Annotated in this window: 46 protein-coding genes and 2 pseudogenes; 18 read left to right on the top strand and 30 right to left on the bottom strand. The window is 72.0% G+C overall.

Annotated features, from left to right (window positions below):
• The 3 genes and pseudogenes from ACFYNU_RS35070 to ACFYNU_RS35080 form a co-directional block, all read left to right on the top strand.
• Window positions 1–333 (top strand): annotated as a pseudogene (locus tag ACFYNU_RS35070) (hypothetical protein); the annotation flags it as partial.
• The gene (locus tag ACFYNU_RS35075; RefSeq protein WP_388768402.1) at window positions 330–1,133 is read left to right on the top strand and encodes an ABC transporter permease; all 804 of its coding nucleotides are present in this window, start codon (window positions 330–332) and stop codon (window positions 1,131–1,133) included. The pseudogene ACFYNU_RS35070 and the gene ACFYNU_RS35075, both read left to right, overlap by 4 nt.
• 131 nt (window positions 1,134–1,264) lie before the next feature.
• Window positions 1,265–1,630 (top strand): PH domain-containing protein, encoded by a 366-nt coding sequence (locus ACFYNU_RS35080; RefSeq protein WP_356595303.1) that lies wholly within the window; start codon window positions 1,265–1,267, stop codon window positions 1,628–1,630.
• A 26-nt stretch (window positions 1,631–1,656) separates the two neighbouring features.
• On the opposite strand, the gene ACFYNU_RS35085 is transcribed toward ACFYNU_RS35080, so the two are convergent.
• From ACFYNU_RS35085 to ACFYNU_RS35115, 7 genes are all read right to left on the bottom strand, one after another.
• The gene (locus ACFYNU_RS35085) at window positions 1,657–2,724 is read right to left on the bottom strand and encodes a hypothetical protein (RefSeq protein ID WP_356595301.1); all 1,068 of its coding nucleotides are present in this window, start codon (window positions 2,722–2,724) and stop codon (window positions 1,657–1,659) included.
• The gene (locus tag ACFYNU_RS35090) at window positions 2,721–5,195 is read right to left on the bottom strand and encodes an Hsp70 family protein (RefSeq protein ID WP_356595299.1); all 2,475 of its coding nucleotides are present in this window, start codon (window positions 5,193–5,195) and stop codon (window positions 2,721–2,723) included. The genes ACFYNU_RS35085 and ACFYNU_RS35090 overlap by 4 nt, the downstream gene beginning before the upstream one ends.
• Window positions 5,188–5,934 carry a hypothetical protein gene (locus ACFYNU_RS35095; RefSeq protein ID WP_356595297.1) on the bottom strand — a complete coding sequence of 249 codons (747 nt, stop codon included), beginning with the start codon at window positions 5,932–5,934 and terminating at the stop codon, window positions 5,188–5,190. The genes ACFYNU_RS35090 and ACFYNU_RS35095 overlap by 8 nt, the downstream gene beginning before the upstream one ends.
• The gene (locus ACFYNU_RS35100; RefSeq protein ID WP_356595295.1) at window positions 5,931–7,097 is read right to left on the bottom strand and encodes a serine/threonine-protein kinase; all 1,167 of its coding nucleotides are present in this window, start codon (window positions 7,095–7,097) and stop codon (window positions 5,931–5,933) included. The genes ACFYNU_RS35095 and ACFYNU_RS35100 overlap by 4 nt, the downstream gene beginning before the upstream one ends.
• Window positions 7,075–7,968 (bottom strand): FHA domain-containing protein, encoded by an 894-nt coding sequence (locus tag ACFYNU_RS35105; RefSeq protein ID WP_356595293.1) that lies wholly within the window; start codon window positions 7,966–7,968, stop codon window positions 7,075–7,077. Before ACFYNU_RS35105 ends, ACFYNU_RS35100 begins: the two co-directional genes overlap by 23 nt.
• 164 nt (window positions 7,969–8,132) lie before the next feature.
• Window positions 8,133–10,337: a hypothetical protein gene (locus tag ACFYNU_RS35110; RefSeq protein ID WP_356595291.1), complete on the bottom strand. Its 2,205-nt coding sequence runs from the start codon at window positions 10,335–10,337 to the stop codon at window positions 8,133–8,135.
• A 291-nt stretch (window positions 10,338–10,628) separates the two neighbouring features.
• The gene (locus ACFYNU_RS35115) at window positions 10,629–11,696 is read right to left on the bottom strand and encodes a ferric reductase-like transmembrane domain-containing protein (protein ID WP_356595289.1); all 1,068 of its coding nucleotides are present in this window, start codon (window positions 11,694–11,696) and stop codon (window positions 10,629–10,631) included.
• Between the two features lie 214 nt (window positions 11,697–11,910).
• Here ACFYNU_RS35115 and ACFYNU_RS35120 point away from each other — a divergent pair, with 214 nt between their 5' ends.
• Together ACFYNU_RS35120 and ACFYNU_RS35125 are read left to right on the top strand one after the other, a co-directional pair.
• Complete coding sequence (locus tag ACFYNU_RS35120; protein WP_356595287.1) at window positions 11,911–12,594, top strand: hypothetical protein; 684 nt, start codon at window positions 11,911–11,913, stop codon at window positions 12,592–12,594.
• Between the two features lie 120 nt (window positions 12,595–12,714).
• Window positions 12,715–13,392: a sigma-70 family RNA polymerase sigma factor gene (locus ACFYNU_RS35125; RefSeq protein WP_356595285.1), complete on the top strand. Its 678-nt coding sequence runs from the start codon at window positions 12,715–12,717 to the stop codon at window positions 13,390–13,392.
• Between the two features lie 10 nt (window positions 13,393–13,402).
• Here the strand turns inward: ACFYNU_RS35125 and ACFYNU_RS35130 are convergent, their stop codons facing one another.
• The 4 genes from ACFYNU_RS35130 to ACFYNU_RS35145 form a co-directional block, all read right to left on the bottom strand.
• Window positions 13,403–14,623: an MFS transporter gene (locus tag ACFYNU_RS35130; RefSeq protein WP_388768407.1), complete on the bottom strand. Its 1,221-nt coding sequence runs from the start codon at window positions 14,621–14,623 to the stop codon at window positions 13,403–13,405.
• Between the two features lie 142 nt (window positions 14,624–14,765).
• On the bottom strand, window positions 14,766–16,004 hold the full coding sequence (locus ACFYNU_RS35135; protein ID WP_356595283.1) for an ATP-grasp domain-containing protein: 1,239 nt from the start codon (window positions 16,002–16,004) through the stop codon (window positions 14,766–14,768).
• A complete protein-coding gene (locus ACFYNU_RS35140; RefSeq protein ID WP_356595281.1) occupies window positions 16,001–17,104 on the bottom strand; it encodes a pyridoxal-phosphate dependent enzyme in 1,104 nt (367 codons plus the stop codon). The genes ACFYNU_RS35135 and ACFYNU_RS35140 overlap by 4 nt, the downstream gene beginning before the upstream one ends.
• Before the next feature lie 97 nt (window positions 17,105–17,201).
• A complete protein-coding gene (locus ACFYNU_RS35145) occupies window positions 17,202–17,888 on the bottom strand; it encodes a class I SAM-dependent methyltransferase (RefSeq protein ID WP_356595313.1) in 687 nt (228 codons plus the stop codon).
• A 345-nt stretch (window positions 17,889–18,233) separates the two neighbouring features.
• Between ACFYNU_RS35145 and ACFYNU_RS35150 the strand changes: the two genes are divergently transcribed.
• Window positions 18,234–19,529, top strand: coding sequence for a CAP domain-containing protein (locus ACFYNU_RS35150; RefSeq protein WP_356595279.1), 1,296 nt, complete (start codon window positions 18,234–18,236; stop codon window positions 19,527–19,529).
• 38 nt (window positions 19,530–19,567) lie between these two features.
• Here the strand turns inward: ACFYNU_RS35150 and ACFYNU_RS35155 are convergent.
• A pseudogene (locus tag ACFYNU_RS35155) lies at window positions 19,568–21,081 on the bottom strand (alpha/beta hydrolase).
• A gap of 111 nt (window positions 21,082–21,192) precedes the next feature.
• Between ACFYNU_RS35155 and ACFYNU_RS35160 the strand changes: the two are divergent.
• Window positions 21,193–21,516, top strand: a complete 324-nt coding sequence (locus ACFYNU_RS35160; RefSeq protein WP_356595277.1) for a hypothetical protein — start codon at window positions 21,193–21,195, stop codon at window positions 21,514–21,516.
• Window positions 21,517–21,549: 33 nt separating this feature from the next.
• Here ACFYNU_RS35160 and ACFYNU_RS35165 read toward each other — a convergent pair whose 3' ends face one another.
• Window positions 21,550–21,891: a DUF5713 family protein gene (locus tag ACFYNU_RS35165; protein ID WP_356595275.1), complete on the bottom strand. Its 342-nt coding sequence runs from the start codon at window positions 21,889–21,891 to the stop codon at window positions 21,550–21,552.
• 192 nt (window positions 21,892–22,083) lie between these two features.
• On the opposite strand from ACFYNU_RS35165, the gene ACFYNU_RS35170 reads away from it, so the two are divergent.
• Window positions 22,084–24,216, top strand: coding sequence for a restriction endonuclease (locus ACFYNU_RS35170; protein ID WP_356595273.1), 2,133 nt, complete (start codon window positions 22,084–22,086; stop codon window positions 24,214–24,216).
• Window positions 24,217–24,276: 60 nt separating this feature from the next.
• Here the strand turns inward: ACFYNU_RS35170 and ACFYNU_RS35175 are convergent, their stop codons facing one another.
• Complete coding sequence (locus tag ACFYNU_RS35175) at window positions 24,277–25,950, bottom strand: hypothetical protein (protein WP_356595271.1); 1,674 nt, start codon at window positions 25,948–25,950, stop codon at window positions 24,277–24,279.
• A 117-nt stretch (window positions 25,951–26,067) separates the two neighbouring features.
• On the opposite strand from ACFYNU_RS35175, the gene ACFYNU_RS35180 reads away from it, so the two are divergent.
• Window positions 26,068–27,153: an NAD-dependent epimerase/dehydratase family protein gene (locus ACFYNU_RS35180; protein WP_356595268.1), complete on the top strand. Its 1,086-nt coding sequence runs from the start codon at window positions 26,068–26,070 to the stop codon at window positions 27,151–27,153.
• Here the strand turns inward: ACFYNU_RS35180 and ACFYNU_RS35185 are convergent.
• On the bottom strand, window positions 27,112–27,918 hold the full coding sequence (locus ACFYNU_RS35185) for an isocitrate lyase/phosphoenolpyruvate mutase family protein (RefSeq protein ID WP_356595265.1): 807 nt from the start codon (window positions 27,916–27,918) through the stop codon (window positions 27,112–27,114). The two genes, ACFYNU_RS35180 and ACFYNU_RS35185, sit on opposite strands and share 42 nt — an antisense overlap.
• Window positions 27,919–28,009: 91 nt before the next feature.
• On the opposite strand from ACFYNU_RS35185, the gene ACFYNU_RS35190 reads away from it, so the two are divergent.
• Window positions 28,010–28,435, top strand: coding sequence for a hypothetical protein (locus ACFYNU_RS35190; protein WP_356595263.1), 426 nt, complete (start codon window positions 28,010–28,012; stop codon window positions 28,433–28,435).
• A 72-nt stretch (window positions 28,436–28,507) separates the two neighbouring features.
• Here the strand turns inward: ACFYNU_RS35190 and ACFYNU_RS35195 are convergent, their stop codons facing one another.
• Window positions 28,508–29,620, bottom strand: coding sequence for a HAMP domain-containing sensor histidine kinase (locus tag ACFYNU_RS35195; protein ID WP_356595261.1), 1,113 nt, complete (start codon window positions 29,618–29,620; stop codon window positions 28,508–28,510).
• Window positions 29,617–30,447, bottom strand: coding sequence for a response regulator transcription factor (locus ACFYNU_RS35200; protein ID WP_356595259.1), 831 nt, complete (start codon window positions 30,445–30,447; stop codon window positions 29,617–29,619). The genes ACFYNU_RS35195 and ACFYNU_RS35200 overlap by 4 nt, the downstream gene beginning before the upstream one ends.
• 123 nt (window positions 30,448–30,570) lie before the next feature.
• On the opposite strand from ACFYNU_RS35200, the gene ACFYNU_RS35205 reads away from it, so the two are divergent.
• From ACFYNU_RS35205 to ACFYNU_RS35215, 3 genes are read left to right on the top strand one after another with little or no spacing between them, the layout of a single operon-like run.
• Complete coding sequence (locus ACFYNU_RS35205) at window positions 30,571–31,275, top strand: glycosyltransferase family 2 protein (RefSeq protein ID WP_356595257.1); 705 nt, start codon at window positions 30,571–30,573, stop codon at window positions 31,273–31,275.
• The gene (locus tag ACFYNU_RS35210; protein ID WP_356595255.1) at window positions 31,272–31,910 is read left to right on the top strand and encodes a DUF2064 domain-containing protein; all 639 of its coding nucleotides are present in this window, start codon (window positions 31,272–31,274) and stop codon (window positions 31,908–31,910) included. The genes ACFYNU_RS35205 and ACFYNU_RS35210 overlap by 4 nt, the downstream gene beginning before the upstream one ends.
• Window positions 31,907–32,707, top strand: a complete 801-nt coding sequence (locus ACFYNU_RS35215) for a methyltransferase domain-containing protein (protein WP_356595253.1) — start codon at window positions 31,907–31,909, stop codon at window positions 32,705–32,707. Before ACFYNU_RS35210 ends, ACFYNU_RS35215 begins: the two co-directional genes overlap by 4 nt.
• Window positions 32,708–33,041: 334 nt before the next feature.
• On the opposite strand, the gene ACFYNU_RS35220 is transcribed toward ACFYNU_RS35215, so the two are convergent.
• Window positions 33,042–34,418, bottom strand: a complete 1,377-nt coding sequence (locus tag ACFYNU_RS35220; protein WP_356595252.1) for a molybdopterin-dependent oxidoreductase — start codon at window positions 34,416–34,418, stop codon at window positions 33,042–33,044.
• Between the two features lie 113 nt (window positions 34,419–34,531).
• Between ACFYNU_RS35220 and ACFYNU_RS35225 the strand changes: the two genes are divergently transcribed.
• Window positions 34,532–35,956 carry a hypothetical protein gene (locus ACFYNU_RS35225; protein WP_388768414.1) on the top strand — a complete coding sequence of 475 codons (1,425 nt, stop codon included), beginning with the start codon at window positions 34,532–34,534 and terminating at the stop codon, window positions 35,954–35,956.
• A 68-nt stretch (window positions 35,957–36,024) separates the two neighbouring features.
• Here ACFYNU_RS35225 and ACFYNU_RS35230 read toward each other — a convergent pair whose 3' ends face one another.
• A complete protein-coding gene (locus ACFYNU_RS35230) occupies window positions 36,025–36,729 on the bottom strand; it encodes a GPP34 family phosphoprotein (protein ID WP_356595250.1) in 705 nt (234 codons plus the stop codon).
• Between the two features lie 184 nt (window positions 36,730–36,913).
• Here ACFYNU_RS35230 and ACFYNU_RS35235 point away from each other — a divergent pair, with 184 nt between their 5' ends.
• Complete coding sequence (locus ACFYNU_RS35235) at window positions 36,914–37,900, top strand: aldo/keto reductase (protein WP_356595248.1); 987 nt, start codon at window positions 36,914–36,916, stop codon at window positions 37,898–37,900.
• Window positions 37,901–37,926: 26 nt separating this feature from the next.
• Here the strand turns inward: ACFYNU_RS35235 and ACFYNU_RS35240 are convergent, their stop codons facing one another.
• Both ACFYNU_RS35240 and ACFYNU_RS35245 read right to left on the bottom strand, forming a co-directional pair.
• Window positions 37,927–39,381, bottom strand: coding sequence for a PLP-dependent aminotransferase family protein (locus ACFYNU_RS35240; RefSeq protein ID WP_356595246.1), 1,455 nt, complete (start codon window positions 39,379–39,381; stop codon window positions 37,927–37,929).
• 22 nt (window positions 39,382–39,403) lie between these two features.
• Complete coding sequence (locus tag ACFYNU_RS35245) at window positions 39,404–40,906, bottom strand: amino acid permease (protein ID WP_356595244.1); 1,503 nt, start codon at window positions 40,904–40,906, stop codon at window positions 39,404–39,406.
• 237 nt (window positions 40,907–41,143) lie between these two features.
• On the opposite strand from ACFYNU_RS35245, the gene ACFYNU_RS35250 reads away from it, so the two are divergent.
• The gene (locus ACFYNU_RS35250) at window positions 41,144–42,115 is read left to right on the top strand and encodes an iron-siderophore ABC transporter substrate-binding protein (protein ID WP_356595242.1); all 972 of its coding nucleotides are present in this window, start codon (window positions 41,144–41,146) and stop codon (window positions 42,113–42,115) included.
• A 9-nt stretch (window positions 42,116–42,124) separates the two neighbouring features.
• Here ACFYNU_RS35250 and ACFYNU_RS35255 read toward each other — a convergent pair whose 3' ends face one another.
• From ACFYNU_RS35255 to ACFYNU_RS35290, 8 genes are all read right to left on the bottom strand, one after another.
• Window positions 42,125–43,498: a glutamine synthetase family protein gene (locus ACFYNU_RS35255; RefSeq protein WP_356595240.1), complete on the bottom strand. Its 1,374-nt coding sequence runs from the start codon at window positions 43,496–43,498 to the stop codon at window positions 42,125–42,127.
• Entirely contained in the window at window positions 43,495–45,354 is a 1,860-nt protein-coding gene (locus tag ACFYNU_RS35260) for an IucA/IucC family protein (protein WP_356595238.1), read from the bottom strand. Before ACFYNU_RS35260 ends, ACFYNU_RS35255 begins: the two co-directional genes overlap by 4 nt.
• The gene (locus tag ACFYNU_RS35265; RefSeq protein ID WP_356595236.1) at window positions 45,351–46,736 is read right to left on the bottom strand and encodes a SidA/IucD/PvdA family monooxygenase; all 1,386 of its coding nucleotides are present in this window, start codon (window positions 46,734–46,736) and stop codon (window positions 45,351–45,353) included. The genes ACFYNU_RS35260 and ACFYNU_RS35265 overlap by 4 nt, the downstream gene beginning before the upstream one ends.
• Window positions 46,733–48,496, bottom strand: coding sequence for an IucA/IucC family protein (locus ACFYNU_RS35270; RefSeq protein ID WP_356595234.1), 1,764 nt, complete (start codon window positions 48,494–48,496; stop codon window positions 46,733–46,735). Before ACFYNU_RS35270 ends, ACFYNU_RS35265 begins: the two co-directional genes overlap by 4 nt.
• A 152-nt stretch (window positions 48,497–48,648) precedes the next feature.
• Window positions 48,649–50,211: a pyridoxal-dependent decarboxylase gene (locus ACFYNU_RS35275; RefSeq protein WP_356595232.1), complete on the bottom strand. Its 1,563-nt coding sequence runs from the start codon at window positions 50,209–50,211 to the stop codon at window positions 48,649–48,651.
• Window positions 50,208–51,620 (bottom strand): diaminobutyrate--2-oxoglutarate transaminase, encoded by a 1,413-nt coding sequence (locus ACFYNU_RS35280; protein WP_356595230.1) that lies wholly within the window; start codon window positions 51,618–51,620, stop codon window positions 50,208–50,210. Before ACFYNU_RS35280 ends, ACFYNU_RS35275 begins: the two co-directional genes overlap by 4 nt.
• Window positions 51,621–51,665: 45 nt before the next feature.
• Entirely contained in the window at window positions 51,666–52,913 is a 1,248-nt protein-coding gene (locus ACFYNU_RS35285; protein ID WP_356595228.1) for an alanine racemase, read from the bottom strand.
• Window positions 52,914–53,173: 260 nt separating this feature from the next.
• Window positions 53,174–54,268 (bottom strand): glycoside hydrolase family 19 protein, encoded by a 1,095-nt coding sequence (locus ACFYNU_RS35290; protein ID WP_356595309.1) that lies wholly within the window; start codon window positions 54,266–54,268, stop codon window positions 53,174–53,176.
• A 323-nt stretch (window positions 54,269–54,591) separates the two neighbouring features.
• Between ACFYNU_RS35290 and ACFYNU_RS35295 the strand changes: the two genes are divergently transcribed.
• Both ACFYNU_RS35295 and ACFYNU_RS35300 read left to right on the top strand, forming a co-directional pair.
• On the top strand, window positions 54,592–55,029 hold the full coding sequence (locus ACFYNU_RS35295) for a PPOX class F420-dependent oxidoreductase (protein ID WP_356595226.1): 438 nt from the start codon (window positions 54,592–54,594) through the stop codon (window positions 55,027–55,029).
• Between the two features lie 151 nt (window positions 55,030–55,180).
• Window positions 55,181–55,756, top strand: coding sequence for a hypothetical protein (locus tag ACFYNU_RS35300; protein WP_356595224.1), 576 nt, complete (start codon window positions 55,181–55,183; stop codon window positions 55,754–55,756).
• 723 nt (window positions 55,757–56,479) lie between these two features.
• Here ACFYNU_RS35300 and ACFYNU_RS35305 read toward each other — a convergent pair.
• Window positions 56,480–56,686, bottom strand: a complete 207-nt coding sequence (locus ACFYNU_RS35305; protein WP_356595222.1) for a hypothetical protein — start codon at window positions 56,684–56,686, stop codon at window positions 56,480–56,482.
• Between the last annotated feature and the right edge of the window lie 227 nt (window positions 56,687–56,913).

The following is a 56,913-nucleotide window of genomic DNA, read 5'->3' on the forward strand; positions in this document are numbered from 1 at the left end:
GTGCCGGGCGGGCATGTGCGGCTGCGGTTCGCCGATCCCGGCACGTTCGAGACCGCGGTACGGGTCCTGTCCCGCACGCTGGACGACCTTCCCCAAGACGGTGAGGCGCTGACCGTGCAGGTCCCCAGCGACGGGCGGGTGCGGTCCCTGCGCGCGCTGCTCGATCTCCTGGACTCGCACGCGGTCGAGGCGGAGGAACTGTCCGTCCACACCCCGGATCTCGACGACGTGTTCCTGGCCCTGACCGGCCGGCCCAAACCCACCCCCACCACCCCCACCACCGCCACCGCCACCACTGTTGATCCGCTGACCGAGAAGGCCGTGACCCGATGAGTTCCCTGTCTTACACCCTGGCCGACTCGGCGACGATGCTGCGGCGCAATCTTCGGCACATGCTGCGCTATCCCTCGATGACGGTGCTGCTCGCGGGGATGCCGGTGGTGTTCCTGCTGCTGTTCGTCTACGTCTTCGGCGGCACCCTCGGCGCCGGCATCGGGACCGCCGGTGCCGGCTCGGGAGGCCGGAGCGAGTACATCGTCTACGTGATGCCCGGGATCCTGCTCATGACCGTCGCGGCCGTCGCCCAGGGCACCGCGATCTCCGTCGCGATGGACATGACCGAGGGCATCATCGCCCGCTTCCGCACCATGTCCATCTCCCGAGGTGCCATCCTCACCGGACATGTCGTCGGCAGCCTGATACAGACCATGATCACACTCACGATCGTCATCGCCGTGGCTCTGCTTGTCGGATTCAGGACCGACGCGACGCCGGTGGAGTGGCTGGCCGCGGCCGGGGTGATCGTGATGATCGCGTTCGCCGTGATCTGGCTGTCGGTCGCGCTCGGTCTGGTCAGCAAGACCGTCGAGAGCGCGAGTAATCTGCCGATGCCGCTGACGCTGCTGCCGTTCCTCGGCAGCGGGTTCGTCCCCACCGACTCCATGCCCGCCGGACTGCGCTGGTTCGCCGAGTACCAGCCCTTCACCCCCGTCATGGAAACCCTCCGCGGACTCCTCACCGGAACCGAGATCGGCAACAGCGCCCTCCAGACCGCCGCCTGGAGCACCGCCATCGCCCTCCTCTCCTACCTCTGGGCCAAGAAGCTCTACAACCGCGACCCGGCACACAAGTAGGACGACCACGGATCCGGTCCGGGCCACAGCTCCGCTACGGCTGCGCTACGGGTCCACCGCGGCTTCCCGGCCCCAACCGCCAAGCCGGTACAGTGCGAAGATCGTATTAACCCGGATAAATAGGGGACATCATGGCGCTGTTCGGTAACGCACACACCATCAACCCGGCCACCGCCCAGCAGGACTACGCGCGGCTGCTCGGGCAGGGCGAGCAGGTGCATGCCGCCTATCAGTTGATCCGCGACAGCATCCTCTTCACCGACCGGCGGCTGATCCTGATCGACAAGCAGGGGATAACCGGCAAGAAGACCGAGTACCACTCCATTCCGTACCGGAGCATCACGCACTTCGCCGTGGAGACGGCCGGCACCTTCGATCTCGACGCCGAGCTGAAGATCTGGCTCTCCGGTGCCTCGGTGCCGATCCAGAAGACCTTCACCAAGGGCGTCGACATCTACGAGGTGCAGGCCATCCTCACGCAGTTCGCCGCGCGGTAGCCGGCGCGTTCCCAACCGGCGCGCTCTCACGATGTGGGCGGTGGCTCCTTCGGGGTGATCAGCAGCGTCACCGTGCGGTTGCGCGGGGCGTTCGCGTCCGTCGCCGGGAAGGGGCCCCGCCGCTGGTCCGCGCTCACCAGCCGGAAGTCCGTCAGCCGCAGGTCGCTGTCCTGAGCGAGATACTGGGCAGCGACCCGGGCGCGGTTCAGCGCGACCACGGAACCGCCGCTCGGCGCACCGCCGGGCACGGCGACGGAGTGGCCGACCACGGTGGTGTCCACCCGCGTACCCGCCTCGGACTCCAGATCGGCCAGTCGGCGGCCGATCTCCGTCAGTGCCTCCGCGCCGTCCGCGCCGATCACGGAGTCGTACGGGAACACCCCCGTACGGAAGACCAGTTGGACGTCCTCGGCATGGCGCCTGATCTCCACTCCCGGCATGGCCAGCCGCTTCGCGACCTCGTCGAGCGTGCTGTCACGCCGCTCGGCGTCGGCCGTGCGGCCCCCCTCGATCGCCGCCAGGCGCGCCTTGAGTTCGTCCGCGCGGCGCTCCTCCGCCCTCAGCCGCTCCGATCCGGTGTCCGCCCCGGCCACCGACCGGGAGTCCCGGCCGCCGTCACCGCCGTCACCGTCGTCGGCGTTCGCGAAGAACCAGCCGACACCGCCGATCAGCCCGGCTCCCACCAGCGCGGCAGCGATCACCGCGACCCGGCCGGTGTGGACGACCGGGCGGGCGTGCCGACGGCCCGAGGCGATCTTCGCGAGCGTACGGCGGCCGGCCGCCGCGTCGGGGTCGTCGGGGTCGAGCGTCTCCACCCGGGACCAGCACGCGTCCGCCTCGGGCAGTTCGCCGCGCTGGGCGTGCACCTTGGCCCGGAGGTTGAGAGCGGCGACCACCGTCGCCCCCGCCGAGGAGCTCTTCTCCAGGCTGACCCGACCCGAGTCGAGCTCACCCGGTTCACCCAGCTCACCCAGCTCGTCCAGCAGCCGCGCCGCCAGATCGAGGTCACCCGCCCGCGCCGCCGAGTGAGCCCGGTTCACGGCCAGTTGCAGGTTGAGCGCCCGCGCGTCCACAGACGCCTTCAGCTCGCTCATGCCCTGCCCAGCCAGACGACCTTGTCCTGCTCGTCCTTCGGCAGCAGCCGGTACAGCCGCTGGTTCACCGCGTCCAGGCCCTGCCGGTCGTTCGCCGCGATGGCGCGCTGCCCCTCCTGAATGAGCGGTCCCGCCTGCCCGGACGAGCGGAGCATCTCCTGGAGCGTGTAGAAGAGCTTGACCGACCAGTCGGGGCTCCGCCGCTCAAGCTCGAACAGCAGCGTCCCCGTCCGGTCGATGAGCCCCCGTACGGCGACCGAGTCCTGTGCGTTGATCGCCTCGTCCGCCCGGCTCCGGATCGCGGCGAGTTCCTGCCGGTCGGCCGTGTCCCCGTGCTGGCGCACGAGTTCGTCGGCCTCGGCGAGCGAGGCCCGCAGATCCCGTACGAGTCCGGGCAGCCCCACCGCGTCCGCGATGTCGTCCAACTCGGCCTGGAGATCGCGCAGTCGCTCCTCCGCCGTGGCCGCCGCGCCGTTGTCCACGGCCGCCGCCTCCACCTGGTCGCGGGCGGTGCTCACGGACCGCTCCTCGTCCAGCTTGGCCAGCCGCCGCTCGGCGTCGGCCGACCCCGCGTCCGCCACATAGCCGCGCAGCGCCGCCAGCCGTCCCTCCGCCTCGTCCAGGTCGTCCCGCAGCGCCTCGGGGGCCTTGGTCCGGATGTTGTCCAGGTCGATCTCGGCCTCGAACTGCGCCTGTACGAGCGGCACATCGGCGATCACCGTGACCATGCTGGAGCGGTCGACCTCGACCGTCACCTCGACCTCACTGCCCGCCGGCAGGTCGATCCGGATGTCACGCGGCCGGATCTCCAGCATTCCCACCGTACGGTTGCGGTCGGCCCGGCTGCGTTCGCCGTGGATGACCGGGATCCGGATCGTCGCGTCGGCGTCGGAGCGGTGCAGGGCCGCCGACGTACGGAACACCTCCCGCACCGATGTCGGCAGGGTGGCCCCCTTGCGCAGCATCGGCGCGAAGACCTGCTCGGCGAGCTGGATGCCGAGCGAGTTCGCGAGCCGTACGCCGCCGAACTCCAGGTCCCGGTGGGTGATCGTGAGGGTGTTGGAGGTGAGGTCGCAGCGCGCGCCCGACGGGTCGGTCAGCTCGACGAAGAACTGCGACGTGGTGTGCGGGTCGACGGCCACGTCCGTGACGAAGACTCCTTCCGCGTTCACCGAGATGGCGGCGGAGCGGAACGGCGGCTGGCCCTGCGGGTTGTTCAACGTGACCGTGTAGCCGGTCCAGTTCGCCGGCTCGCCGCGCAGCCGACCGCCGACCGTGGGCTGGAGGGTGGTGACACTGGGCTCGTACGACAGCTCGACGGCGAACTGCCCGGCCGGGACCGGCGCCGACTTCGACTGCGGGATCCGGACCGTACTGGCGAAGATCGCCGCACCGCGGGCGACGACCGTCGTCGGGTCGAGGCTGACGTCGAGTTCGATGCCGAGGCCGTGGCGCGGATCGGCCAGCCGTTCGCGCAGGCCGGGCGAGAGCGTGACGCCGCCGACGAGCAGCAGCCGGTCGATGTCGTCCGGGCCGAGGGCCGCCTCGGCGAGCGCGTCCCGGCACAGATTGATCGCCCGGACGTAGAACGGCTCGGCCACCGCGTCGAGTTCACCCCGGGTCAGCGTGTGCTCGAAGGTGACAGGGTTGCCGTCGGCGTCGTTCAGGTCGACCATCAGCTCGACCTGGTCGCGCCGCGAGAGATGGATCTTCGCGTCCTCGGCCGCGCGCTTCAGCTTCGCGAAGTTCCCGCGCCACTTGGGGTTGTCCCGGCGCAGATCCGTCAGCCCGAGCTGCGAGACGGCCGCGGGCACCAGCAGCCGCTCGATCAGCGCCCAGTCGATCAGCTTGCCGCCGAGGTACGGGTCGCCCGCGTGGTTGAGCACCCGCAGGTCGCCGTCGCGCTTGCTGACGAGCGCGGCGTCGAAGGTGCCGCCGCCGAAGTCGAACACCATCCAGTACGCGCGGTCGGTGGCGTCCTGGAAGCCGTACGCGAACGCCGCCGCCGTCGGCTCCTGCACCAGCGGGCAGGCGGCGGTGAATCCGGCGAGCTTCGCGGCCTCGATGGTGGCCTTGTTCTGATTCAGCGCGAAGGCCGCCGGGACGGTGATCACCGCCGACTCGGGCGGAGCACCGCAGTGGTGTGTGGCGTCCGCGCGCAGCGACTTGAGCACTTCGGCCGAGAGCTGCGGCGGGGTGAGGGAGGTCTTGGCGGCCTCGAAGACCTTCCGTGAATCCGCCAGGCCCATCTCCAGCTTGAACTCGGCGGTGGCGTTGGCCGGGTCCTTCTCCACCCAGTCGCGCGCCGCGCGCCCGACGTGGACCCGGCCCTCCTTGGGCATCCAGACCGCGGAGGGGGTGATGTCCCAGCCGTCGTTGTTCTTGATGACGGACACACCGCCGCCCTCGACGACGGCGATGGCGCTGTTGGTCGTACCCAGGTCGATACCGAAGTCGACGGTGTCACGCATGATCGGTCCTCTCGTGGTCCGAGGTGGACGGTGCTTCTGAGACAGGGGCGGGGGCGGGGGCAGGGGCAGGGGCAGGGGCCGGAACGGGGGCCAGGGCCGGAACAGAGTCCTCGGGCTCAGGCGGCCCGGACGACGCAGGCGACACCGGCGGCTCAGACGGCTTGGGCGACTCGGGCGGCTTGGGCGGACACCCCACGATCACCTGGCCCATCTGAATACGCCGGCCGTGCAGATAGATCGTCGGCCGGATGGTCTCCCTTACGGTGTCGGCCGTCAGCGACGCGTCGTCCTCGAAGGCCAGCGCCTCCAGCGAACGCCCGGCGTGGAAGGCGTCACCCTCGTGTTCCTGTACGAGGAGACCGGCGTCGTCCAGCGCCTCGCGGCACGACCGCAGATAACGGCCGGTCTGCCGGGAGCGCGTCGACGCCTCCTCACCCTGGCGGGTGAGCCTGCGCTGGGCACGCCACAGATTGGTCGCGGCATCGGCCAGCGCCTTCTCGTCCAACGGGCTTTCCTCTGAAGCCTGTTGGGCAGCATCCGGCTCCGGCTCCGGAGCCGCGACCGACGTCACCGACGCCGCAGAAGCCGCAGAAGCCGCCGCAGACGAGGCCACCGACGCGAGCAGCCGCTCCAGCTCCTCGCGCGACGGTTCGTCCCACGGCAGCGGCGCGATCCGGAACGCGCGGTGATGTCGCCGCTGTTGGAGGTCCGCCCGCAGCCGGGCGAGTCGCCCGCTCACATCATCACCCCCCGGCGCCACAGCGTGAGCTTGGACAGATGCAGGTCGCGCAGGTACGGCGACAAGTTGACGGCCTCCTCCATGAGGTCGGCTGCGCGGTCGAGTTCCCCCGGCGAGCGGGCCAGTGCGAGTGCTTCTTCGGCAAGCCGCCGCGCGCGTTGCGTCGGCGGTCTGTTGACCGCGGATGTGGTAGCGGAGCCGGTGGACGTTCCAGCACGGTTGGACGCGCCGCCGGGACCGGTGGAGGGCCCCGGACCGGAACCAGGACCGGCACCGGAACCAGCACCAGGACCAGGAGGACCCGCGGCGGCCATGGCCTCCGCGCGTTCGCGCAGCGCGTCCCCGAGGATCTGGGCCGTGGCCGGACGATTCTGCGGGTCGAGTTCGAGCATGGCGAGCACGATGCGGTCCAGCTCGCCGTCCACCTCGTCGTTGTAGCTGCTCGGCGGCAGCAGCGACCGGTTGAAGCGGCCGAAGGAGAACGACGAGAACTCCTCCCCGCCCTGATGGAACGGAAAGCGGTTCGTCAGCAGCAGATACGCGATCACCCCGACCGACCACACGTCGCTGGCGCACGAATAGCCCTGGTTACGCATCACTTCGGGGGCCATGAAGGCGTACGTCCCCTGGGCACTGGCCAGATGCGTGAACGGGTCGGCCCGCTTCGCCAGCCCGAAGTCGCTCACCCGCACCCGCATGCCCGTACCGTCGTAGCCCACAAGCACGTTGGCCATGGTCACGTCCCGGTGCACGATGGGCGGGTCCTGGTCGTGTGCGACGGCGAGACCGCTCGCGATCTGGGTCACCACCTCGGCGACCAGGTCGCGGGGCACCATCGACTTGTGCGCGGCGGCCAGCCGTTCGAGGCTGCCGCCCGCGACGTACTCCATCGTGAAGAAGCCCCGCACCCCCTCCGGGGTGCGCACGGTGTTCGCGTCGAAGACCCGCACGATGTTGGGGTGCCCGAGGGTCGACAGCAACCGGGCCTCGTCCAGCATCCGTACGGTCTCCTCCTTCGAGGCGACCCGTTTGAACAGCTTCATCGCCTGCCAGCCGAGGTACTCGTGGCGCACGCGGTGGACCTCGGCGAACGCCCCCTCCCCCAGCGAGCGGTCGATCACGAGGGTGTCGCTGACCCGGTCACCACTCACGAGCAGTGTCATCGCCGTCCCGCCCCCTCTTCCCCTCGCCCGCGCTCCCGCCCGACCGGCCCGCGCCCCCGCCCGACGCACCCGACGCACCCGATCCGCCCGATCCGCCCGAGAGGACGTTGAGCCGGTACCCGATCCCCGTCACCGTCTCCAGGATCTTCGGATTCGACGGATCCGTCTCGACGCAGCGTCGTACGGCCCGTACGACGCCCGCGATGTCCGCCCTGCTGTACGAGCGGTGCGGCGCCCACTCCTCGTGCGCGCCCCACAACGCCGTGATCAGTTCGGCGTGTTCACAGGCGACGGCCGCGCCGCTCGTGCTGCGCCCCGCCATGTAACGGAGCAACTGGTGCCCCTGCGGGCGCAGTCCGGTGATCAGGGTCTCCTCACCGTCCACGTTGCGGTACGCGCGGGCGGCGACCCAGTCGTAGCGCAGACACGGTCCGGTGTGGCGTACGTCGGACGGCGAACCGAACGGCGCCGGACGGGTGGTGTGCGGGTCCAGGAAGGTCAACTCCCAGTACACCGGCTCCCCTTCGGGGTCCATGTCACCCAGGATCAGCACGGTGTCGCCGTGCTGTATGCGCTTGCGCGCCTGGAGACGTTCGATGCTGTCGCCGTGTCTCAGCAGCGTCCCGTTGACGCTCGCGTTGTCCGTCACCGACCACATGCCGTCGGCGAAGTCGAGCGTGCAGTGCAGCCGGCCGACCCAGCGCTGCGGGTCGGGGCCGAGACCCACGTCGGGTGCCCGCTCGGGCACGGCGCGCCCGACGGTGACCGATACGCCCCCCAGTTCGACCACACTCTGCGCACCGTCCGGTGAACTGACCCGCAGAGCAGCCCCCTTGACCCCCACCACCCGTTTCTCCTCCATGGTCATCATCGGCAGCCGTCCGTCCGACGGCCGCCGCCTGTCCGGGGCCCGTCGGTCCGGCGGTCCCCCGTCCGCCCGTCCCCCGTCCGCCCGTCCCCCGTCCGTCCGTCTCCCGTCCGGCCATCCCCCGTCCGGCGATCCCCCGTCCAAAGGCCCACCGCCTGGGGGCCGTGTCATCTGAACCCGCCGGTGAAGGTGTTGTCGCCCCGGTGGGACAGGGCGCACACCGCGTAGATCGGGCGGTCCGGACTCGTCCACCAGTCCCGCGCGGGATAGGTGACGTGCAGACTCAGCTCGGCGGACAGCAGCCCTTCGGCCCGATCCTCACACGCCGCCCGCGCCTTCGCGTAGACGGCTTTGTCGCCCGGCCACTTGGCGGGGTCGGCGAGTGCGTCGCCCTCCGCGTACAGCACGGGATAGCCGATTATCTCGGCCCAATGGGGCTCGCCGCAGGGCACGATGGGCAGATTCGCCGTCGTGGTGGTCAGGTCGACCTTGCTCTCCACGCACGATCCCACCGGCGCGTTGACGGCGATCTCCGCGGCGAACGTGGGCATCGGTACGGATGTCGGTACGGCCGGGGCCTCCATGTTCACCCGGTCCGCCGCCGTCATGTTCTGGTTGTCGCGGCGGTGCGCCACACAGGTCGTGTACTCGTCGAGCATCGGCCCCGACGGGGCCCAGGCGTCCTCGGCCGGGGTCGAGTACTTGACCGTCACTCGTGTGTCGTCCGGACGGAACTCGGCGAGCGCGCGCTCGCACCGGAACCGCGAGAGCGCCACCGCCTGTTCGGCACCGGGGTACTTCGCCGTCAGATACCTGGACTGCACGTCCACCAGCGGCACATACGCCACCACCTCGCCCCAGTGCGGATCGTCGCACGAGACGACGGGCACCTCGCGCTCGCCGAGCTGCCAGTCGGACTCCTGCTCTATGCAGCTGCCGATCGGGCTGTTGTCCGTGATCTCCGCGGCCGACACGACGGCGACGCCGCTCGCCGGCGGTGCGCCCGAGCCGGAGTCGGAGCCTCCGTCGTCATCGAGGAATCCCACGATGATTCCCGCCAGGAAGAGTCCCAGCATGAGGAGCAGGGCCCAGGCCACCGCCCGTTTCCCGCCACCGACGTGTCGCGGCGTGTATGTGCCGGGCCGGACCCGGAGATCGGCCAGCATCCGGTCGATCTCCTCGGACCCCGGCCCACCGGCCTGGGCGAGCTGGCTCTTGACCCTCAGCAGGAGCGTTCTGGCCAGATGGACCCGCCCGGCGGCGACCAGTTGGTCCACCTGCGTCTTGATCTGCGTGAACGTGGCCATCATCTCGCTCAGCCCGTCACGGTTCGTCCTGATCGTCTGCTGGGTGGCGGGGTCCGTCGCCAGTTCGGCCGCCGTACGGAACCACTTCGACGCGTTCAGGTTCGCCGCCGGGCCGAGCGCGTCGGCGGCGGCGGTGGCGCAGTTGTTGAGCAGGACGGCGACGTCGTTGCGGGCGCTCGCGGTACGGCGGTGCCTGGCGTACGGGACCAGGGCCTCCAGCCGGGCCAGTGCGGGCAGGGCGTGGTCGTACGCCTCGGCCGCGGCGCCGTCCCAGTTCCCCCCCTCCAACTGGGACGACGCCCGTTTGGCGGTCGCGCGAAGCGACTCGTAGTGAGGTGCGGCGGCCTCTTCCAGCTGGTCGTCCACGTGATTGGGCGGTACGAGGGGCCAGTCGCGCGCCCGGAGGGCGAGCCGGGCCCGGTCGGCGGGCGTCGACGCCGCCGCGGCCAGTTCGACGAGCGGTTTGACGAGAGTGGTCGGCAGCGTGTCCCGGAGCGTGTCGATCACGGACTCGTCCAGCTGCCGGTCGTCGAGTACGGAGATACGGTGCCGTACGTGGTCCCAGAACACGGCGCGGCGGAGCACCTGCCCCCACAACCGGGCCGCGTTGGACCAGAGTTGGGTGACCTCTTCGAGTTGTCGCCGGTCGGCGGAGAGGGCGGTGCTCTCGACCTCCAGGTCGAGGGCGGCGCTGTGCGCGCGTACCGCCGCGTCGTGGTCGTGGTGCAGCGTCTTCGGGCAGGGGCACGGGCGGGGGGAGGCGCCGCCGGTGGCCGGCGCGTCCGTGTCCACGTCCCAGAGCCAGAACAGTTCGTCGACGAGCCGGCGGCGCGGATCGCCGAGGATACGGTCGAAGGCACCGCGGATGTCGTCCAGCCGGACGGGGAGCGAGTGCCCGAGATCGACGTCGGCGCCGAGTTCGAGAGCGGGGGTGATGCGCTGCTGCCGCTGCCGCACGGTCCGCCGGTCGGCGGATGTGGGCAGGCCGGTGATACGGAACGAGTTCCGCCGGTACATCTGCGGACCTGCCGCCTCCAGCAGGCCCGCTGTCGTCTCGTCGATCACAGCACGCTCCGAATCGACCACATCGAGGGTGGGTGTCCCTCTGGAAAGTATGGCGACCTCGGGTGCCGTGCTCCATGGCAACCGCATGGAATTCACATGGGCAACGCCCCCTCCGCCGCGCCCAGTTGATCATGCGACAGGGGCGAGGACGGAGAGGGCGGGAAGGGTGGTGGAGGAGGTGGAGATGATGCGGATGTTACGACGCGGAGGGTGCTCGTCCCACCCGTCTCACTCGTCCTGCTCGTCCCGCTCCTCCTGCTCGTCTCACTCGTCTCACTCCTCCTGCTCGTCTCACTCGTCGTGCACGTGCGTGGACGACGTGTCCTCCGGTGGCACCGTACGGCCGCCGTCGCGCCCGGAGGCGATCACCGCGACGAGGACTCCGATGATCGCCACGGCCGCCACCCGGCCCGTCAGCCGCAGACTCCAGCCGGCCTTCGACCCGCGGTGCGCGCTCGGCGACGCGAGGCGCTCCGAGCGGCGGGCGGGGCGCAGGAGGCGGAGCAGGAAGAGTGCGGCGATGGGGAGTTGGAGGAGCCAGACGGTGTTGCGGAAGGCTCCGTCGTACCAGACGTTCGTGCCGTACAGCAGGGTGTGCCAGACGCTCAGCACATAGACGACGAGTACGAAGCGGTGCAGGATCCGCCAGGTCTTCGGGCCGATGCGGTGGCGTACGTAGAAGAGCAGGCCGAGCGGGATCGCGAGATAGAGGGCGGCCTGGCCGATCGGCATGGCCCAGACGCCGGTGCCGGAGTTGTAGCCGCCGGGGATGAACGTCTCCAGTACGGCGGCGCCCACCCGCGACGGCCAGGAGTCGGTGTCCTGGTAGATCAACTCGGCGGCGAACAGCAGCGCGTGGGCGACGATGAGCGCGATCGTGTTGAGGCTGGTGGTGCGGTGCAGACGCTCCAGCCGGGGCCCGGAGAGCGGCAGGCGCGCGGGGCGCGGGCCGGAGAGCAGCAGACCGAGGATGACGGTGCCCCACGCCCAGAGGAGCGCCGACCAGCCGAACGCCTGGCTGAGGTAGTACATCCAGAACTCGCCCGTGTCCGCCATGAAGGGCATGACGGTGAGGGTGGAGGACGCCTCCGACTTGATCCGTACATAGAGGATGACGAAGACGGCGGCCGTCACGACCAGGGCGACCGTGCCGTCGAGCCAGCTCGCCCGCAGGTCCGAGCGGAGGGTGACGCGCGGAGTGGACGGCGCGGAGGGCGCGGACGGAGTGGACGGAGTGGACGGCGCGGACGGCGTACTGGTGCCAGGGGTCACGGTCGGCGCCGGGGCCGGGGCCGGGGCCGGGGCCGGGGGCGCGGCCTTCTCTTCGTCGGGCGTCACGGGCTCTGGGGGCGGATTCATCGGGCGGTCTCCGGTTCCGTCATCTTCCGTCGTACGGATTGGTGCGCGGTCGTACTGTTGGAGGTGTCGGTGGCCGGGGCCGAGAAGTTCCCGGGCCTGTCGCATGTGCGTGTGTGAGCTGGATCACACCAACTCCATGTCACCGCATAGCGCGTGAACATCCGATGTATACCCATCAGGTGGCCTTTCCCGACCGCCCTGTCACGCTGGCACCATGGCGACCATGGGCGCCGGACCCGCACTCCGCCTCGTACGCACCGCGGTCTTCGCCGCCGTGTGTGTGCTGGTGTCCGGACTCGGCCACGCCCTGTCGTCCGGTGGCGCGCTGCCGCCGCGCGTGCTCGCTCTCGCCTTCCTGCCGATGTGCGGCGCCGGCTGGCTGCTGTCCCGACGGGAACGCGGCGGCGCCGTGATCGTCGCCGCGAGCGCCGCCGGACAGCTGCTGCTGCACGCCGTGTTCAGCGCCCTGCATCCGCGCCCGGCCGCTGGCCACACGGCGCACGGAGCCCATGGCCACGAGGTCGGGGAGTTGGCGCACGAGGGTCTGCCGGCCCTTCTGCTCGACAGCTCCGGCATCGTGTCCGGCGTCTTCTCCGGCGTCTTCTCCGGCTTCACCTCCGACCTCACGTCCGGCATGGCCGGTGCCCACCTCATGGCCGGCCTCGTGTGCGGCTGGTGGCTGTGGCGCGGCGACCGCGCGTTCGGTCAACTCCTCACGACTCTCGGGCTGTTCGCGTTCGAACGGCTCCGCTTCGCCCACGCCCTGCTGAGCGGCGGCTGGGCGACGTACCTCCCGGTGTTCGCACCCCCCGTCGCGTACCGGCCGATCCGGCCCCCGGCCCAACTCCCGCCCCCGCACGTCGTGTCGCGGCGCGGGCCGCCACTCCTTCCGTCCTGAGCACTTCTCCGCTCCACGCACACCACCGCTCTGACTCCACGGGCCACGCGGCCCGGACGCGAAGGACTTTCCGTGATACCTGCTGCCCGGCACACACCTGTGCCCACACGCATACCCCCCATGCACATACCCCCCACCCGCATACATCCGACGTCCAGACCGGCCAACCACCGCGCACGCGCCGACGACTCGGAGATCACCGCGTGGGCCCTGGCCGCCGGTCTCGGTGACCGGCGGGCGGCCGAACTCTTCGTCCGGGCCACGTACGACGACGTACGCCGCTTCGTCGCGCACCTCAGCGCCGACGTGCGCGGCGCCGACGACCTCACCCAGGAGACCTATCTGCGGGCGCTGGCGAGCCTCGCGCGGTTTGCCGGGCGTTCCTGCGCGCGGGTGTGGCTGCTGGCTATCGCGCGCCGTGTGGTCGTCGACCGGTACCGGCGTGCGGCCGTACGGCCCCGGATCGCCGACACGGCGGACTGGGTGACGGCCGCGGACCGGGCCCAGCCACGGCATCTGCCGGGCTTCGAGGAGTCGGTGGCGCTCTCGGACGCGCTGGCCGCGATGGATCCGGGGCGCCGCCAGGCGTTCGTGCTGACCCGGCTGCTCGGGCTGTCGTACGCGGAGGCCGCCGACGCACTGGGCTGCCCGGTCGGGACGATCCGGTCGCGGGTCGCCCGCGCCCGGCGGGATCTCGCGGCGGTGTGGCAGCCGGAGAGCGAGGCCGGGGCCGGGGCCGCGGGTGCGGGCGCGGGCGCGGGCCAAGAGCGGGGCGCGGTGCCGGTCATGGCCGTGTGAGGCGCTCATCTCAGCGCGGGCGGCGGGCCGTCACCGGCTCGCCGCTCGCGCGGCGTCGCGCGGCCCGGCCCGCGTACACCACCAGCAGCGCGGGCAGCAGCAGCGCCTGCGCGCTGACCACCAGCCAGAACACCGGTACCGCAGAAGCCCGTTCGGCCACCCCGTACAGCTGACCGCCGACCACCGCCGCCGCGAACGCGCCGAGTCCGGCCGCCAGCCGCTGTCTGCCGAAGACCGTCGCGGAGGGGGCGGCGGACCGGGCGAGAGCTTCCAGGTCGTTCTTCAGGAACAGGACGATCTCTCCGAGGCAGAGCAGCACCGCGCCGACCGCGATTCCCGCCCGGCCGCCGAGCGCGAGTACGGCCGTACCGGCGGCCATCGCGCCGAAGCCGAGCCGGAGCGCGGCGGCGTACGGGAGCGCGGCGAGGCGGCGCGCGAAGAGCGGCTGAGCGACGACGAGGAGGATCGCGTAACCCATGAGGACGGTGCCGTAGAAGGCGGTGGAGGTGCGGGGGACGGCGTAGAGGGCGAGGTAGTGCTGGAAGAACATGAAGACGTAGACGGCGAGGACGGTGAAGGCGAAGGGTGGGAGACGGCCTCCGGCCGCCGCGCCGCTCTCGGCCGCCGCGTCCGCTCCTTTGACTGCCGCCTCCGCGCCCTCCGCATCCCCCTCCGCGCCCTCGTCCGCCACCGACGGCAGCAGTGCGTGCCCCGCCCCCACCAGCGCGAACAGGACCGCCACCCCCGTGAACAGCCCGGCGGGCGACGTCAGTACGAAGGGTGCCGCGGCCGGCGGTCCGAGCGCGATGCCCGCGTTGAAGGCCGAACCGCTCGCCGCCAGCAGCCCCGGCCGCCGCTCCCGCCCGCAACCCGCCACCAGATAGGCCTTGTTGGCGGGCAGGTACAGCGCCGCGCCGCACGACACCAGGAACAGCGCGGTCACCGCGACGACCGGCCGGGTCAGCCCCGGTACGAAGGCGGCGAAGCCCGCCGTCCGTACGGCGAACGCCACCAGCATCGTGGCCCGCAGCCCGATCCGGGCCGCCAGCGCCGCCCCGACGACACCGCCGGAGAACTGCACCAGGGAGGCGACGGCCAGTACGGCGCCCACCACGCCGAGACCGAGCCCGAAGCGGTCGTGGAGGAGTACGGACATGTAGGGGAGTACGGCGAAGCTGCCGAGGGTGATGAGGAAGGAGCCGCCGAGGAGGAAGAGTTGCGGCCCGGTCAACGCGCCCAAGGAGCGGGACGAGTTGGCTGAGCCGACACCCCGCCCCCTCGCCTCGCCTTCCCTCACCTCACCTTCCCTCACCTCGCCTTCCCTCACCTCGCCTTCCCTCACCTCGCCTTCCCTCACTTCGCCCTCCCCCACCTCACCTCTCCTCGGCCGGCTTCATCACCGGCCGTACCGTCGTCGCCGCGCTCCACGCCCGGTGCTGCGCCAGCTCCGCCGTCGGCGCCTCCGCGAGCACCATGCCCGTGCATCCGCGCTGGTCCCCCACGTGCCGCACGGCGTCGCCGGGCGCCCGTACCGGGTACCAACTCACGTCCCCCGGAAAGGCGTTCAGCCCCTCCAGCCCGGCCCACCCCTCCAGTACGCCCGGCTCGTCCGCGTACACGAGGACGAACGCGACGGCCGGTCCGGTCGGCAGCAGCGGCGCGTCCAGCAGGCGCGGGCGGCGGCCGAGGGTGACGTCCACCAGCGCCTCGTACACGTTGACGTCGAGCGTGCGGCACATGGCCTCGGCGACCAGGGCGCCGCCGATCCTGCGGTTGATCTCCACCAGTTCCGGTCCGCGCCGGGTGAGGACGAACTCGACGTGCGCGAAACCCTGATCGTGTCCGGCAGCCGCGAGGACCGCGCCCACCCACCGCTCGATCGAGGTGAGTTCGTCGGCGGGCAGGGCCACCGGGAAGGCGGCGGCCTCCTCACGTACGGCGGGACGGCGTGACGTCTGCCGGCTCAGCACGCCGAGCAGCCGTGTGTGTCCCTGCCAGCTCAGGGTCTCGGCGCTGTAGAGCGGCCCGGCGAGGAAGGGTTCGGCGAAGAGCCGCCCGTTCAGCCCGCCCGGCGCGCGCCCGCGCTCCGCCGCCTCCGCCAGCGCAGCGCCCAGCGCCTCCTCGTCGTGCACGATCCACACGTCACGCGACGACGTCCCGGCCGACACCTTGAGCACGGCGGGCAGCCCGACACCCTCGCGCACCAACTCCGCGCTGCGCGGGTGCGGTTCGACCACCAGCGACGTCCCGGCGCTCAGCCCCGCCCGGTGCAGCGTCTGCCGTACGCGCGCCTTGTCACGAAGATTTTTTACGGCCTCCGGATCCGGACCCGGCAATCCGAGTTCCTGTGCGAGGTCGGCCGCGGGCGCGCTCCAGGTGTCCGTCGTGTTGATCAGCCCGGCGAGGTCGGTCACGCTCGCGAGTGCGCGGCGTACGGCGGCCGGGTCGAAGGTGTCGACGTCGATGACGTCGATCCCGCTCTCCGTCGCCAGCTCGTGCCGGTACACGCTCCGGTCGCCGGTCAGCAGCACGAACCGGTGCCCGGCGGCGTCGGCCGCCCGCGCCGTGCGGCCGAGGCCGAAGGAGAGGGCTTCCAGGGCGGCGATGGTCATCGGCCCGCCTCGCTGTCGGGTGAGCGCAGCTCGGGCGCGACGACCGCGTTCGGCGGCGCGGGCCGGCCCGCCCACTCCATCACGGCCCAGGGCGGGCGGAGTTCGGCGAGTTCGTCGATCCGCTCCGGCTTCAGCTCGCTCGGGTCGGACGCCTCCGTGTGCCGGGCGAACACCCGCTCCGCGTAACGGTGTCCGGTGTCGGCGCCGAGGACGAGATGCGTGCGGTGCGGATCGCGCGCCGCCTCCCAGGCGGCGACGAGATGCGCGGCCCCGGTGGACAGTCCCGCGAACACCGCGTGCCGGCGCAGCAGCGCGACGGCGCCGGCCATGGCGTGCCGGAAGTCGAGCCAGTGGACGGTGTCGTACAGTTCGTGCCGCACATTCCCGAAGGGGATGGAGCTGCCGATGCCCGCGATGATCGCGTCCGGATCGCTGAAGCCCTCGCTGCCGAACGTCACGCTGCCGAAGGGCTGTATGCCCACCAGCCGTACCGTGCGGCCCTCCGCCCGGACGTCGGCGCGCAGCGCGCGGGTGAGTCCGCCGGTGGAGGCGCCGGTGCCGACGGTGCCGACCACGGTCAGGTCCTCGCCGGGCAGCGCGGCGGCGGCGAGGGCGGCCAGCTCGCGGTAGCCGGCGTGGTGCACGCCGTCGTGGTACTGCCGCATCCAGTGGAAGTCCGGTCGGGCGTCGAGGAGTTGACTTACGTGCCGTACGCGCCGCTCCTGGTCGAGGCGCAGACTCTGCGACGGCGGCATCTGGTCGACGGTCGCGCCGAGGACCTCCAACTGGGCGCGCATCGTGGCGTCCACGGTGGTGGAGGCGACGATGTGGCAGCGCAGCCCGTAGCGGTGGCAGGCCATGGCGAGCGCGAGGGCGTAGATGCCGCTGGAGCTGTCCACGAGGGTCTGTCCGGGCACGACCCGGCCGCGTGCCAGCAGTTCGCGTACGGCGCCGAGCGCCGCGTACACCTTCATGGTCTCGAAGCGGGCCAGCACCACGTTCTCGGAGAGCCGGAGGAAGGCCGGGGCTTTCATGGCGTCGGTGATGTGGTCGTGCACCGGGACCGACAGTCGGGGGGTGGCGGGGCTGAGCTGGGGCATGGCGTACGGGTCCTCCGGGGGCTGTGGAGCGTGGCGTACGGGAACGGGGTGGGGGCGCGGGGAGGTGGGCCGCGTCCCCTGACGCCGGACGGCGGGGTCACTTCTTCACACCCCGGACGATCAGCCGGCGCGAACTCTGGTCGTAGGGGCCGCCGTCGAAGTCCCCGAAGCACTCGACGTCCACGAAGCCGGCCGCCACGAACAGGTCGTGCAGTTCGGCCGCGCTGTAGAGGAACGACCTGATGGACGCGGTGCGGGCGCTCTCGCCGCGTACGAGCGTCCAGTCGGTCCGGAGCCTGCGCCAGCTGTCCAGGACGGTGTCGCGCTGCACGACGTACGAACCGTCCGGCAGATCCACAGCCTGTGGACGGCCGATCCAGCCCGCGAGCACCTCCTTGCCCATGACGTCGACCAGCAGCCGGCCGCCGGGGGCGAGGCTCTGCCACGCGTTGCGCAGCACCTGGGCGTTGTCGTCGGCGTCCTCGAAGTAGCCGAAGGAGGTGAAGACGTTGAGGATCACGTCGTAGGCACCGGGGGCGGTGTACGTGAGCATGTCCTCGCGTACGAGCGTGACGTCCGTCCCACGGCAGGCGGTTTCGGCGCGCTCCAGCATGGCCGGGCTCAGGTCGACGCCGGTCACGCGGTAGCCGCGGGCGGCGAGGGGGACGAGGAAGAGGCCGGGGCCGCAGCAGAGGTCGAGGACGCGGGAGCCGGGCGGGAAGTCGAGGAGCGGGGCCGTCCGGACCAGTTCGGCGACGGTCTCGGCGCGGGTCCCGGAGAACATCGCCGGGGCGAAGTCGACCCAGAGGCTGTCGTCGTCGTACCAGTCGTCGCCCGCCACGTCGCCCGCGCCGTGGTTCGCTCCGTGGTTCGCTCCGTCGCCCGCTCCGTGGTTCGCTCCGTCGCCCGCTCCGTGGTTCACTCCGTCGCTCGTCAATTCGGCCTCCAGGTCCGGCGGTTGGTGCGCGTCCTCCTGAGTTGTCGCGGCGTGTCGGGCCCGAGTTCCCGGCGCGTGCGAAATCACGGAGGGTGGCGAGAGATCGCCATGACGGGCGGGGCGGGAACCGAGCAGCCGGCGCCCGCCGTTCCCACTTCGACAAACCATCCAGAACGGACAGGAGGCCCGCGCATGATCGACCTGATCCCAGGGGGGAACGTGTCGTTGCCCGGCGGCACGTTCGCGGTCCGGGTGCCGGGGCCCTTCGACCTGTCCGTGCTGATCACCGGCGAGGACGGAAAGGTCTCCGGCGACGGCGACTTCGTCTTCTACAACCAGCCGTCGGCACCCGGCGCGAGTCTGCGCGCCGACACGGTCACGGTGAACGTGGGGCGGCTGCGGGCCGGGGCGAGCCGCGTCACGGTGGTGGTGAGCGCCGCCGACCCGGCGGTGCCGCTCGGGCGGCTGCCCGCGCCCACGATGTCGGTGACGGGGAGCGGGGGTGGGGGCCTCGCCCGGTTCACACCACCGCGCCCGACGCAGGAGAGCGTGCTGCTCCTCGCGGAGATCTACCGCAGGGGCGGCGGCTGGAAGCTGCGGGCCCTGGGCCAGGGTTACGCGGACGGGCTGGCCGGGGTCGCGCGGGACTTCGGCATCGAGGTGCTGGAGGACAGCCCGGCCGAGAGCCCCGAAGGCGGTGACGGCGGCGGTTTCACTGCCCTCGTCAACGCCGAACGCTCCCGCTCCGGCGCTCCCCCGGTCACCGCCGACGCCCGCCTCGCGTCGGCAGCACGGGCGCACTGCGCCGCCATGGCCGCCGCCGGCCGGCTCGACGCCACCCCCGGTCCGGGCCGCTCGGGCGTCTCCCTCCACCAGCGGGTCACGGCTCAGGGATACGCCTATCTGACCGTCGCCGAACAGCTGGTCTCCGGTCCTCGCACGGACGCCGACTTCCTGGCGTACTGCCTCGCCGACACCCGCATGGGTCGTACGGTGCGCGACCCCGCCCTCGCGGAGGTGGGCCTCGCGCACGCCCCGGCAGCCGACGGCGACATCTTCTGGACGGCGGTGTGGGCCCGCCCGCTGACCCCGCACGGCCTGGCGGCCGTCGCGTCCGACGTCGTCGCGCTCACGAACGCGGAGCGTACGGCCGCCGGACTGCGCCCCCTGGCCGGCGACCCCCGGCTGACGCTGGCGGCCCAGGCGCACAGCGACGACATGGTCGCGCGGGGCTTCTACTCCCACACGAGCCCCGACGGCCGGCAGCCGTGGGACCGGGCAGCTGCCGCGGGCTGCGCGCACCGGGGTATCGGCGAGAACATCGCGTGCGGTCAGCGGTCCGCCGCCGAGGTGGTCCGGGGCTGGATGGACAGCCCCGGACACCGCGCCAACATCCTCAAGCCGGATTTCACCCACATAGGCATCGGCCTGCGCGGCGGCGGCGAGATGGCCATGTACTGGACCCAGCTCTTCGGTCTGGCCGGATGAACCGGACCGGGCCGTCTCCGGGTGACCGCGGGCCCGGCTCAACTCGCGCAGTACACGTCCCGCTCGGGCCGCTCGCCCGTCTTCAGGAACGTGCTGACCTTGCTGTTGCCGCAGGCGTTGCCGTTGCCCAGATACATGCCGTGCCCGCCCTGGTCGACGGTGACGAGCCGGGCCCGGTCGCCCAGGGCCTCGCGCATCTTCAGACCGCCGAAGTAGGGGGTGGACGGGTCCCGCAGGCTCTGGATCATCAGGACGTTGGACGGCCCCCGGTCCGTGATGCGGGTCGGCTTCTCCGTCGAGCCGTTCTTCCAGAAGGCGCAGGGCCCGACGTTCTGCGGCATGCCGGCGGTGAGCGGATAGCGGGCGCGGTCCTTCTGCGTGGCCCGCGCGTATCCGCCGACGGAGGTCGGCCAGCGCACGTCGTTGCACACGACCGCGATCGTGACCGTCGCGTCCTCGTCACGCAGCGGCTGGGCGATGTCGGGGGTGAGAACCGGCGTGGCGGCCGGGTCCCGGGCGTCCTTGAGGAGCCGGGCGAGCTGGGGGAAGGCGCCGTCGCTGTAGAGGCCGTTGAGGAACGCCTGCCGCAGCATGTTGCCGGTCAGCGGGTTGCCCTCGGTGGTCGACTCCTTGGGCGTCCGGTCCAGTCGCGCCGCGAGGGTGAGATACAACTCCCGCACGTCCTCGGCCTGTTCGCCCAGCCGGAGCCCCTCGCCCTCCGTGTCCCGCGCCGGGTCGGCCGCCCATGCCGCGAAGTCGGGGAAGCGGTCCTCGACGGCCTGCGACGTGTTGGCCATCCAGCCCCGCTCGACACGCGTCGAGTCCGGGTCGGCGCTGCTGTCGAGCACCCAGCGGTCCGTACGGTCCGGGTACTTCTGCGCGTACACGGCCCCGATGTACGTCCCGTACGAACTCCCCCACGCCGACAGCTTCTCCTCCCCCAGCGCCTGCCGGAACCGCTCGATGTCCCGCACCTCGTTGGCCGAGGTGAGGCTCCGCAGGACCGCGCCCCCGTTCTCGTCGCACGCCTCGGCGGTACGGCGCGAGCGGGCCACGTTCTCGCCGATCTGCCCGTCGGCGCCGGGCCAGGACCGCAGGTTCGCCAGATAGCGGTCGTCCGCGTCGAGCCCGCAGTTCGCGGTCGTACTCCCACCGACCCCGCGCGGGTCGAAGCTCACGATGTCGTACGCCCCGTCCATCTCTCCCTGTAGCGCCTTCCCCTTCCGTGCCAGCGCCTGCACCCCGGACCCGCCGGGCCCCCGGGAATCATCAGCAGCGTCCCGCGCCGGGCCGCCGCGTCCTCGCTCCGCACCCTCGACACGGCAAGCGTCAACTGCCGCCCACCGGGCTCCCGGTAGTCCAGCGGCACCTCCAACTCGGCACACTCCTGCCCCTCGGGCCCCCCGGCCTGGGCGCAGGGTTTCCACGTCAGGCCCGGCCCCGCATCGGCCCGCGCGGCGCCCGTGCCCCCGACGGTCAACGAGCCCGCGACGGCGGCGGCGGAGAGTGCGAGGAGGAGAGTTCTCTGGCTGAGATTCCGGTAAGTCGTCATGCAACAAGGGTTGTTGAGGGGGCGTAGGTTTCCCATGCGGCAGGCAGGCATCCATGAGGTGGGGGTATCCCCCGAGGCCGCACTCAGGAATCGAGGGGACACACCGCTCCGATGCCCGACCACTCGGACGCCGCGCGTGCGGCGGAGGATGAAGGCTGCCTCCGCCGGGTCATGGCCGTACCCCTGGTGATCCTCCACGCCCTCGCGACCGCCTGCTGTTACTCCGCGCTGACCATCCGCCCGTCGGGCACCTGGGACGACGACGCCTACGGCGCGATCACGCTGTCGTGCTTTCTCACCATCGCTCTCAGCGCCGTGGCGCTGCTCATCACGGTCGTCCCTCCCTCGGTGCGCCGGGCCATGGGACGCCGCTGGCTCGTCCCACCGCTGGCCCTCGCCGCGATCGCCTCGGTCCAGTGGGCAGCCGGCGGCTGACAACGCCCGTGCGAGCGAGTCCCGGCGCGGTCGTCACCAGTCGCGCTCGGCGACCAGCTCCTCCAGATCCGCGTCCGCGAAGCCGTAGGCGTCCGCGATGAACCCGAAGTCCCCGGCTATCTCGTCACGCGCCACGGTCTCGATCTCACTCCCCGCCGCCCAGAACTCCTCCTGGAGCTGGTTGAACTCCTCCGTCGCCACCGCCGTCAGCGCGTAGAGGGCCACCAGATCGACCGGCCGCTCGGTCTCGATGCGCTCGCACAGCCGGAGCAGAATCTCCCGCCCCTTGTCGAGGAGCCGGTCCGGGAAGTACTCGTCCGGATACAACGCCCGCAGAAACACGCGCCCCGCCACCTGCTGATTCGTGATCGACACGGTGATCCCCATCCCCTTCGAAGAGCCGACGCGCCGATCCTGCACCACGGGTCTGACAACGCGCTCCCCCCTGGAAATCGACCAGTTGGGCGAAGAGGTCGCGGAGACATCCCCGGAGCGATATCGTCGCGACTTCAACCAATTGCCGCATCTGGGGCGCCTGCGGGCGTACCGGGGAGGAACCAGACTTCGATGAGCCGCCGTTCTCACGGACTGATAGGTACTTGGGCGGAGATCCAACAGCAGCAGAGACGCCAGGAAGAAGCACAACGGCGTTCGTGGGCGCAGGCGCAGCGGGAGCAGGAGCGTCAACAGCGGGCCGCAGAGCGGGCGGCGTCGCGCAATCGGCGCGAGCAGCAGGCCGCCTACCGGCAGCGGCGGGAGGCCGACGCTCGGGAGCGGACCGAGGAACTCGACCGTCGTGTGCGGGGGTTGGAGAACCTGCTGGCCACGGGGTGCGCCGCGCCGGGGTTCACGCCCGACTCGCTCGCCCGGCCCGAGCAGGTTGAGCCGTTCGCCCCGGGGCAGCTCGCCGTACCCGTACCGATGCCGGACCCGAACGCCTACCCGCCCCAGACGGGCGGCGGATGGGGATTCGGGGCGAACCGACAGGCACAGGAGCAGGCCCGTGCGCGGTTCGAGTACGACTGGCGGGCGGCACAGGAGGCGGAGGTCAGGCGACGGCAGCAACTCGACGCGTACCAGCGGCAGTACCAGCAGTGGGCCGAGGAGCAGCTGGCGGCGATACGCGCCCACAACGCGGGCATCGCGGAGCTGGTCGCCACCCTCCACCGGGGCGAACCCGGCGCCGTCGTGGACTACTTCACCGCCGCGCTGTACGCCTCGCAGAGCTGGCCGGAGGACGTGCCGCGGCAGGTCTCCGCCTCGTTCGACACCGCCGCTCGACAGCTGATCCTGGACTGGGAGTTACCCGGTCTGTCGATCGTGCCCGACGCGGCACTCGTGCGATACATGCCGGGGGCCGACAGGGACAAGGAAGTACGCCGTCCCGCCGCCGAACGCCGCGCGCTCTACCGCGACGTACTGGCCCAGTGCGTGCTGCTCGCCCTGCACGAACTGTTCGTCGCCGATCGGTTCGGCGTGCTGGACTCAGTTGTCCTGAACGGTTTCGTGGACGACACCGACCCCGCGACCGGGCATCGGGCGCAGAAGTTCCTCGCCACGGTGATGGTGTCGCGCGCGTCGTTCGAGCAGGTGAATCTGGCCCAGGTGAGCGCCCCCGACTGTCTGGTGGACGGCCTGCGGGGCCAGCTCTCCGACCGGCCGGACCGGGGAACAGCCGTACGGCCGGGCCGCCGGCCCGGCGAGGCCGGCCGCAATGTCGTCACACACGGCGGCGGCGAGGAGCCGGACCTCTACGAGATGGATCCCCTGGAGTTCGAGGAGCTGGTCGCGGAGCTGTTCCGGGCGATGGGCATGCAGGCCGTCACGACGAAACGCTCGGGCGACGGAGGCGTGGACGTCGACGCGCTGGATCCCGAGCCGATCCGCGGCGGCAAAATCATCGTGCAGGTGAAGCGGTACCGCAGCACCGTCCCGCCGAGCGCGGTGCGCGATCTGTACGGCACGGTGCAGGACGCGGGCGCGAACAAGGGTGTGCTGATCACGACTTCGGCCTTCGGTCCCGGATCGCACGCCTTCGCCGCGGCGAAGCCCCTGACGCTCATCTCGGGCTCGGAGCTGGTCGACCTCCTGCATCGGCACGGTCTGAGCGGACGCCTCGGCGGACCCACTCCGCACTCGCCGCGACCGGAGCCCGTGTCCGACATGGATACGGATACGGACGCCGAGACCGATCCGGATCCCGAACCCGCGCTCGACGATGCGAGTGTGCTCGGTCTGGCCTGGTCCGGCAGTGTGGCCCTGGACGTGTGCGCTCTTGTCTGCCGGGGCGGCCGGGTGCTCGCCGAGGACCAGTTCGTCTTCTTCAACAATCCCCGGACTCCCGACGGCAGCGTGCAGATGATGCCGGGCTTCGGTGAGGACAAGGCCGCCGTCTGGGTACGCTTCGAGGAACTTCCCCAGGATGCGGACCGGCTGGTGCTCGTCGCCGCCGTCGACCCGGAGGTCAACCCCGACGCAGACCTCTCCGGTCTCACCAACGCCCGCATCCGGCTGTCCGAGCCGTCGGGAACGGGCATCGACGAGCTGCCCGTGTCGGACGGCCGCGCCGGCGAGACCGCGCTCGTGCTGGGCTCGTTCCGCAAACGGGCGGGCGGGGACTGGGACTTCGTCCCCGGCGGGAAGGGGTACCCGGGCGGGCTCGTCGCTCTGGTGGAGGAGTACGGCATAGACGTCGCGTAGCGGCCCTGGGCTGGACCGGAGGGGCACAGTGGGAACGGCGAACCGCCCCGCCCGGGCCGGTCAGGGGGAACAGCAGTCGGCCGGCGGGCTCGTGGTGTCGAGGCGGCAGAAGCACGACGCGTTGATCGGGACGTCCGCGAGCGCGGTCGCGAGGGTGAGTTGGTGGGACACGATCTGTGCCTCGCCCGTCTTGCCGAGCCGTACCAGGCACTCGTGGAATCCGTGCAGCGCCCACACGTTGCCGGGGTGCCGGGACGGTCGTGGGAGTGTGCTGTCGAGGCCGAGGTCCGCCCGGTACACGGCTTCGGCCTCCGTGACCCTGCCCTGTTCGAGCAGCAGGGCCCCGTAGGCGTGGCGGGTCGGCTGCATCCATCCCCAGGGCTCGTCGAAGGGGAGGCTGTCGTCGAGCGCGATCGACCGTTCCAGCGAGGCGAAGGCCTGGTCGTACTCGCCCTTGCGGTAGTGGAGTTCGCCGTCGAGCATCGCGGACGCGACAGCGAGGATGTCCCGGCAGGTGTTGTTGAAGAGCATGCGGGTCTCGGGCACCCGCTCGACGGCGCGGTGGAAAGCGTCGCGCTCGGCCTCGGCCTCGGCGATCCGTCCGGTCGCCGAGTACGCCACCCCCCGGGCGTACCGGATCATCGCGGTGGTGACGCAGTACAGAGCGGCTTCCGCCGGCCGCGGCAGGGCGAGGATGTCGTCCCACCGTCCGAAACGGATGAGCACGTGCACCCGCATGGCCAGGAAACCTTCGAGCCAGTCCGCCATGGGCGGGCTCTCCACACGCAGCAACTCCTCGGGGACGGAAGCTTCGAGCTGTGCGGCGGTTTCCAGAGCGGTCCGGGACTGTCCCAGGAACATCGCCCCATAGATCTTGAAGTGGTAGTTGTGCGAGCGGTAGAGCGTGTAGAAGTTCATCGCGCCCGCTCGCCGCCGGTATCGCTCGTCGGCCCTGATGGCTTCGCTGTTGGCCGATACGACGCGCCGGTAGTCACCGCACAGCACGTCCAGATGCGACGGCATGTGGTGCAGGTGCCCCGCGTCGGGCATGGATCCGCGCAGCCGGTCGGCGATCACCAGGGCCTTCTCCGGTGTCGGGGACATCTCCATCAGATGGATGTACAGGTGCTGCGCGCCGGGGTGTTCGGCCCCGGCGTCGCTCAGCAGTGCCCGGTCGAGCACCGCCTTCGCCTCGGCCGTGCGGGCGCCGGCGGCGGGCTCGCCCGTGCGCAGGTCCCAGAGGCGCCAGGGGGTGAGGTTCATCAGCGCGTCGGCGTACAGCGTGGCGATGTCGGGATCGTCGGGCGCGAGTTCGTAGACGCCACGCATGGCTTCGGCGTAGGGCGGGTTCCAGACCGAGCAGTCCGCCGCGGCCTCCGCTCGCGGATAGCGGGCGCGGAGCGCTTCGACGAGGGCGCGCTCGACGGGTGTCGCGCCGGCGGCGCACGCGCGGGCGCGCTCGACGGCGGCATGGGTCCCGCTGACGGTCCGCTCCAGGTCGAGCGGGTCGAACGAGTCCCACGGCTTGTTGTAGTTCGGGCCCAGCGCGTACGCGACGCCCCAGTGCGCCATGGCGCAGCCGGGATCGGCGGTCGCCGCTTGTTCGTAGCAGCTGACGGCCTCTTCGTGGTTGAACGCGTAGGTCCACGCCAGCCCGCGGTCGAACCAGCGTTGCGCCTCGGCCGATTGCGTCGAGACGGGCCGCGTGAGTGTCCCGAGGTCGAAGTACTCCATGAACATCTCCTTCGAAGGATGGTGCCGCTCGACCGACGCGCGTCGCGATCTTACGGTCCGGTGACATGCCGTGGCGGGTGCGTTCCGCTCCGTGATCGCGGGCCTAGCGTGGGTGTCATGCGTGTACTTGTCACCGGCGGAGCCGGGTTCATCGGGTCGGAGATCGCGGGCGCCCTCGTCTCGCGCGGCCACGAAGTGGTCGTGTACGACGCGTTGCTGCCCTCCGCGCACGGCGGGGCGCCGCCCCGGCCGATGCGCGACGGGGAGCGGCTGGCGGTCGGGGACGTGCGGGACCGGGAGGCGGTGGAGGCCGCGCTCGTCGGGGTCGACGCCGTCTGTCATCAGGCGGCGATGGTCGGGCTCGGGAAGGACTTCGCCGACGCGCCCGCGTATGTGGGGTGCAACGACCTCGGCACGGCCGTGCTGCTCGCCGCGATGGCCGGCGCGGGTGTGCGGTCGCTGGTGCTCGCCGGGTCGATGGTCGTGTACGGGGAGGGGCGTTACGACTGCCCGCGCCACGGTGTCGTCCGGCCGGGACCGCGTGCCGCCGCCGATCTGGAGGCGGGCCGGTTCGAGCCCCACTGCCCGCTCTGCGGGGCCGAGTTGACGCCCGGACTGGTGGGCGAGGACGCGCCCACCGATCCCCGCAACGTGTACGCGGCGACGAAGCTCACGCAGGAACACCTGGCCTCCTCGTGGGCGCGCGCCACGGGTGGACGCGCCGTGTCGCTGCGGTACCACAACGTCTACGGGCCGGGGATGCCCCGCGACACCCCTTACGCGGGTGTCGCCTCCTTCTTCCGGTCCGCGCTGGCGCGCGGCGAGGCGCCCCGGGTGTACGAGGACGGCGGCCAGCGGCGGGACTTCGTGCACGTACGGGACGTGGCCGCCGCCAATGTGGCCGCGCTCGACGAGGTCTGCGCGACGCGGACCCCCGGCTTCGCCGCGTACAACACCGGCAGCGGTGAGCCGCACACCATCGGTGAGATGGCCGCCGCGCTGGCGGCGGCGCACGGCGGGCCCGCGCCCGTGGTGACCGGTGAGTACCGCCTCGGCGACGTACGCCATGTCACCGCCGACTCGCGGGCGTTGCGCGACGAGCTGGGCTGGAAGCCGGAGGTGGGGTTCGCGGCGGGGATGGCCCGGTTCGCGACGGCGCCGCTACGGGAGCCGGGTGACGTAGTCGCTCAGGCGCGCCTGTAGCTCCGGATACGGCGTCCCCTCGGGGACGCCGCCGCCGCCCCGTACCGCCTCGGCGACGGCGACCGCCGCGTGGAGCGCGGCGCGGTACGGCAGGGAGCCGGTGCTCACGCGGCGTACGCCCAGCTCCGCCAGCCCGGCCGGCGAAAGGGCGGGGATCGCGAGGACGTTGAGGGGTACGGGGACGGCGGCGGCCAGTTCGCGCAGCAGGGCCGGGTCGGTGGCGCCGGGGACGAACACGCCGTCCGCGCCCGCCTCGACGTAACGGGCCGCGCGCTCCAGCGTCGTGGTGACGGTGGCGTCCTGGCCGAGCCAGTACGTGTCGACGCGCGCGTTGACGAACACCTCGGGGCAGCGCCGCTTCACCGCCGCGACCTTCGCGGCGTGCGCGGCGGGGTCGATCAGCGTCTCGGCGGTGCTGTCCTCGATGTTGACACCGGCGATGCCGCCGCCGGCCGCCGTGAGCGCGGAGACGTACGCGGCGACCTCGTCCGGGTCGTCGGAGTAACCGTCCTCGATGTCCACGCTGACATGCACCGGCAGCGGCGCCAGCGCACGGGCCAGGGCGAGATTCGCGTCCCGCGTGGCCCGGCCGCCGTCCGGCCGCCCGAGCCCGGAGGCCACCCCGAAGCTGGTCGTGCCGACGGCCTCGAAGCCCGCGTCGACGAAGGCGAGGGCCGAGGGGACGTCCCAGGCGTTGGGGAGGACCAGGGGGCCCGGCCGGTGATGCAGTTCGCGGAAGCCGCTGGGTGAAGGGGAGCGAGTCATGTCCGTACCGTACGGAGCGCCGCCCCTGGTCGGCGGCAATGACTTCTGCGAGCCTGGACCGATGCGGGAGTGTTGGTTCTGCGGTGCTCCGGTGGACGCCGGTCAGGTCCACCGCGTCGAGCTGGAGGGCGGGGGCGGCGGTGGCCCCCGGACGGTGCGGATTCCCGCCTGCGCGGGCTGCCGGAGCGGCTACCGGGCCCACAACGAAGAGGGCACATCCGTCGCGTTCGTCTGCTGCTTCGTCGCGCTGTTGGCGGGCCCGGCGGCGATCGTGTGCGCCGTCGGACTGCGCTCGCTCGTTCTCGGTGCGGTGGGTCTGCTGCTGGCCGGGGTGTTCGTGGTCTCCCTGAGGTCCATGATCCGGCACGACCGGCGGAACACCCCCGCGCCGACCCGGAAGCAGGGGGGCTGGGCGAACCGGATCCACAAGCACGCGGAGATCGCCGCGCTCGTCGAGGAGGGCTGGTGGGTGAAGGGGTACCGGCCCCGCCACGGCGGCGCGTCGGGCGGTCCCTGACGGGGTCCCCGACGGGCCCCTGACGACGGCCCCGTACACGGCACCGTACGACGGCCGCGTACGACGGTCGCGTCAGGCCGCCGGCACCGGGAGCGTCACCTCGAAGCAGCAGCCGCCGCTGACGTTACGGACCGCCGCGCGGCCCTCGTGGGCCTCCACGATGCCCCGCACGATCGCGAGCCCGAGGCCCGCACCGGCCGGGGGCGTACGGGCGTCGGAGCCGCGCCAGCCCGTGTCGAACACCCGCGGCAGGTCCTCCTCCGGGATCCCGCCGCAGCCGTCCGTCACGGACAGCACGACCCCGTCCGCCGCGTGCCGGGCGGTGACGGCGACCGTGCCGTCGGCGGGGGTGCGGCGGATGGCGTTCACCAGGAGATTGCCGAGGACGCGGCTCATCTCCTTGCTGTCGACCTCCACCGGTACGGCGTCGATACGGTCCCCCACGAGCCGTACGCCCAGCTCACGCGCGAGTGGGTCGGCGCCGGCCAACGCGTCGCCGACCAGGTCGTAGACGGAGATACGGGTGGGGGTCAGGGTGAGTGACCCGGCGTGGATCCGGGAGAGTTCGAAGAGGTCGCCGACCATGCCGTTCATGCGCTCGACCTCGGTACGTATCTGGCGCAGATAGCGGCGGGAGTCGACGGCCATGCCGTCCTCCAGCGCCTCCGACATGGCGCGCAGCCCGGCGAGGGGCGTCCGCAGATCGTGCGAGATCCACGCGACCAGCTCGCGCCGCGAGGCCTCCAGCGCGCGCTCGCGCTCCCGTGAACTGTCCAGCTTGGCGCTGGTCGCCGCCAACTCGCGGGTCAGAGCGGCGAGTTCGGCGGTGGCGGGCTCGACGGGCGCGGCGAAGACACCGCCGTCGCCGAACGACCGGGCGGCCAGGGTCAGATCCCGGCTGCGGGCGACCATCCACCGCCCGAGGAGGACGGCGGTGAGGAGGGAGACGACGGCGGCCATCGCGACGACGGTCGTGACGACGCTGAGATCGTGCGGCGACAGGAACATGGCCCAGGCGACGGCGAGCGTCCCGGCGAGCATGGCGGTCACGGCGACGGCGGCGACGACGGTCACGGACACGACGAGCGACCGGTGCCGGAAGACCCTCAGCGCGAGCGCCCCGAGCAGCCCGGCGACGCCGGCCCCGAGAAACGCGATGAGTGCGATGAGCAACATGTCGGTCATGGGCGGCCGGGTCCTTGGCGGAGGGCGGGGGCGGCGCCGTCGGCGTCCCGGGACTCGTCCGGCGTCGCGGCCTGCGTCACCGCCTGCGTCGCGGAATGCTCCGCGGGCTCCGGCGACGTCAAGCGGTATCCCACTCCCCACACCGTCTGGATCAGTGTCGGGTGGGCCGGGTCGGGTTCGATTTTGGTGCGCAGGCGGCGGACGTGGACCGTGACCGTCGACAGGTCGCCGAAGTCCCAGCCCCAGACCTCGCTCATCAGCTCCTCGCGCGTGAACGCCCGCCCGGGGTGCCGCAGGAAGAACGCCAGCAGGTCGAACTCGCGTAGCGTGAGCGGCAGTTCGGTGCCCTCGCGGGTCGCGCGGCGGGCCGCGGGGTCCAGGGTGAGCGTGGGGGTGCGCAGTACGCTCGCCGTCGGTGGCGGCAGCGGCAGCCGGGCGCGGCGCAGGACCGACTCCACCCGCAGTACCAACTCCCGTGGGCTGAACGGCTTGGTGACGTAGTCGTCCGCGCCCGTCTCCAGGCCCAGCACGCGGTCCTCCTCGTCCCCCCGCGCCGTCAGCATGATCACCGGTACGGGGCCGCCCTGTTCACGCATCCGGCGGCAGATCTCGAAGCCGTCCATGCCGGGCAGCATCAGATCCAGGACGACCAGGTCCGGGCGGCGCCGGGTGAAGTGGGCGAGCGCGGACGGGCCGTCGGCCGCGCGGACGACATCGTGGCCGGCCCGGTCGAGGTAACCGGCGACGACCTCGGCCACGGTCGGATCGTCGTCCACGACCAGCACATGAGCGGGGGGCACCGGCGACCCGGGGGGATTGTTGTGCATACGTCCACCCTCGCACCCCGCCGCCCGCGACCGTCCCGGCAGGCGCCCGCAGCCGTCGGACGTCCGTGTTTCGTAAGGTCCAGAAGTCCGGAATGCGGCTTAAGGGTCCGTAGGGTGAACGCCGTGACCCACTTCGCTGACCTCTCCGCCGACGTCGTCCTGCCCTGCCTCGACGAGGCAGCCGCACTGCCCTGGGTGCTGGAACACATCCCCGTCGGCTGGCGCGCGATCGTCGTCGACAACGGCTCCTCGGACGGTTCGGCGGACGTCGCCCGCGCGCTCGGCGCGACCGTCGTGCACGAACCCCGGCGCGGATTCGGCGCCGCCTGCCACGCGGGCCTCCTGGCGGCCGAGGCCGAGTACGTCTGCTTCTGCGACTGCGACGGTTCGCTCGACCCCGGGCTCCTCCCCGACTTCGTACGCCAAGTCGCCCTCGGCCGCACCGACTTGATGCTCGGCCGGCGCCGCCCGCAGGGCCGCGGCGCCTGGCCGACGCACGCCCGCGCCGGGAATCTCGCCCTGTCCCGGATGCTGCGCCGCCGTACCGGCGTACGGCTCCATGACCTCGGCCCGCTGCGCGCCGCCCGCCGCGCGGACCTGCTGGCGCTCGGCCTCACCGACCGGCGCAGCGGCTACCCGCTGGAGATGGTCGTGCGCGCGTCCGACGCGGGTCTGACGGTCACCGAGACCGATGTGCCGTACCTGCCGCGTACGGGGAAGTCCAAGGTCACCGGCACCTGGCTGGGCACCTGGCACGCCGTGCGCGACATGCGCGCCGTGCTGCGCCGGCCGGCGGTGACACCCGTACGGGTGGAGGCCGCCAAGTGACCACGCTCCCCACCCTCCTCGTCATCGCCAAGGAACCGCTCCCCGGCCGCGTCAAGACCCGCCTCACCCCGCCCTACAGCCCCACCGAGGCCGCACTCATCGCCGAGGCGGCGCTCGCCGACACCCTGCGGACCGTCCTCGCCGTCCCCGCCCGCCGCCGCGTCCTCGTCCTGGAAGGCCGCCCGGGGCCCTGGCTGCCGCCCGGCATCGAGGTGGTGCCGCAGTGCGCGGGCGGGCTGGACGAGCGGCTCGCCGCCGCCTTCGCCGGGTGTACGGGGCCGACGCTCCTCGTCGGCATGGACACCCCGCAGCTCACCCCCGAACTCCTCGACCCCGTCGGACTCGGCGACCACGACGCCTGGTTCGGGCCCGCCGACGACGGCGGCTTCTGGGCGCTCGGTCTCGCCGCGCCCGAGTCCGCGCCGCCGGATCTCATCCGCGGGGTGCCCATGTCCGTACCCGAGACCGGCGCCGTACAGCGCCGCCGTCTCGTCGACGCCGGGCTCACCGTGCGCGATCTGCCCCGGCTCCGCGACGTGGACTCGGCGGCCGACGCCGCGCATGTCGCGGCGCTCGCCCCGCACGGGCGGTTCGCCGCCACCCTGCGCCGGCTCACCCCGGTGGGCGCCCGATGACGACGGAGACCACCGAGACCACGGAGAGCACGGACATCGCGACCGCCACCACCTGGAGCGGCGACCCGTACGCCGACGCCCTGCGCGCCGGGCGCGGCCCGCTCTTCCTGCGCCGTACGGACGGCTGGCTGCTGCCGCTGGACGTCGAGCGGTGGTGCGCCCGCGCCGACGCCGCCGACCTCTCCGCCCTGCACCGCTGCGAGGGCGCCGTCCTGGACGTCGGCTGCGGCCCCGGCCGCCTCGTCGCCGCGCTCGCCGCCCGGGGGCGGCGGGCGCTGGGCATCGACGTCAGCGAGGCGGCCGTCGAACGCACGCTGCGCCTCGGCGGCTCCGCCCTGCACCGCTCCGTCTTCGATCCCGTTCCCGGCGAGGGGCGTTGGGGCACCGTGCTGCTCGTCGACGGCAACATCGGCATCGGCGGCGACCCGGCCGGTCTGCTCATCCGGGCCGGCGGGCTGCTGACGCACGGCGGGCTGATCATCGCCGAGACCGCGCCGGTGGACATCGACGAGCGCGTACGCGTACGGGTGGACGACGGGCGCCGCCCGCCACCGGGGGCCGCCGGGTCGCACTTCCCGTGGGCCCGGCTCGGCACCCCGGCGCTGCTCCGGTACGGGCGGGCCCTCGGCTGGCTCCCCGTCGATCAGTGGGAGGCCGAGGGCCGCCCCTTCGTGGCCCTGCGCCGCAGCACCGCCCGGGTGACCAGGCAGAGCGCCGAGCAGGCGAACAGGGCGGCCGTCACCAGCAGCCAGCGGGTGAGGAACCCGTCGGGCGACAGGGCGGCGTACGGCTCGTAACGCCTCACCCGCCCCGTGATCAACGGGAACCACACCAGCAGGAGCAGCAAGGACAGGAAGGCCGGTACGCGTACGAAGTTGACCAGCCGGCGCCGGGGTCCCAGCGCGGCGGCCACCGCACGGTCGGCCGCCGTGTACACCGGCAGCAGGACGAGATCGTGGACGAGCGCGGCGCCCACGAACCACACCACGATCAGGAAGGTCTCGCCCGTCAGCAGACGTACGCCCACGTAACCCGCGAAGGCGAGTGTGGCGAGCAGCAGCACGAGCTGGAACGGGCTGTCCAGCAGGGCCCGGTACGCCTGCCGGCGATTCACCCTGTTCATCGGACTCATCAGACCGCTCCGAACGTCAGCTTGGTGACCCACTTCGTGTTCAGCACCCCGGGCGCGGCCGGGACGATGATCCGCGCCGGAAAGCCGTGGTCGAGCGACAGGTCCGCGCCGTTGACCCGGAGCGCCAGCAGTGAACGGCCGTCGCGCACCTGGTTGTCGCGCAGCGCACCCGTCCGGAAACTGCCCCTGCGCTGGAGGGATTCCACGAACACCCCCGGTGGGCTGTCGGCCGGGGATCCGGCGAGCGCCGCGAGATCCCGCAGGCGTACGCCGCGCCAGGACTGGTTCGACGTCGCCCAGCCCTCCACGCACGCGATCGGCAGCTCGGAGGTGTGCTGCGCCATGGCGAGGAGCTGGGCGCGCGAGAGCGTGACCACCCCGGCGGGACCGCTGAGGGTCAGCCGCCACTCGTCGGCCGTGGTCTGCGCGGCCCCGACCCCGACGGACGCGGCGGTCTTGTTGATCTGGAACCCGTTCGGGCCGCCGCCCGGGTCCTCCCAGCCGTGCGGGGCGAGCAGCGCGGTACGGCGCAGCGGCCCGTCGAAGCTCCGGCCCGCCGTCGTGAGCAGCATGAACAGCGAGCCCGCGCCGACGACGGCGAAGGCGCCGCGCCGCGAGACGGTCGGGGCGGCGGGCCTCGGCGACGCCAGGTCGTCGTCCGCGGGGCCACCGGGCGCGCGGTACGCCCCGGCGCCGCCGCCGGGCCGGGAGTCGCCGACCGGCCGGGGGTCACCGCCCCGCCGGCGCCCGGACCGCAGTTCACCGCTGCGGATCGCCGCCAGCGCCTTCGGCAGCTTCAGCGCCGCGTGCGCCACGAACCCCGCGAAGAAGACCCACGCCCCGTAGAAGTGCAGCGGATAGAAGGACCCCGGGAAAAGATAGTCCAACTGGATGTTGAGCACCCCGGTGATCAGCTCGAACAGCACACCGCCCACCAGCAGCAGCAGCGAGATCCGCTCCAGCGCGTGCGCGAGCGACCTGACCGGCGGCAGCGCGAAGAACCTCGGGATCACCGACCAGAGCTTCGCCAGCACCACCGGGATCAGCGCGATGCCCACCGTGACGTGGAAACCCTGCGTGAGGCGGTAGAGCCAGTACGGGTCCGTCGGCCAGTCGAAAAGATAGAAGCCCAGCCATCCCCGGTCCGGCGTCTTGTCGTTGACGGACGCGAGATCCGGGTTGTACGCCGCGTACGACAGCAGCCCCGTCACGAACACCAGCGTGAGCCCGACCAGCAGGACGAGACCGAGCACCGCCGTGAACCGGACGCCGCGCACCGGGCTGCGCCAGAAGCCGGGCTCGGTCGGCAGCGGCGGCAGCGGCGGCAGCCGAGGCCGCGACTTGGAGGGGCTGGAGGGCGGCGGGCGGTGATCCATGCGGCGACCGTAAGCCCGCGCACCCACCCGGGAGGTGGTACGACTTCTGACGAAATGGTGACGTGGCCCCGCCGCACCGTCCCATCGGATCACCCGCTGCTTAACGTGCCAGGGTGAAGACCGACGAACGCGGACACCTGACGGCGGACACCCATCCCCCTGACGGCGCGCCCCGCCCACCCCACCGCCGGGATCTGATCGCCGCCTCGGTCGGCGTCGCCCTCCTCGTCACGGCCTCACTCGTGGGCTGGGCGATCCAGCGCTCCGACGGCAGCCTCCAGGTCAACTGGCCGCCGCTGCTGGGCACATGGGACCCCCGCTTCGGCCCCGGCACCCCCGCCGCGCTCACCGTCGCCGTCCTGGTGATCGTGTACGGTCCCGGCCTCGCCACCCGGCTGCCCTGGCCCGCGCTGCTGCTGACCACCTGGGCCGCCGCGCTGGCCTGGACGTTCTCGCTGGCGCTCGTCGACGGCTGGTACACGGGCGTGGCGAAGCGGCTCACCACCAAGCACGAGTACCTCACCGTCGTCGACCGGTTCGCCGACATCGGTACGACGCTGCGCGGCTTCTCCGACCACATCGTCATCGGCCCGCCCGGCAACTGGCCCGCCCATGTCGCGGGCCACCCGCCGGGCGCCACCCTCACCTTCGTCTGGCTGGACCGGATCGGCCTCGGCGGCGGCGCCTGGGCGGGGACCTGGTGCGTCGTGGTCGGCGGCTCGGCCGTGGTCGCCATCCTGATCACCCTGCGCGTCCTCACGGACGAGCGGCTGGCACGCCGCGCGGCGCCGTTCCTGGCGCTCGTCCCGGCCGCCGTCTGGATGGGCACATCGGCCGACGGCTACTTCGCGGGCGTCGCGGCCTGGTCGCTCGCCCTGCTCGCCCTCGCCGCGACCCGCACGGTCCGCCTCCCCGCCGTGGCGGCGCTGGCTGCCGGGCTGCTGTACGGGTTCACCTGCTACCTCTCGTACGGGCTGACGCTGATGGCCGTCCCCGGCCTCGGGATCCTGTTCCTGGCCCGCACCGCGCGCCCGCTGCCCCTGGTGCTCGCGGGGGCGCTGGTGACCCCGGTGGCGTTCACGCTCGCGGGGTTCAACTGGTGGGAGGGGTATCAGGAGTTGGTGGTGCGCTACTACCAGGGCGCGGGTGGGGTGCGCCCGTACTGGTACTGGATCTGGGGGAATCTCGCCGCCACCACCCTGGCCGTCGGTCTCGCGACGGTGGCGGGCCTCGGCCGGGTCCTGACGGTCCTGACGCGGGCGCCCCGCGCCGTACGGGAGCTGCGCACCGCGCCGCCCGGCGAATCCCAGGAGTCGGCCGCGCTCCGGCTCGCCGTCCTCGTCCTCGTGGCGCTGCTGGCGATCCTCGCCGCCGATCTGTCCGGGATGAGCAAGGCGGAGACGGAGCGCATCTGGCTGCCGTTCATGCTGTGGCTGATCCCCGCCACCGCCCTGCTGCCCGGCCGGCGGCGGGGGTGGCTGGCCGGGCAGGTGCTCCTCACGCTGCTGGTCAACCACCTGGTGTTCACCGGGTGGTGACAGCCTGGTGTTCACCGGGTGGTGACGCCCCAGGGTTCACCGGCCGGTGACGGCGCGTCAGGCAGATGTCAGGTGGTGGCGGCGGTGGTCGTCACCGTCGTCACCACGATGACCGCCATCAGCGCGTCCTCCGCCGCCTTGACCGCCTGGCGCACCGCGGGCCCCGCCCACTCGCCGTGCGCGATCTTCTCCATGTTCGTCTTCGCGGTCGCCAACTCGGGCTTCTTGTAAAGCAGTCCGTGCAGCTTCGCCCCGTGCAACAGGGCCACCAGGCTCGCCGTCCGCTCGTCGGCCGGCGCGCCCCGCAGCACGACCGCGTCGAGGTGCTGCCGCAGCAGGCTCTCCGCCGAGCCGTCGGCCTCCGGATAGCGGGTGACGGGGAAGAGGCCCAGCACCTTCTTCTTCTCCTCCCGGACCAGCCCCTTCGCCACGAGGTTCTTGGTCGTCCACGCGACCGCGTCCCGCCTCAGATGCTCGACCCACTCCTTCGTCTTGCGCGGCCGGGACTTCTGCCGGGCGTCGATGTCGGCGAGGGCGGCGTCCAGGACGGGGTCCGCCAGCGGCGCCGTGTCGAGGACGGTGACCTGGTCGCCGTCCACCTCGATCCGGCCCGCCAGCGCCAGCTCGACCAGGGACGCGGCTGCGATGGCGAAGGCGACGTTCGCCGGCTGCTTCTCGACGCCGGACTCGTCGTCCAGCGACAGCAGGAGCAGCTGCTCGCCCAGGGTGGTCTCGACGGGTCCGGTGTGCGGCGAATTCGTGGGCAGGTCCATGGTCCTCGTCTCTCCTCGAACGGTGCGGGTATGCGCACGTCTTCCCTCTGGAGACGCATGACGCCCACGAACGGCTCCCGTACCGGTATTGGTCCGGTTTTCCGCTGTCCGATCGGACCGGTACACCACACCGATCAGCGCCTAGCGTGCAGGGAGAAACACAAGCACGAGGAGAAGAGTGGACATGCGACGACGCCGTATAGGCGGGCCGTCCGGGCCCCTGGCCAGCGCGCTGTGCCTGGGCGCGCTGCCGTTCGGCAGCAGCGTGGACGAGAAGACGTCCTTCGCGATCCTCGACCGGTTCGTCGAGGCCGGGGGGAATCTGATCGACACCTCCAACAACTATGTCTTCTGGGCCCCCGGTGCCACCGGCGACGAGAGCGAGACCACGGTCGGCCGCTGGCTGGCGAGCCGGGGCGGCCGGGACGAGGTGCTGATCTCGACCAAGGCCGGCGCCCGGCCCACCGTTCCCGGCACCGGCCTGGAGACGGCCGAGGGGCTGTCGGCGGACGCGATCGGCAAGGCCGTCGAGGGCAGTCTGCGGCGGCTGGGCACCGACCGGATCGATCTGTACTGGACCCATATCGAGGACCGTTCGGTGCCCCTGGCCGAGACGCTCGGCGCGCTCGACGGCCTGGTGACGAGCGGCAGGGCGGGCCTCATCGGCTGCTCCAACCACACCGCGTGGCGCACCGCGCAGGCGCGTGAGATCTCGCGCGCCAACGGCTGGGCGGCGTACACCTGCGTACAGCAGCGGCACTCCTACCTCCAGCCGCGCTTCGACACCGGCCTGCCGGAGTCGGGGCATGTGCATGTGACCCCGGAGCTGCTGGACTATGTGCGCGACGAGCCCGAACTGACGCTCATGGCCTACTCGTCGCTGATCTCGGGCGGCTACACCCGCGCGGACAAGCCGCTGCCCGCCGCGTACGACCACCCGGGCACCCCGGCGCGGCTCGCCGTGCTGCGCGAGGTGGCGGACGAGCTGGGCGCGAGCCCCAACCAGGTGGTGCTGGCGTGGCTGATGGGGGCGGATCCCGCGGTGCTGCCGATCGTGGGCGTCAGCTCGGTGGAGCAACTGGACGAGGTGCTGGGCGCGTCCGAGGTGGAGCTGCCGGCGGCGGCACGGGCGCGGCTGGACGTGGCCGGGGTCGCGGCGGAGCGGGACTGATCAGCGGGGCTGACCAGCGGGGGTGATCAGCCGGCGGGGCCACCGGCCTCGCGGATCGCGTCGGCGAGGCGCCGTACGGCTCCGGGCAGGGCGGAGTCGGCGAGGTTGCCGTAGCCGATCACGAGCGCGGGGCCGCGCCCCGAACCGCCGTCCCCCGCCTCGTCCTGCGGCGCCCCGTCCCCCGCCTCGTACTCCGTCAGGTCCGACAGCCGTACGTCGCGCCGGGCGGCTCCCCGCAGTACGTCCCCGGCCGCGCAGCCGGTGAGGTGGAGCAGCAGATGGAATCCGGCCGCGGCGCCCGACACCCGGTGCCGGGGCAGCAGTTCGGCCATCTCCGTGAGGAGGCGGTCGCGGCGGCGCCGGTAGCGGAGCCGGGAGGCCCGCAGATGCCGGTCGTACGACCCCGACTCCAGGAACCGCGAGAACGCCACCTGGTCGATCACGGGCGGCGGCGACCCGACGACGTCCACCGCGTACACCCGGTCCAGCAGCCCCTGCGGAACGGCCGCCCAGCCGATCCGCAGGGCGGGCGAGAGCGTCTTGCTGAGGGAGCCCAGCAGGGCGACCCGTTCCGGGGCCATGCCTTGGAGACTGCCGACGGGGCGGCGGTCGTAGCGGAACTCGGCGTCGTAGTCGTCCTCCATGATCAGACCGTCCGTCTCCCGCGCCCAGGCGACGAGTTCGGCCCGGCGGGGCGGGCTGAGGACGACCCCGGTGGGGAACTGGTGCGCGGGCGCCACGATCACCGCCCGCACCCGGGGTTCGCGGCGCAGCACGTCGACACGCAGACCGTCGTCGTCCACGGGGGTGGCGACGACGGTCAGCCCTGCGGACCCCGCGGCGGTACGCAGCCGCGCCCAGCCCGGGTCCTCCATCGCCACATGGGTGTGCCCGGCGGCGCGCAGGGCGCGGCAGAGCCGGTGCACCCCGTCCAGCGTGCCGCCGCTCACGACGAGTTGCCCGGCGTCGAGCGCGGCGCCCCGGCCGCGTACGAGATAGGCGGCGATCCGCTCCCGCAGCGCGTGGTGCCCGGCCGGGTGGGGATAGCCGAACTCGGTGGGCGTGAGCGCGCCGGTCGCCTCCCGTACGGCGTCGGCCCACCGTTTGCGCGGGAACTCGCGGAGGTCGGGCAGACCGGGCAGCAGGTCGAACTCCGGCTTCCAGGCGGCCTGTTCGACCGGCCGCCGGTACGACGGCCCCCGCCCGGCGGCCTCCGTACTCACCCGGGTCGCCGACCCGGCCCGCGCCTCGAAGTGCCCCTCGGCGACAAGCTGCGCGTACGCCTCGGTGACCACCCAGCGGGAGCAGCCGAGGTCGGCGGCGAGCGACCGGCTGGGCGGCAGGGCACTGCCGGGGGCGATCCGCCCGTCGACGACGGCCGCCCGCAGCGCCCGTGCGAGCCGCAGATGCAGGGGGCCGGCGGCCCGTTCGCCCAGTTCGAGGAGGGTGCCCCAGGCGGGGTCGGTGCGTGGGTGCGCCATGGTCCGATGCTACGGACGCGCCTTATCCGGGGGTGTCCTGGGGATTCTTCGGCCCCTGGGGGTTCTCCGGCCCATGGAGGTTCTCCGGCCCATGGAGGTTCTTCGTCCCCTGGGGGTTCTTGGCCAGCTCCGAGCGCCGGTAGGAGTACGCGAAGTACACGACGAGCCCGATGGCGAACCAGATCCCGAACCGTACCCAGGTCTGCCACTGGAGATAGGTGATCAGCCACAGCGACGCCACGACGCCGATCGCCGGCACCACCGGCATCCCCGGGCAGCGGAACGCCCGCGGCAGGTCCGGCTGCCGGTAGCGCAGCACGATCACCGCCGTGCAGACCACCGCGAACGCCAACAGGATGCCGATGTTGGTCAGTTCGGCCGCCTCACCGATCTTCACGAACCCGGCGATGCCCGCCGACGCGAATCCGACGATCCAGGTCACCCGGGTGGGGACCTTCCGGGTGGGATGCGTCTTGGCGAACCACTTCGGCAGCAGCCCGTCCCTGCTCATCGAGAACCACACGCGGGTCACCCCGAGCATGAAGGTGAACATGACCGTGAGGATGCCGATGATCGCGCCGACCGCGATGATGTCGGCGATCCCGTCGAGCCCGACGGACGCGAAAGCGGTCGAGAAGCCGCTCTCCTTGTCGACCTCCTTGTGGTTCTGCATACCGGTCAGCACCAGACAGGCCAGCACGTACAGCACCATCGAGATCGCCAGCGAGTAGATGATCGCCTTCGGCATATGGCGCTGCGAGTCCTTGGACTCCTCGGCGGCGGTGCTCATCGCGTCGTACCCGAAGACCGCGAAGAAGACGGTGGCCGCGCCGGTGAACGCGCCGCCGACGCCGTACGGGAAGAACGGGTTGTAGTTGCTGGTGTCGATGTGGAAGACGCCCACCGCGATGACGAGGAGCACCACCAGCACCTTCAGCACCACCACGACCATCTCGAAGCGGGCCGCGCTGCGCATGCCGAGGGTGAGCAGATACGCGATGAACAGGCAGAGCAGGACGGCGAACAGGTCGACCTTGTGCCCTTCGCCGGTGCCGGGCGCGCCCAGCATCCAGGCGGGCAGATCACCGCCCATCGACTCGACGAGGAAGCTGAAGTACCCGGAGATGCCGATCGCGACGACGGCGACGATCGCCGTGTACTCCAGCAGCAGGTCCCAGCCGATGAACCAGCCGGCCAGCTCGCCGAGTACCGCGTAGCCGTACGTGTAAGCGGACCCGGCCTTCGGGATGAGCCCGGCGAACTCCGCGTACGACAGGGCGGCGGCGGCGCTCGCGACACCGGCGATCAGGAACGAGACGAGGACGGCGGGGCCCGCCGTGCCGTTCGCGATCGTCCCCGCGAGGGTGAAGATCCCGGCGCCGATGATGCCGCCGACACCGATCGCGGTGAGCTGCCAGAGCCCGAGGGTGCGGGTGAGCTGTTCGCCCTCCGCGCCCTCGGAGTCCTGGATGGTGTGGATGGGTTTACGGCGCATGACGCCTTCACCCGCGCGGAACAAGGCCATGACGCGACTCCTCTCCCAGGCATTCGGCGACGCAGCGCAGGGCAACGCGGCGCAGGGCGACGCAACATGGTCGCGGATGCCCGGCGGCAGGCGGAAGACATGGCGTGTGGGGGCCCTGTGACCGGACCGTGATGTCCGACGGCCGTCGGCCCGCCCCACTGGAGTCCGGCTAAAGTTAGGTCGACCTTAGTTACGTCCGGGCAGACTCCGGGCGGCTGTCAGGGAGGCCTGTCCACCGTGTCCACACACCTCACTCGCCGTATCGGCGTGGCCGCCACCGTCACGGCGCTCGCCGTCTCGCTCTCCGCGTGCGGCGGCGACAGCGACGAGCCCTCGGACAAAGCGGGATCGGGAGCGACGCACTCCGTACAGACGGCCATGGGCGAGGTGACGGTCAAGAACGACCCCGAGCGGGTCGTCGTCCTCGACACGGACGCGCTCGACTCCGCGGTCACGCTCGGGATCACGCCGGTCGGCGCGACGACGGCCGTCGCGGACGTCCCGTTCTCCACCTACCTGCCCCAGGACAAGCTCAAGGGCATCAAGCCGGTCGGCCTGATCGCCGAGCCGAACCTCGAAGCCATCGCCGCCCTCAAGCCCGACCTGATCCTGAGCAGCAAGGTCCGCGACGAGAAGAGCTACCAGCCGCTGTCGAAGATCGCCCCGACCGTCTTCTCCGACACCACGGGCCCCAACTGGCGTGAGAACTTCGAACTGCACGCCGACGCCCTCGGCAAGGCGGCGGAGGCGAAGAAGATCGCCGCCGACTACGACACCCGGGTGAAGTCGCTGACCACGGCCCTCGGCGGCCCGGAGGCGGCGGCGAAGACGACGTTCGGCTTCGTCCGCTTCGTGGAGGGCGCCGACACCCGCCTCTACCTCAACGACACGTTCGTCGGCTCGATCTTCGGCGACCTGGGCGTGGGCCGCCCCGCCAACCAGGACAAGGACGGCTTCTCGCTCGACGTCAGCGCCGAGAAGATCGACCAGGCCGACGCGGACGTCATCTTCTACTCCACGTACGGCGACGCGAAGAAGGCCAAGGAGACCGACATCATCGGCGGCCCGCTCTGGAAGAACCTGGCGGCGGTGAAGCAGAAGACGGTCTTCAAGGTCGACGACAACCTGTGGATGCTGGGCATCGGTTACACGGGCGCGGGCCAGGTGCTGGACGAGATCGAGAAGAACTACGGCGGCGCGAGCCAGTAGGTCGTCCGGTCACAGCCGTTCGAAGCCGCGCACCCGCTCCCAGTCCGTCACCGACGTCTCGAAGGCGGCCAGTTCGGTGCGGGCCGCCCGCGCGTAGTGCGTGACCACCGGCTCGCCGAAGATCTTCGCGGCGGTCCCGCTCGTCTCCCAGCGGTGCAGCGCCTCCGTGAGGGTGCGCGGCAGATGGGGGACGGACGGGTCCGCCAGGGCGTTCTCCCGGTGCGGGGGCGGGAGTTCGAGACGGTGGTCGATGCCGTACAGACCCGCGGCGACGACGGCGGCGACGGCGAGATAGGGGTTGGCGTCCCCGCCGGGGACGCGATGCTCGATACGCAGCGAGGAGCCGGCGCCCACCACGCGTATCGGGCAGGTGCGGTTGTCGCGGCCCCAGGTGATGCCCGTCGGGGCGAACGCGCCCGGCTGAAGGCGTTTGTACGAGTTGATGTTCGGCGCCATCAGCAGGGCGAGGTCCGGCAGACAGGCGAGCTGACCGGCCACGAAGTGGCGCATCAGCTCCGACATGCCGTCGTCGGCGGTGTCGTCCGCGAGGACGGCGGCGCCGTCCGTGCCGCGCAGTGACAGATGGATATGGCAGGAATTGCCCTCGCCCTCGTCGAACTTGGGCATGAAGGTCAGCGCCACTCCCTCCTGCGCGGCGATCTGCTTGGCGCCGTTCTTGAAGAAGACATGGTTGTCGCAGGTCGTCATCGCCTCGGCGTAACGGAAGACGATCTCGTACTGTCCCGCGTGGACCTCCCCGCGCGCCGTCTCCATCGCCAGCCCCGCCCGGCCCATCTCGCGCCGGATACGGCGTACGACGGGCTCGATGTCGCCGAGGCCCTGGAGCGAGTAGTCGACGTTGTACGTGGTGGCCGACGTCAGTCCCTGGTAGCGGGTCTCGCGGGCGGCGCGGTAGGTGTCGAGGAAGACGAGGAATTCGAGTTCCGTCCCCGCTAGGGCCGTCAGTCCGCGTTCGGCGAGGCGGTCGAGCTGGGTGCGCAGGACATGGCGCGGGGCCACGGCCACCGGGGAGGCGGAGTCGCCCGGCCAGTGCGCGTCGGCGAGGACGAGGGCCGTGCCCTCGTCCCAGGGGAGGTGTGTGCGCAGGGTGGCGGGGTCGGGGCGCAGGAGGAAGTCGCCGAAACCGGTCCGCCAGGCGTCGATCGCGTAGCCGGGGCCGGTGTCCATCTCCACGTCGGTGGCGAGGAGATAGACGCAGGCGCCGAAGCCCGCCGTGGCGCCGGCGGCCGTCTCGTCCAGGAAGTAGGGGACGGACAGGCGGCTGCCCTGGAGGCGGCCCTGGAGGTCGGGGACGGCGACGATGACTTCCTCGACCTCTCCGGCTTCGTGGGCGGCGCGCAGTCGCTCGTACGGGTCGGTCATATCCGGTCCTCTGCTGTCCGTGCCAGTGGGTTCGGCACCGTGCCGTGGACGACGTCGAAGCCCTCGTCGCGCTCCGCACGGTCGTGGAAGCCGCCGCCCAGGAGCTGTTCGCGGTTGAGCGCGACGCGGTCGAAGGACGGGGCGAGGAGCCCGTACGCGTCGAAGCGGTCGGCCAGCTCCGGGAAGCGGGCGTGGTAGCGCTCGATCTCGGCGCGTACGAGTGCCCAGAACCGGTCCTCGCCGACGCCGAGTTGATCGGCGCACAGCGGTGCGAAGAACCGGAAGTGCCCGGCGAACACCGCGCTGAGCAGCGAGTGCGCCAGCTCGTGCGCCGGCCAGCGCAGCAGGACCCGGTCGGCGCGCTCGGTGAGCCCCGCGTACTCGGGCAGCGCGCCCGGCAGCAGGTTCACGTCCTCGGCGAAGTCCTTGACGGCGATACCGAGGGGGATCTCGTCGCGGTCGAAGAGGACGACGGTGTTCTCGCCGTGCGGGCAGAAGGCCACGCCGTAGCGGTAGAGATGGTGCAGCAGCCCCGGCAGCAGCGCCCCGAAGAACCGCGCCAGCCAGTCGGTCGGGGTGAGCCCGGAGCGTTCGACCAGCTCGGCGGTGAGCGACCGCCCGTCGGACCCGACCTTGAGCAACGCGGCCATGGTGCGGGCCCGTTCACCCGCCTCCGGGTCGAGCAGTGCGGCGACCGGCTCGCGCCAGACGGCGCCGAGGAGTTCGTGGTAGCGGTACGGGGCGTCGGTGACCGACTCGTACAGCGGATGGCCGACGGCGACGGCCGCGACCTCGCCGAGCGGATGGAAGCGCAGCTCGTCACGGAGATACGGGTCGGCGTCCCGTACGGAGTGCAGCCAGGCGCTCACATCGGGCGCCGCCTTGGTCGGTTCGGTGGAAAGCCCGCGCCAGACAAGGGTGTTGCGGATGAGGAGCGGGACTTTGACGTTGCGGCGGTGCGGGTGGTCGATGTTGGCGAGGGTGCGGATCGACTGGAGGGGGCGGTAGCGGTCGTCGCTCTGTCCGAGCAGCACGATGCGCCCGTCGGCGAGATAGGGCGCGAAGAGGGTGGCGACGGCCTCGTCCCAGTGGAAGGGGTGCACGGGCAGCCAGGTGAACGCGTCGGCGGGCCGGCCGGCCTTGGCGCACTCGCGGGCGAGGACGGCGGCGAAACGCTCCCGCGTCCGGGCGTCCAGCTCCTCGGCGAGCAGCCGCTCGGCGTCGAGCCCGGGGACGCCGGAGTAGGAGCCGAGGTCGCTGTGCACGGCCGCCCACAACAGCCGTACGGAGGAAGCCGATTCGGGCGCGTAGGCGGCGGCGTCGGACGCGGAGAAACCGAGCCGGCCCTTGTTGAGGAGCATGCAGGGATGCCCGTCCTGGTACGCCTCCAGCTCCAGATGCCCGAGGTCGGCCAGCTCGGCGGCGGGCAGCGCCCGGCCGACGGCCGCCGCGTCGGCCCGCCGGGTGGCGGTCAGCTCGCGCAGGACCTCGGCGGTGGTGGCACCGTCCCACCCGAGCACACCGCGCGCGTCGAGCAGCAGGCGCTCGGGGCCGACGTCCGGGGTGTCGGGGTGGCGGCGCAGGCTGTCGGGCTCGACGCGCCAGGTGCCGAAGGTGCCCCGGGTGGCGCGCAGCGTCCAGTGGACGTCGCCGCCGAGGTCGAGACGGTACGCGCCCGGACCGTCGGGGACAGGGGCGGCGACGGGGACGGGGACGAGGAGTTCCTCGTACGCGAACTCCTCCACGGCCTTGACCAGCAGCCACCGGCCGGCCAGCTCCCAGGCGTCGCGGTCGGGGTGGTGGCCGGAGTGCTGATCGGAGTGGTGGTGCATCGACTGGTCCATCGACTGGTTCACAGGTCGCTCTCCTCGGACACGGCGGAATGGACGGGGGCGCGCTCACCGGCGGAGCGGGGGCGTGGCACCCCGAACGTCGTCCACGCCGCCCGCTCCGGCACCCGCAGCACCGTCCACCCGGCCACGGCGTTCAGGATCGTCGCCGCGCGCCAGGCGCCGAGCGTCAGATCGGGGGCGCCGACGCCGTGCGTGTGCATCTCCGCGTTCTGGACGTACAGCCGCCCCGAGATCCGGGGGGCGAGCGCCACACGGTAGTCGCCGTCTATGCGGTACCGGCCCTTGTCGTCCCAGTCCACCAGCGCGCTGTCCAGGAAGGCGGGGCGCTGCGCCGCGTACCCGGTGGCCGACACGATCGCGGACGTACGGATCTCGAAGAGCGCGTCCTGCTGTTCATGACGGCACGTCAGTACGTACCCGGGGCCGGTGACTTCGGCCGCGACGATCTCAACGCCCGGATGCAGCGCCGCTCTTGGCTCCACGCCGCCGATCGTGCGCTCGTACAGCTCGTCGTGCAGCTCGGCCAGTGTCTCCTCGCTGACGCCCTTGTAGAGCTGCCACTGCTCTCTGACGAGCTGTTCCCGCCGCTCCTCCGGGAGGGCGCGGAAGTAGCGGATGTAGTCGGGCGTGAAGTGTTCGAGACCGATCTTGGAGTACTCCATCGGCGCGAAGGCGTTCGTGCGGGCCAGCCAGCGGACGTACGGTCCGCCCGCCCCGTCCCCGTCCTGGTGCCGCAGCAGATCCAGCGCGACCTCCGCGCCGGACTGGCCGGCGCCGATGACGGTCACGTCCTCGCTGTCGGCGAGCCGCGCGCGGTGGGTGCGGTAGTCGGCGCTGTGCAGGACGCGGCCCGTGTGGGCGGAGTCGTCGAGCAGCGGGCGCAGCGGCTCGGGCACCACCGGGTTCGTACCCACACCGAGGACGACCTGCCGGGCGAGGACGCGGGCGCGGGTGCCGTCCGCCGCGCGGTGGGTGACGACGAAGACGTCCCGCTCGTCGTCCCAGCCCAACCGCTCCACGTGCGCGTCGAATCGGCACGACGGCAGTGCCTCCGAGACCCAGCGGCAGTAGGCGTCGTACTCCCGGCGCGGTATGTGGAAGCGCTCCGAGAAGAAGAAGGGGAACATCCGGTCGTGGTGGCGAAGGTAGTTGAGGTACGACCACGGGCTCGTCGGGTCGACCATCGTCACCAGGTCGGCCAGGAACGGGACTTGGAGGGTGGTGCCCTCCATCAGCAGACCGGGGTGCCAGGAGAAGGCGGGCTTCGCGTCGAGGAACAGCGTGCGCAGATCCGGCGCGCCGTGCGCCAGCGCGGCGAGCGAGAGGTTGAACGGCCCGATCCCGACACCGACGAGGTCGTACACAGGGGTTGGGGACTCGGTCACCGGTGGGCCTCCGCGAGGGGGTTGGTCAGGTCGACGTAGACGGACTGGGACTGGACGTCCCCGACAAGCTCGTCGAGCCCGTCCACGCAGGTCAGATAGTTGGCCTTGCAGCGCAGCACGGGCGCGTCGAGCAGCAGGTCGAGCAGCCCCCGCGCGCCGGGCTCGGCGGCCCGCAGCCGCTCCAGCCGGGCGCGCAGCACCCGCAGCAGATCGCCCTCGTCGGCCAGCCCGAGCGCGCCGAACGCGCCGACGAGACCGAGGAGGTTGTTGATGCCGAGGTAGTAGGCGACGCGCTCGTCCACGAACGCGTCGTCGAAAACGAGATCGAGCCCGTCGGCCGCGCCCGGCAACAGCCGTTCCACGGCCGGCGCGTGGGAGGCGGCGACGTAGTAGCCCTGGCTGTCGCGGTACCAGCCGGCGCGCGGCAGCCCGTGCGCGTCGAGCGCGACGAGGGTGTTCTGGTGATGCGGCTCCAGCGCGATGCCGTACCACGCGTGGAGCCGGATCAGCGGGACCGCCAGCACGTCGAGATACGCGGCCAGCCAGCGCGCGGACGCCTCACCGGTGGAGAGCGAGTGGGCGCGGGCGGTACGGGCGACGGCCTCGGCGAGCAGCGCGCGGTGGGCGGGCGGCGAGCCGTCGCCGGGCCCGGTGCGCTCGGCGACCAGCCCCGCGACGCAGAGCCCTTGTAGCCCGCCGCGCCCGAAGGGGTTGTCGCGTACGGCGGTCTCCAGCCCGGTCTCCGTGTCGCGGCCCGCCGACACCCAGCCGAAGTCGCGCAGGATCCCGAACTCCGGGTGCTCCGCGCGCAGCCGCCCGGCGGGCCCGGCGGCGAGCAGCCGCGCGGCGCGGGTGCCGAGGCGCATCTCGCTACGGAGGTTGTTGCGGCGGGAGTTGGTGATCCGCATCCCGAGGGAGAGCTTCAGCATGACGTCGGCGTCGGGCCGGTACACGGTCCGTACGGAGGAGGTCGGATGCCACGGCGGCCCGGCGGGGCCGAGCGGTCGCAGAAGCCCCGCGTCGACGAGCGCGGCGGCGGCGGGCCGCGCGAGGACGTCCCTGGCCTGCCAAGGATGCGCGGGCACCACGGCCATCCCGTCCGGCACGCGCAGATCGAGCCCGGCGCCGAGGGACCGGGCCAGTTCGGCGGCGCTACGGCCGTCGGCGCTCTCCCCGACGAGGACGTCCGGGTGCACGGCGAACCAGTGCAGCGGGAAGGACCCTCTCAACTCCGGTGAGTAGGCACCGAGTTCGGTGTCGGTGGCCTCCTCCCGGCTCTTGGGCGCGGGATGGAAGGGGTGCCCGAGGAGCAGCGCCTGCTCGGCGTCGAGGAAGGGCGTGGGCGCGTGCGTCCCCGGCTCCTCGCCCCGCCGCCGCACCAGATGCGCGCCGGTCCGCGCGGCGGAGTTGAGCACGCGCGCGACGGCGTCCCCACCGAGATGCGGCAGCGCGCCGCGCCCCAGGGTGGACTCCCGCACGAGCGCGGCGGCGACGAGCCCGACATCGGCGGGAAGGCTGCCGGGCCCGTCCGGGGTGCCGACCTGGACGTCCCCGAACCGATGCCACCCGGTACGGGACCGGTACGCCACGCGCACCCGCAGGGTCATCGCGCTGTACGGCAACGCCAACGACAACACCTCGCCGTCGGGGGGCACTTGAACGCCGGTGTCCCGCACGTAGGCACGCAACAACGCCTCGGCGGCGGCGGAGTCGGCGGCGCGGAGATGATCCGGATGATCGAGCGGATCGCTACTGCCCATCTTGTCGGCCCATTTCAGCCGCTCTGCCTTTCGAGGACCGGCGGACCATTTCAGCCCCTCCGGCGTTTGAGGAGCGGGGTCCGGGGCGGAGCCCCGGCCGGGGCCCGGGGCGGAGCCCCGCTGCGGGCCCGGCCCCGCGCCCCGCCCCCCGCTCACGCGCTCTCCTCCGCCACACCCGCCGCCACCACCGCCTCCAGCAACCGCCCCACCTCCACGACAGTCGCATGCGGGTTCAGCAGCGTCAGCTTCAGCCGGACGCGCCCCGGGCCCTCGCCCGGCAGCTCCGTGCGGCCCACCACCGCGCGGCCCTCCCGCAACAGCCGCCGCCGCAGCGACGCGTTGAGGTGATCGACACGGGCCTCGTCCCCGGCGGCCCCCTCACCCGGCACGTACCGGAACAGGAACGCCGTCAGCACCGGCTCCCCCGCCCCCGCCTCCCCGTGCAGCTCCAGGCGCGGATGCGCGGCCACCGCCCGTGCACCCGCGACCGCCAGTTCGTGGCAGGCGTCGACCAGCCGGCCCAGCCCCTCCCGGCCCAGCGTCCGCAGCGTCACCGCGATCTTGAAGGCGTCCGCGCGGCGCGTCGTCCGCAGGGAGAGGCCCAGCAGGCTCGGGTAGCCCGCTTCCTCGTCGTCCGCCGGGTTCAGATAGACCGCGCGGCGGGCGAGTGAGGCGTACGTCTCCGACTCCCGTACCAGGAAGATCCCCGCGGCGGCCGGCTGCCAGCCGAGTTTGTGCCAGTCCAGGGAGACGGAGTCGGCCCGTTCGATGCCGGCCAGCAGCGGCGCCAGGCGGTCGGACAGCAGTGCGCCGCCGCCGTACGCGGCGTCCACGTGCAGCCACGCCCCGTACTCCGCCGCCAGCTCCGCGCACTCCCGCAGCGGGTCGATCGCCCCGGTGTCGGTCGTGCCGGCGGTCGCGACGATCGCGACGGGCAGTTGTCCGCGCTCTACACACCGCTCCAGGGCGGCCTTCAACGCACCGGCTTTCATGCGGAGTTGGGAGTCCACCGCGACCGGGATCACCGCGTCCTCGCCGAGCCCGAGCAGGGCCGCCGCGCGCTGCACGGAGAAGTGCGCGGCGGCGGACGCCAGGATCCGGGGCCGCGCCCCGGCCGCCGAGCCCACGCCGGCCCTCGGCACGCCCGTCATCTCGATCTGCCGCCCCGTCGCGGCCCCCAGCACCCGGTCCCTGGCCAGCATCAGGCCCATCAGGTTGGACTCGGTGCCGCCGGATGTCAGTACACCCGCCGCCTCGGCGGGGTCGTACCCGACCATGTCCCCCATCTCCTCAATGAGGAGTGTTTCCAGGGCGGTCGCGGCCGGTGCCTGGTCCCACGAGTCCTGGGACGGGTTCAGCGCGGACACCGCCAGGTCGGCGGCGACGGCGACGGCCAGCGGCGGGCAGTGCAGATGCGCCGCGCACGCCGGGTCGGCGGGGTCGGCGCTGCCGTGCGCGAGGAGTTCGGTGAGCCGGCCGAGCGCGTCACCGCCGCGCGCCGTGCTCAGCGTCCGCGCCACACCCTCCGCCAGCTCCGCCGGGGCCGAGGCCGCGACCGGTCCCCCGCGCCGCGCCGCGCCTTCCGCGAGCGCGCCCAGCACCTCCCGTACCAGCGGCTCCAGAGCCGCAGCCCCGCCCGTCCCGCCCGACAGCGCCGGACCGATCAGGGGCCGCAGGACTTCCTCGACGGCGGCGCCCAGCGCCTGGGTCGTCACGCCGCCCGCCCCGCGACACGAGAAGTGGACGCCTCGCGGATCGCGTCCGTCAGCCTCTCCAGCACGGACTCCGTCTCCTCGTCCGTGATCACCAGCGGCGGCAGCAGCCGTACGGTCGACCCGAACCGGCCGCCCAGTTCCAGGATCAACCCCCGCCGCAGACAGCCCTCCTGGACCCGCGCCGCCAGCTCCGGCGCCACGGGCCGCGACCCGCAGGAGTCCAACGGCCCCTCGGGGTCGACGATTTCGACGCCGATCATCAGCCCGCGCCCGCGTACGTCGCCGATCAGGGGCAGTTCGGACCGCAGCCCCTCCAGCCGCGCGGACATCCGCGCGCCGACCGTCGCCGCCCGCTCCACGAGCCCTTCGCGTGTCACGTACCGCAGCGTCGCCGCGCCCGCCGCCATCGCCAGGGTGTTGCCGCGGAAGGTGCCGGTGTGCGCGCCGGGCAGCCATCCGTCGTACTCCCGGTCGTACACGATCACCGCCAGCGGCAGCCCGCCGCCGACGGCCTTGGACATCACCATCGCGTCGGGCCGGATGCCGCTGTGTTCGACCGCCCAGTAGGCGCCGGTGCGCCCGACCCCGGTCTGCACCTCGTCCACGATCAGCGGGATGTCGCGTTCACGGGTGACGCGGCGCATCTCGCGCAGCCAGCCGTCGGGCGCGGGCACGGCCCCGCCCTCGCCCTGCACGGCCTCCAGGATCATCGCCGCGGGCCGTACGACACCGCCCGACGGATCGTCCAGCAGCCGTTCGGTGTAGGTCGCGGCCAGCTCCGCGCCGCGCTCGCCGCCGACGCCGAACGGGCAGCGGTACGCGTACGGATACGGCAGCCGCGTCACCTCCCCGCCTGCCGCGCCCCCGGACGGCACCGGCTCCTTGACGGCCACGCTGCCGGTCGTCGCCAGCGCGCCCGCCGTCATCCCGTGGTACGCGCCGGTGAACGCGAGCACCCCGCGCCGCCCGGTCGCCGTCTGCATCAGCTTCAGCGCGGCCTCCACGGCGTCCGTCCCGGCGGGCCCGCAGAAATGCACCCGGGCCCGGTCGGCGAACGCCGTCGGCAGGGTCTCGAACAGCGCGTCCGTGAAGTCGTCCTTCTCGGGTGTCGCGAGGTCGAGCACATGCAGCGGGGCCCCGCTGTCGAGCGTGCGCTGGATGGCCTCGCGTACGACGGGGTGGTTGTGGCCGAGGGCGAGCGTCCCGGCGCCGGAGAGGCAGTCGAGATAGCGGCGGCCGTCGGTGCCTTCGATCGTCATGCCGTGGGCGCGGGCCGGGACGATCGGGAAGGAACGGGCGTACGTACGGGCGGACGACTCCCTGGCACGCTGCCGCTCCAGGATGGAGTCGGCGGCGGCTTCCGCAGATCGCCCGGACGACGCGGGCGACGTGACAGCGGGAACGGTCATGGAACGGCTCCGAAGTATGAGGGTGAGGAGAGAAGGAGTACGGGCCTACGCGAGCAGATGCCGCCCGGCGACCGGGTGCCCGAGGAAGGAGTGCATGGCGAACTCCCAGCCGTAGGAACCCGCGTTGGGGAAGACGACGAGATCACCCGCGCGTACCCGCTCGACGAAGACGTCCCGAAGCAGGGTGTCCTCGGGTGTGCACAGCTCGCCCACGACGGTGACACGCGTCCGTTCCGCGACGGGCCGCGGACACTCCTCGCCGGCCTCCCACGCGTCGACGGGCAGCACGGCGACGTTGTGCACGATGTCCCAGGAAGTGGGCAGCTGGAAGTGGTTGATTCCACCACGCAGTACGGCGAACCACTCGCCGTACGACGCCTTGACGTCCGTCACCTCGGCCGCGTACCAGCCACAGTCCGCGACCAGGAACCGGCCGGGCTCCAGCACGACCTTCACCCCCACGGGTGGCTCGACGAGCGCGGCCAGTTCACCGAACCGGGCCATGTCGAAGGGTGTCTCGCCCTCGAAGGCGACACCTATGCCGCCGCCGATGTCGACGTGCCGCAGCTCGACGCCGGTCGCGGCGGCCGTGGTCACGCTCCACTCGACGCACCAACGAAGGTACGCCGCATGGGTGTCGGCGTCGAGATTGTTCGACGCGGCGTGGATGTGGAAACCGACGATGTCGAGCCCGGGGAGCTTGCCCGCGGCGCTCAGCACGTCCGGTACGTCGGGCTCGGCGACGCCGAACTGCGAGGGCGCGCCGCCCATGTGGAGCGAGCCGCTGATCGGGATGTCGGCCGGGTTGACGCGCAGCGCGACGCGCGCGGTGACGCCTTCGGCGACGGCGATACGGCTGATCCGGTGGAGTTCGAGGAGGCTCTCCGCGTTGATGGCCTCGACACGGGCCCGCACGAGGGCGGTGAGGACGGGGACGGACTTGGCGGGCCCGGCGGCGACGACGGCGGGCGTCCTCGCGAAACGGCCTTCCGCCAGGGCGAGTTCCAGCTCGCTGACGGAGGCGACCTCGAAGCCGTCGACGTACGGGGCCAGCGCGCGGACGACGCCGGGGTGGGAGTTGGCCTTGACCGCGTAGTAGACGGCGGCCCAGTCGGGCAGCGCGGCCCGCAACTCCCGGGCGCGCGCGGCGGCGACGTCCCCGTCGTACACGTACGCCGACACGGGCTCGGCGCCGCGCGCCAGTTCGAGCAGTCGGGTGCGGACGCGGGCGGGCAGGACGTCCACGGGGTGGGCGGCGAGCGGCGCGGCGGAGGGCGGGAACTGGACGGACACGACAGTTTCAACCTCGGCTGGGGGGTGGGGAATCGGGCCCTCCGGGTGGGACAGAACGGCCAAATCGCTTAGGTGAGCCTAACCTAATGCCCCGCTCCAGAGATTCAAAAGTAGCCCATACGTGTGGGTGATCTACGGGCACGGAGCAAAGAACGCACCCCCGTGGCATCGCGTCGCGCGGTGCCACGGGGGTGCGGGTGTTCTGAAGGGGCCAACTCGGGTCGGCCGGGCCGACTCGGCTCAGCTCGCCTCGGCTCGGGTCAGCAGGAGAGGTTGTCCCCCGGTGCGACTCCGAGGAGCTGGGTGAAGCCCTGGTAGGAATCCACCCGGCTCTGCACCTGGGCGGGGTTCCTGCCGTCGCACTCCAGGGCGCCGTTGATGGTGCGGATGGTCTGGCCGAATCCGGCACCGTTGACCATGGCGTCGTGCCCGGTCATCGTCCCGGGGCCGGTCTGGGTGTTCCAGTACCAGAGACCGGTCTTCCAGGCGACGGCGGCGTCGGTCTCCACCAGGCCGGGGTTGTTGAGCAGGTCGATGCCGAGGGCGTCGCCCGCGGCCTTGTAGTTGTAGTTCCAGCTGAGCTGGATGGGACCGCGGCCGTGGTACGCGTCCTGGCCTGCCGGGCAGCCGTACGGCTGGCTCGCGTCGCAGTAGGCGGAGTAGTTCGCCGTGTTCTGCTCGACGGCGTGGACGAGACCGCCGGTCTCGTGGCCGATGTTCGCCAGGAAGGCGGCGGCCTCCCACTTCTTCGCGGTGTCGTCGCCGGAGGTGGCGAAGGCGGGGTACGCGCTCAGCGCCGCCTTCAGCCCTTCGTAGTTGTAGAGGGCGTTCCGGTTCGGGAACATCTGGTTGAACTGCGCTTCGCTGACGACGAATCCGGACGGGGCCTCACCGCCGTTGTCGCCGGGCGGGGGGTCCGCCGGAGGATCCGCCGGAGGGGCCGGCGGAGCGCCCTCGGACAGATACCACTTCTCGTTCTCGGCGCCCTGGCAGGGCCAGATCTGTAGGGGCGTGCGGTTGGCGCTGTTGTAGGCGCGTACGTCCAGGCACTTGTTCGCGGCCGGGTTGACGATGTCATTGGCCTGGCTGATCACCCACTGCTGGGCGGGTCCGCCGTTGCAGTCCCACAGCTGCACGTCCGCCGCGTCGGCGGTGCCGCCGCCCCGGATGTCCAGGCACTTGCCGAACGCCCGCAGCGTTCCGTCGCCGGGGTTGGACCACTGCTGGGCCGGGGTGCCGTTGCAGTCGTAGAGCTGCACGGTCGTGCCGCTGGCGCTGTTGCCGTCGGCCACGTCGACGCACTTGCCCGCGAAGCCGGTGATGGAGGTGGTCACCGCGTCGGCCGCCAGGGACATCCGGACGGCCGGCTCGACGACGAAGAACGCGCCGCCGACGACGCCCAGGGCGACTCCCAGCACTACGCCGGTACGGACGGGGCGCTTGGCCAAGCGCGCTCTGAGGTGGGGGGTGGTGAAGTTCACGAGTGTCACTCCTTGGATGCCCCTGAGGTGTCGGGACGTGCCGTCGCACGAGCCCCGCACACCGCAACGCCCCCGGGGGAGGAACGGTTCAACGCGGGCCCGGAAGTGCGCCGGTCGGCGGACCGGGCCGTGGCGGGCGCCCGTGGCGGCGAGGATTGCGCGACGCTGATGGAACAGTTCCGCGAGCCTTCGGAAGAATGGGATCGACCGACATGACCTTCAACCCCCGCACCCTGCTGGCGAGCAGCCGCCTCGGCATCCTCGCCACGATCAAGTCGGACGGCCTGCCGCAGCTGTCCCCCGTGATGCCCTTCTACGACGAGGAGGCCGGCGTCCTCCTCGTATCGATGACGGAGGGCCGCGCCAAGACGACGAACCTGCGCCGTGACCCCCGGGCCGCCCTGGAGGTCACCAGCGCGGACGGCTGGTCCTGGGCGACGGCCGAGGGCCCGGTCACCCTCACCGGCCCCGGCACCGACCCGCACGGCCCGGAGGTCGAGGCCCTGGTGGAGTACTACCGCCGCGCCTCCGGGGAGCACCCGGACTGGGACGAGTACCGGTCGGTGATGGTCTCCGACCGCCGCGTCCTGATGACGATGACGGTGACCCGCGTGTACGGCGAGAAGATCGCGTAACACCCCCTCCCGCCACCGGCGTCCGGCCACCCGTCCCGGCCGCCCGCCGGTGGCTCCGGAGTGAACCACCCGCGCCGCGGGGCCGTTGTCACTCGTCAAGGGGTGCCGGACGGTGGTCACCCCGTCACCGACCTCAAGAAGGGGAACGGGCTTGGACGAGGAATTCGACCTCAACACCTATGCGGGCCGGCGTGGCCACATGGAGGCGGCGATCGAGAGGGCGCTGGAGAGAAGACGAGACAACATCCCGTCCGCGGCACAGTATGAGCATGTGCTGGATTACTCACGAAATAGGCAACTGGCGGAGGCGCGTGACTCGGAAGCCGCGGATCTGGCGCGGTACGGAAGGCGCGTCGCGCAGACCGACGCTTTCGGTGCCGATCTGGAACTGGAATATGAGAACGGCACCATGGATCGGAACAATTCAGCGTATTCCGAAGGGCGCTACGCAACGCACTTCCAAAGAATGGAGGAAGCCGGATACGCCTATGCCGGGTCCATCAACCTTCACGAACAACGGATTGAGGGTCTGGTAACGAACGAACGACTCAGGCAGGAAAACCTTCGGGCCCAGTTGCAGCGCCCGCCCTCCCTCGGTGAGCGCTCGGGGCAAACCGCACGCGATCTCCTGCCCACCGTCAGCCAGAGGCGAGGCGCGTCCTACCAGGAGGACCAGCGATCTCGCGGCACCAAACACCGCAGACATCATCACGGCAACAAGCACTAGCGGCCAGGAGGCCGATATCCGGAGACCGCCTATTGTCCGGATCACCTGAGGGCCGGCCGGCGACGCATGGAGCCCAGGCATACGGACAGGGCGGCGGGACAGGCGAAACAAGTCTCCACCCAGCCGGACTCCCCGACACCCCGTCCGCGCGCACCGGCCCCCCGTATCGGGATCACCGATTCCGTGTCCTGCCGCCCTGCCATTCGTTGCAGAGTGCTGGAGGTGATTGCCGTATGAAGGGCGATCGGCACCCGAAGCCGGATGTCGAAGCGGCGCTACGGCGCGCGGAGAACGCCGGGCTCAAGGTCAAGCGAGACCAGAACGGTCACCGTTGGGGTTACGTGGTCTGCTGCCCATGTTCGGCCAGCACGAAAGTGTGGAGCACGCCCACCAGTCCAGGCACGGAGGGGAAGAAGGTCGATGAATTCACCCGTCGGCACAGCGGCTGTGCGTGAGTGGTCGTTCGTCATGTACCCGGAACAAGAGCCTACGCAGGAGCATTCCGACCGTTTCGACCATGAGGACGCTCTCGCCGGCGGTCAGGTCGGCTGGGAGCAGGATCAGCAAGGCACGCGTTTCCCCTGCGTAGTGCGGGCCGCCCAGCTGGAAGAGGCCGTGGCATGGGCCGTTGGGCGACTGGGTGAACTGGGGGTGCGGATCGCGCGGGTCGAGACAGCCGAAGGCGGGGAGATCCCTCTCCGGTAGTGGTCGGCGCGCTCCGGACTACGCCCCACCCGAACTCCCCTCCGGAGGCCGGTAGTCCGGGCACAGCGAGTGCCCGCACTCGCACGGCGGCCAGCGGTGGACGGCGTCCCCGGGGAGCAGGGGCTCCTCGGAACGCCGGCCGTCCGTGCGGACCACCAGGACGCCGTCCGTACCGAACCGCTCCGTCAGCCGCGCCAGTTGCCTGCGGGCGTTGCTCTGCGTCATTCCGTACCTCGCCTCAGTCGGTGGAGCACGTGCTCCAACAGCTCCCGGGTGACGGGGTCGTAGACACGCGGCACACCCTCGGGCACAAGCCGCCAGAAGCCTCCGGCATGGACGACGGCTTCAAGTTCCGCCGTACCGGAGTGGGTTGGGGCGGACTCTTCGAGTCCCTGTTCGCACATGGGGGAGGTGCGCCTTCCGTCATCGCGTCATTACCGTCTGTGCATCAA

The organism is Streptomyces sp. NPDC006643, from assembly GCF_042870175.1.
Classification (GTDB): domain Bacteria; phylum Actinomycetota; class Actinomycetes; order Streptomycetales; family Streptomycetaceae; genus Streptomyces.

What these genes read in the sequence shown, in the direction of transcription:
- ACFYNU_RS35075 (WP_388768402.1), top strand. Translation starts at nt 330, where the DNA reads ATGAGTTCCCTGTCTTACACCCTGGCCGACTCGGCGACGATGCTGCGG.
- ACFYNU_RS35080 (WP_356595303.1), top strand. Translation starts at nt 1,265, where the DNA reads ATGGCGCTGTTCGGTAACGCACACACCATCAACCCGGCCACCGCCCAG.
- ACFYNU_RS35085 (WP_356595301.1), bottom strand. Translation starts at nt 2,724, where the DNA reads ATGAGCGAGCTGAAGGCGTCTGTGGACGCGCGGGCGCTCAACCTGCAA.
- ACFYNU_RS35090 (WP_356595299.1), bottom strand. Translation starts at nt 5,195, where the DNA reads ATGCGTGACACCGTCGACTTCGGTATCGACCTGGGTACGACCAACAGC.
- ACFYNU_RS35100 (WP_356595295.1), bottom strand. Translation starts at nt 7,097, where the DNA reads ATGACACTGCTCGTGAGTGGTGACCGGGTCAGCGACACCCTCGTGATC.
- ACFYNU_RS35105 (WP_356595293.1), bottom strand. Translation starts at nt 7,968, where the DNA reads ATGATGACCATGGAGGAGAAACGGGTGGTGGGGGTCAAGGGGGCTGCT.
- ACFYNU_RS35115 (WP_356595289.1), bottom strand. Translation starts at nt 11,696, where the DNA reads ATGAATCCGCCCCCAGAGCCCGTGACGCCCGACGAAGAGAAGGCCGCG.
- ACFYNU_RS35120 (WP_356595287.1), top strand. Translation starts at nt 11,911, where the DNA reads ATGGCGACCATGGGCGCCGGACCCGCACTCCGCCTCGTACGCACCGCG.
- ACFYNU_RS35125 (WP_356595285.1), top strand. Translation starts at nt 12,715, where the DNA reads ATGCACATACCCCCCACCCGCATACATCCGACGTCCAGACCGGCCAAC.
- ACFYNU_RS35135 (WP_356595283.1), bottom strand. Translation starts at nt 16,004, where the DNA reads ATGACCATCGCCGCCCTGGAAGCCCTCTCCTTCGGCCTCGGCCGCACG.
- ACFYNU_RS35140 (WP_356595281.1), bottom strand. Translation starts at nt 17,104, where the DNA reads ATGCCCCAGCTCAGCCCCGCCACCCCCCGACTGTCGGTCCCGGTGCAC.
- ACFYNU_RS35145 (WP_356595313.1), bottom strand. Translation starts at nt 17,888, where the DNA reads ATGTTCTCCGGGACCCGCGCCGAGACCGTCGCCGAACTGGTCCGGACG.
- ACFYNU_RS35150 (WP_356595279.1), top strand. Translation starts at nt 18,234, where the DNA reads ATGATCGACCTGATCCCAGGGGGGAACGTGTCGTTGCCCGGCGGCACG.
- ACFYNU_RS35160 (WP_356595277.1), top strand. Translation starts at nt 21,193, where the DNA reads ATGCCCGACCACTCGGACGCCGCGCGTGCGGCGGAGGATGAAGGCTGC.
- ACFYNU_RS35170 (WP_356595273.1), top strand. Translation starts at nt 22,084, where the DNA reads ATGAGCCGCCGTTCTCACGGACTGATAGGTACTTGGGCGGAGATCCAA.
- ACFYNU_RS35175 (WP_356595271.1), bottom strand. Translation starts at nt 25,950, where the DNA reads ATGGAGTACTTCGACCTCGGGACACTCACGCGGCCCGTCTCGACGCAA.
- ACFYNU_RS35180 (WP_356595268.1), top strand. Translation starts at nt 26,068, where the DNA reads ATGCGTGTACTTGTCACCGGCGGAGCCGGGTTCATCGGGTCGGAGATC.
- ACFYNU_RS35185 (WP_356595265.1), bottom strand. Translation starts at nt 27,918, where the DNA reads ATGACTCGCTCCCCTTCACCCAGCGGCTTCCGCGAACTGCATCACCGG.
- ACFYNU_RS35195 (WP_356595261.1), bottom strand. Translation starts at nt 29,620, where the DNA reads ATGACCGACATGTTGCTCATCGCACTCATCGCGTTTCTCGGGGCCGGC.
- ACFYNU_RS35200 (WP_356595259.1), bottom strand. Translation starts at nt 30,447, where the DNA reads ATGCACAACAATCCCCCCGGGTCGCCGGTGCCCCCCGCTCATGTGCTG.
- ACFYNU_RS35215 (WP_356595253.1), top strand. Translation starts at nt 31,907, where the DNA reads ATGACGACGGAGACCACCGAGACCACGGAGAGCACGGACATCGCGACC.
- ACFYNU_RS35220 (WP_356595252.1), bottom strand. Translation starts at nt 34,418, where the DNA reads ATGGATCACCGCCCGCCGCCCTCCAGCCCCTCCAAGTCGCGGCCTCGG.
- ACFYNU_RS35230 (WP_356595250.1), bottom strand. Translation starts at nt 36,729, where the DNA reads ATGGACCTGCCCACGAATTCGCCGCACACCGGACCCGTCGAGACCACC.
- ACFYNU_RS35235 (WP_356595248.1), top strand. Translation starts at nt 36,914, where the DNA reads ATGCGACGACGCCGTATAGGCGGGCCGTCCGGGCCCCTGGCCAGCGCG.
- ACFYNU_RS35240 (WP_356595246.1), bottom strand. Translation starts at nt 39,381, where the DNA reads ATGGCGCACCCACGCACCGACCCCGCCTGGGGCACCCTCCTCGAACTG.
- ACFYNU_RS35245 (WP_356595244.1), bottom strand. Translation starts at nt 40,906, where the DNA reads ATGGCCTTGTTCCGCGCGGGTGAAGGCGTCATGCGCCGTAAACCCATC.
- ACFYNU_RS35255 (WP_356595240.1), bottom strand. Translation starts at nt 43,498, where the DNA reads ATGACCGACCCGTACGAGCGACTGCGCGCCGCCCACGAAGCCGGAGAG.
- ACFYNU_RS35270 (WP_356595234.1), bottom strand. Translation starts at nt 48,496, where the DNA reads ATGGGCAGTAGCGATCCGCTCGATCATCCGGATCATCTCCGCGCCGCC.
- ACFYNU_RS35280 (WP_356595230.1), bottom strand. Translation starts at nt 51,620, where the DNA reads ATGACCGTTCCCGCTGTCACGTCGCCCGCGTCGTCCGGGCGATCTGCG.
- ACFYNU_RS35290 (WP_356595309.1), bottom strand. Translation starts at nt 54,268, where the DNA reads ATGTCCCTGGCGGCCGACGCGGTGACCACCTCCATCACCGGCTTCGCG.
- ACFYNU_RS35295 (WP_356595226.1), top strand. Translation starts at nt 54,592, where the DNA reads ATGGGATCGACCGACATGACCTTCAACCCCCGCACCCTGCTGGCGAGC.
- ACFYNU_RS35305 (WP_356595222.1), bottom strand. Translation starts at nt 56,686, where the DNA reads ATGACGCAGAGCAACGCCCGCAGGCAACTGGCGCGGCTGACGGAGCGG.